The sequence below is a fragment of the Humibacter soli genome (genome assembly GCF_054779035.1).
This window is the reverse complement of the sequence record NZ_BAAGYX010000001.1, coordinates 1,139,568-1,192,747: the sequence shown is the minus strand read 5'-3', so window position 1 is coordinate 1,192,747 and position 53,180 is coordinate 1,139,568. Positions and strand designations below refer to the sequence as shown.

Here is a 53,180-nt window from a genome sequence, read left to right as displayed (position 1 = left end):
AGGCCATCGATCCCGTACTTACCCCGTACTTTGAATCGAGTGCGGCGGCAGCTTTAGCGGATTGGGTGCTGCGCGACATGTACACGTCCTGTGTCATGGATGGGCGCTTGTGGCCGAGGTATTCGGCGATGTCTCGGGCGGACAGTCCTGCGGCGTCGAGGGCGGTTGCGACGGTCTTGCGCAGCCCGTGCGGGACGAGGTTGGGGTAGCCGAGTCGGGCACGGTTGTGGCGCCAGTCTGATTCGGTGTTTGCGGGGTCGCGTAGCTTCCCTAGAAGCGACGGGAAGACGAGATCCGTGGGTTGAATGTCGCCGGTGAGTCGTCGCGTTAGGAGGGCGCACAGCGTCTCTGGCACCACGATGGTGCGGTTGGAGGTTTCGGTTTTGCCGGGCTCGTGGATGATGAGGCCTTGGCCAGGCACGCGTGTGACGCTTGGGCCGAGTGTGACGGTGCTGTTGTTGAGATCTACGTGGCTGGCACGGAGGGCGAGTGCTTCGCCAATGCGGCATCCGGTCAGTGCCATGAACTCGAGTAGGTCGGACATGTCGAGTCGTTGAAGTTCGTCATCATTGCGGATGGCTGACAGGAACGTGGGTACGGCGTCGAGGGGGAGTGCGGTACTGGTTTGGGTGCGGCGTTTCTCGATGCCCGCGACACCCGTGACGGGGTTGATCTTGATGGCGTCGTTTCGCACGGCGAGGGCGAACATCCCTGACAGGACGGAGCGGCAGCCTTTCGCAGAGCCGGAACCGTGGTCGCTGTCGATTTCGTTGATGAACGACTGCACCCGCATAGTGCTGGTCTCAGCGATGGTGAGCTGCCCGATGCCCGGCTTGATGTGGGTGTCGATGTTGTATGCGTAGGTGCTGAGTGTGCGTGGTGCCCGACCGGATGCACGCTTGGTGTCGAGGTAGGCGTCAGCGAGTGCCGCGAGGGTCGTGCTTCGAGTGATTCGGTTGCTGCTGGGAGTCTCGATCGTGGTGAGTGCACTCTTCAGTGCGTTCTCTGCTTTCGCGCGTGTTGTTGCGAACCGTTCGACCTGCCGGCGTTGACCGTCTTCGAACCGGTAGTAGGTGCGGGCGCGCCACTTCTGCGGCGCGATCTCTTGGGTGTGGATCGTGCCGTGAGCGCCGACCGGGGTTCTAGGCCTTGCCACCGGCCCGCTCTCTCGTTGTCCAGTAGCCCTCGGCGTCGCGTTCGTAAACGGTCAACCAAGCTTCGCCTGCAGACTGTGGGCTGATCTCGTCAGATCGCACTTCAAGGAGCCATGCAAGATCGGCTGATACCGGGGCCAGCTCCGCCCCGAGCCTCACCGCCTCATCCCGCGTATTTCGATAGTCACGCACCGCCTCCTTGAGTCGCTCCAAACCCGACTGCTGAACGGTCTCCGGTGTGTACTTCTCGGGTTCTAGCGCTCGAGTGGCGACAACCGAGAACTCGTTTCGGAGAAGTGTCTCCGCCCGGGACACCTTGGCGTATTGATCCAGCATCTGAACGGCAAACCACCCAGCCCCGACCTCGAGAGGTCCACCGGCATCAGCTTCGACTTCCGTCCTGACGTAGGTGCCTCGAAGCAGATCAAGTGCTTCTTCAGCGGCGAAGTGCTCTCCAGGGAACATCTCGACCTGTTCCTCGCCGCGTAGCGGGACGACGAGCGCGGCAGGCGGTACACCCAGGGCCTTCGCAAATGCAAAGACCTCAGGCAGCGTAATCGCCTTGCGTTTCCCGGCAAGCATGTTGTTCAGGGTCGTTGGCTTGATCTCGTCCGGTTGTAGCACTGCGGACACTCGCGCGGCCAGTTCGGGCGTGCTCAGCCTCATCTCTTCCTTGTACCGGGCAATCGTGCGGAAGACCGTCTTGGAGAGACGGGTCTCCCATGGGTCATCGGGCAACGAGTCGAGCGTGGTCTTGGGAGTCACAGAAAAAGCTTAGGGCACGATGTGTTCGAAGCGGTAAAGACTTGCACGATTCTGACAGGCATCGTAGACTCAGAATATCGCTTAGCGATGCACATCATACAGTGAAAGAGTGAGCACATGAGATCTGACAACCCCGGGGTGGGCGAGCGCCAGCGTCGCCTTCTCAACATCAACGAGCTGGCAGAGCGGTGGGGTGTGTCGGCCGGGACCCTTTACCGGAAGCGGTCCCAGGGGGAAGACCTACCCACTGCAGTCAAGATTGGCTCGCAGGTCAGGTGGCGCCTCGAAGTTGTTGAGGCGTGGGAGCTCGCACACGAGGCACAGACGGCCTCATGATTCCTGACGGCAAGGCCGGGCTGGACGCGAGTCGCTCGGAACGTGGCTACGGCGGACCAGTGGTCGACCCGACATTCACAGCGCTGCTGAAAGCGATCGATGCCGGTCACGTCCCCAGCGACTGGCAGGTCTCCGGACCCCGGTACGTGGAACGTGACCCCTACGTCGGCCACAACGGCCTCACTCTGGATGGAAAGCAGATCCGTATGCCTCAATCAATGGGGCACGTTCGTCTGAACCTGATGCCTGAGGTGGCGGCGGCGGTCCTCCGCTACATCGGTGAGATCGCTGAGCCGGCGCCGTCGAGATCGGGCAAGAGCTGCACCTACCGTCTGCGCAAGCAGTTGCGAAAGAAGAATGCCCGGACCGTTGAGGCGGCAACCTCTGGTCCGGGCAACGATCCCAACGAAACGTCCAAGTAACGAAAGGAACAACAATGTTTAGCACGACTAAGGAAATTGTACAACAGCAGTACGAGGGTCTGGCTGAGTTTTCGCGCGAGATGCAGGCTGCGTATCACGCGGTTTGCGGTGACGACGACTCGTTGGAAGCGCGGTACGCGTTCTGTGACTGGCTGGCCGAACACCAACCGCTCTCGCCGATCCCGGTTCCGCCATGGGCTACCAAAGTCGAGGTCGAGGCGAGTGACTTCCCGAACGTGTGGCTTCGGTTCTCCCACCGGATCATGGCGGGAGAGATCTCTGTCGAGGTCGTCGGCGGACCAATGTTCCGAACGGATGCAGCGGGCGTCGTATACGAGGACTTGGTCCGGGTCTACGTCGATGACACCAATTACGACCAGACAGTGCGGGAGTTCCGCGCTACGGCCGTTGCCATGAACGCGATGGATGAGCACCTGCGGCTGTACGGGGTTGAAGCATGAGCACGTATGCGATGCCGATGCATCCGACGCTGCTGGTGTCCGAACCACGCGGCAATGCCTTCACTGCTCGAGTAGCGGGAAACGTACGCGCCGCTTCCACTGCCGTCACTGGCAAATATGGTGCGGCGATGCTGGCGCGCGTGACGGGTCTGTCATACGCGAGGTGCCTGCGAATCTGGCGTGGTTCGCCAGGTACGACCCTTGGCGATCTCGAGACCATCGCGCGTGGTCTCGATGTCCCTGTCGATGAGCTGTTGGGGCGCACGCTCTGATGGGCGGCGCGGCCGGTGAGGGCCGCACCGCAACCCAGCCATCAAGGGTGCGTTTCTCCGACAACGCCGAACGGTACCTAAACCAGCTCGGCATCGACCTTCTCCTTGGGAAGATCGAACTTCACCAATTGCCGCCCAGCCTCATGCAGTTCTACGAATTCGCATTTGAGGCTGGGCGGCAATCTCTTTTACCTGACCTCGAAAAGGCTCAGGACCAACGCGACCAGTTCTATGAAAGGTGGCTAAACCCTGGTCGCAAATATCCGGAATTGCAGCAACGCCGCATGCGCGCCGGATCGGAAGAATATTGGGTTCAGCTCTTAAAGGATTGGAAAGAGCAGGCTGAGTCTCGCAGCGGCACAACAAAATTCAAGAGTGAGGGAGGGGCCAAATGACGGCCGCCTTTTGGGAAACACGTTCAGAATTGACGCTGATCCGCGACTTCGCGCATTCGCGGATGCTCTCCGCTGACGCCGTGCTAGCCGCAGTACTTGCACGGATCACAGTACTGATTCCGCCAACGGTGATGCTGCCCGCGATCGTGGCAACCCGCTCACCACTGTCAACCTACTTCGGAATCGTCTCACCGTCCGGTGGCGGGAAAACTTCGGCATGGCTCGCTTCGGGTGAACTCATTGGCAACCCGCCACTAGCAGCCGCCTACGCGCAGGTTGGCCTTGGGTCGGGTGAAGGCATCATCGAGCAGCTCAAGGCGGACGAAGACGGCCACCGTGACGTTGAGAACCTGCTTGTCGAGGCCGACGAGATCGGCGCCATGACGACCCTGATTGGCCGTACGGGCTCGAACCTGGCCGGCAACTTGAAGACAGCATGGTCAGGCGGTCTGCTGCACAACGCGAACCGTCACGAGTCCGGAAAGGTTGAGGCGCACACATACAACATCGGCATGTTTGTCGGTGTCCAGCCGCGCGCGGCTCACGAACTTCTGCAAGCCACAGGAGACGGCTTCTTTCAGCGGTTCGTGTTCTTCCGTGGGAATGACGCATCCGTGCCGGACGACTGCAGGGAGCCAGACGAGCGCATCAACATCACGATTCCCCCGAGCGGGGATCTGGTTGTGTGCGGGCCGATCCGCGAGCGCATTCGCCAGGATCGCCTTGCGGCAGTGCGGAATACAGAGTTGGGCGACGTGCGTACGAACTCGCACCGGAATCTGATCCGTCTGAGGCTGTCAGCGCTGCTGTCGATCCTGCGTGACGGGAACGCTGTCGATTGGTCGGATTGGGAGCTTGCCGGGTCCATCCTTGACCGCTCCGACGAACTCGCGGATGGGATGCGTTCGGTTGTTGCTCAGTCGGCGCAGGAGATGGCAACAGCTCGAGCCGTCGCGCGACTGAACGTCGTTGACAGCATCGAATTGACGACGTTCGACAGGGCGAAGGCTCGCATAATTGAACGGCTCTCGGTCGATGAGTGGACGCCCGCGGCGAAGGTGCGGAAGGGTCTCACTGCGTCACTGCGAGGTTCCTTCGACGGCGCGGTTGATGCGCTCGAATCGTCCGGTGAGATCGAGGTTTTGAACATCGCCGGCCAGGGCACTCCGGGACGCATCCTGCGCATTAGGGGTGGCATTGCGTCACCCCCGCCACCCCCTGAGAACACTGGCGGTGACACGGGTGACGGGTTGTCACCCGTCCTCGGTCGCGATCTCGCATCTGATGCTCTGCACGAGTGGGAGCGGGTGACGGCATGAGCGAGATCCGCAGGACTCCGGCCGGTGCTGAGCTGCGCGTCACACGTAGTCGGGGCTTCGGCGTGCTCGTGACCGTGGACCGTGCCGACATGTTGGACGCCACCGCTTCGCAGTGCGAGAAGGTGCGTGAGCTTGCGTTGCGTGAGATGAGCATCGCAGGCACCACAAACCGTGCTGCCGCGTTTCTCGCCTCCCCGAGCATGTGGGTCATCCCCACTGCCTCAGATCGCGAACTCCTGGTCCTGGCTGAACTCTTCGACATTGAGCGGGGGGAGTGGTCGTGAAGGTCTACAGGCGCCACCGCTGCGGGAGTACCCATCGAACAGCGGCCACGTTCATCAGGTGCGCTATCCGTCGCCTCGAGTGGGTGCATGGATCTGGTGAGTATGCCCTGATCGCTTGGTGCAAGGCGCCGACGGTCACCCTGTTCGCGTCGGTTTCCGATGCGGAACGGCAGAAGGAAGTGATCGATCAGTTGGCTTGCGGCGGATCGTGCAAGCGGCACCACGAGATCGTGGCCATCGATATGACACGTCAATGTGACGGGAGGAATTGAACATGAGTAGCAACGAACCCGAAGAGAAGTACTTTCGCCTGCTTGACGCCATCGATCAGGTACGCGCGGGCGATGCAATGGCTGCAATGGAGACGCTTTGGGCTGCCGCTAAAGCAACGGAGTATCCCGGGAACACGGCGTTTGATTACGCGTATCTGCTCCTGCGTTTCGTGGAAGGTATCCTCGCGGGCCTATCCAAAGAAGAGGCAGACAGGATTGTTGAAAAGGCGCGCGGAGGTTTCCTCCTTGCCTCGGGCTTAAACATGCTCAACGGTTCCGGGGGTGACGATGCCTCTTCCAATTCCTGAAGGTTGGACGCCGACATTCCCCGGCCAACGACCACCATTCTCCAAAGGAAATGAGTATCGCGTGGGTACAGACAACGACCTCGCAGTGAAGCATGGCGCCTTCTCGCCGAAGTTGCTTGAACCGATTGCCGCTGCGATCCGTGAACAGGCGCTGCTGGACGACTCGGTTGCGTACTTGCGTGAGCCACGCTTTGCAGGTCCGCTTCACCGTTACAGCCTCACAGCAGCCCGTGTGGTCCGCCTTGAGGCGTGGATTGAGGACATGACCGATGAGGAAGCTGCACGATCAGACCGGGGTCAAACGTCGCCGCTTGAGTTGCTGCGTAGGTGGACGGTCACGGCTGATCGGCAGGCAGCACGCCTTGGCCTTGATCCTGTGTCGTGGGTGAAGATCCGGAAGGACTACAAGATTGGGACCAGGGTGGATCTCGCAACCCTGTTGAGCAACATTGACGATGCCCCGGACAAGATCCGAAGTGGAGATGTTGACGCTGCGACGGTTCTTTCGTACCGGAGAATGCAGGTCGAGGGTGCCGACGGAGAGTGACATCGCGGGGAATGTTCGTATTCCTCGAGGCCGCGCCCGATGGATTGCGGAGGCGTTGCGGGTAGACATTCGAAACCGTCGAAGGGAGCGTTACGGGAATACGCCTTTGGCTGCAGATATTCTCGACATTCTGTACGACTTGGACACCCTAGCGGAAGGGTCCGATATCGGACCTACGGACTTGTATTCCCGTAGAATTGATATTGGTGATGCACAGGGGTTCGCGGCCACTGTTTCCACCCGGGCGGCGTCCGAAACACTCGGTTGTAGTGAACGGCATGTGCGCCGTTTGCTGTCCAGTGGACGTTTGCCTGGGTTGAAACACGGCCACGATTGGGCAATAAGCCAGCCCGCATTGGATGCGTACAGATTTGGAGAACTTAATAGTGGCAAACAAGAAACCTGATGTCGTAACGGACGACGACATTGCCGCGGCGAATGAAGCACTGCGTGTCGGAAAAGAGCGGCTCGAGCAGGTGCGGGAACTCTTCTACGAAGGTGATGGTTCCTGGGATGACGTGAAGTCGCAGGAAGCTGTTGTTGAGTACGCAGAGGCTGCGATTGAGCGACTGCAACGCGCAAAGAGCCGGTACGACAAGGAGGTCCGCGCTGCCGCCCTCACCGCGCTCCGCGCGGATGTCGAGGCATGGGCCGAAGCCCACAACCCGAAGGCAGTCGAGGCACTGAAAGGTGTCGAGACGTGGGTGCGAGCGTACGGTGCTGCGATCGTGGAATCCAACAGCAAGATCGGTGAGTTCATTGAACGGGCTCAGGCTCTTGATGTGCCGGCCCCTGACCGATCTGTTCTTGCGCCGCGCGCGGTTCACGGTGGCATCGCGCAAAACGGGTCGTCAATCCAGGTCGGTGATCTGATGCTTGAGAAGATCCATGGCGCGCCGTTCATCCAGCAGCTATTCGCCTTCCTCATCACATCGGGTGGGATCTCAAAGGACCATTTCTACACGAATGAGATTGGCGGGGCTTCTATGGCCCCGGATTCGGTAGAGCAGATTTATGAACGATTGGGTTCGGCGGAATCCACCCGATCTTCGGTGAGCCGTGAGGGTGTCTTCTATCGTGGCTACGGTGGGGGCGTTCACCAGTTCTCAGAACCGTTCTCTCCCGCTGAGGCGAAGAGGCGGGAACTTAAACAGATCAGTGTTGCTGAAGCGTTCGGAGAGGAAGAGTAATGGCTGCACAGTGGAATGACTCACAGATTTCGGCGGCAACGCCAGAACAGCTAAGCGCCGCATACAAAAACGGCAGCCTGGACGCGATTCTGGGTCGTACCGTCAGCCATGCCGAGGCTGTACAGATGGGTCAAAACGGGGAGCGTGTAGCCCCTACAGAGGCTCCCGAACCGGTGGCTGTGACGGAGGGCGAGATTACCCGCGTTCTCGCGTATCTGCGGCAGCAGGGTTCTGTTTTGATGCCAACAGCCACTCCCGGTACCGACGTGGGTGTGCCCGCGATCGTGGAGGACTAGTGGCTTTTCAGGACATTACAGAGTTTCTGGAACCGCTCGAGCTACCCATGCGCGGCAAGACTTACACGATCCCACCGATGACGCTCGAGGCCGGCCTTCGGTTGCGTCCGTTGCTGTCAGGTGAGACGCCCGAGGATCTGACGGATGAAGAGGTTGTGAAACTGACGCTCGGTGCCACGCATCGGGAGATGGTCGCCGATGGTGTGCCGGAGGCGTGGATTCAGCGCGCAATCCTGGTCGCCATGGCTGAATTCCAGTCTGGTCGCGTAGCCGCGGAGCTTATCTGGAAGACCGGTGGCGACCCAAAAGCCGTGCAGGCGGAGGTCCGGAAGACGACCAATCGAGCGCAGCGTCGCTCGAAGCGTACGGCCGCGGCAAGTACGACGAGCTGACCGGCCTCTACGAGTGGTATGAGGATGTGCCGGCGAGCCTGACAGGACAGGGGTCGGTGTTCGATTGGCGTCGAGTGTTCGAGTTGTGGGCGCTTGTGGAAGCGGACTTCCATACGAGCTATCACGTCGATCTCTCAAAGTCGCTAAATGAGTCGTGGCGTTGGTTTCGTGTGCGCTTGGAAGGCCTCTTCGCCGTTGAGTCACGATTGGCGACTGCATGGGCGCCGCGTGAAACCAGCGAGACGGCAATAGAGGATGAAATAGAAACCAAGTTTCTGTAGCAAAACGCTTTTGTAGGGGTGTGTTCCGCTTTTGGGGCGCACCCCTTTTTTGACAACTGAACAGAGGTAACCGATGGGTGATAGTGGACCCACCACCGCGGGGAGTATCCGCGGCGTACTGGTGCTCGATACGAGCGACTGGGACGAGAAAATAAAAAGTGCCGAGCTGGCTGCTAAGAATCTTGCCCGTCAGAACCCCACTATCAGCATTGACGTTGACGACAACGGGGCAGTCTCGAAGATGGCTGCGGTCGATGCGGCTGCGAAGGCGTTGGGGTCTGACAACGAGCGACTTGCCCAGTCCACGAGATCAGTCAACGACGCGAATAGTGGTTCGGCGCCGCGGTGGGCTCTGATCGCAGGCGCCATCGCAGCGCTGGCCCCGTTGATTGCGCCGCTCTCAGGCGCGGTTGTCGGGCTCGCGGGTGCATTCGCCGGCTTGGGTGCGGCTGGCGTGCTGGGCGTGCTTGGCGTGGTGCAAGCAATGAAGCAGGGCACTCAAGAGGGTGCCGCTTACTCAGCCGGTGTCAAGGAACTCAAGTCAGACCTGGATTCCCTGTCATCCACCGCGGCGGTGAGCCTACTGGGTTCGTTCCAAAGCACGGTCGCCCTGATCGCTGCGGACATGCCTTCCCTGAACTCGCAGGTCTCATGGTTCTCTGGGCAGCTCGGCGTGATCGGCACGACAACGCTGCGCGGGGTACTCAACGCTCTGCAGACGCTCAACCCGCTGTTTCAGCAGGCGACCGGGTATGTGAAGTCGCTCGCGGATGGGTTCGCGGCATGGACATCCAACGGCGGTCTTCAGAAGTTCGCCCAGTACGCACAGTCCACGTTTCCGCAAGTAACGCAGGCGCTCGGGTCTCTTGCCGAAGGGGCGCTGAGCCTAGTTGAAGCTCTCGCACCGATCGGGACCGTGCTGCTTGACGTGCTCACCATTGCGGGTCAGGTGATCACGTTCCTGACATCGATGGGCCCTGCATTCTCGGTCGTTGCGGGTGCGGCCGCTGCAGGGTTCGGTGCGTTCAAACTCTGGTCGACGGTCGGTCCGATCATCGCCGCGGTAACCACTGAGCTTGAGGCCGCTGCCGGTGGTGCGACCGCGTTCGGAATCGCCATCGACGCAGCATCCGGTCCCATCGGTTGGGTGATCGCCGGCATTGGCGCACTCACTGCCGCTTTTGCTATCGGGACCGCAGCTACGAGCAACGCGACCGACGCTACGGCTGATTACACGGCAGCCCTGCAGCAGTCGAATGGTGCGCTGGATGAGAACGTGCGCAAGCAGGCGGTCAAGAATCTGTCAGATGTCGGCGCGCTCGAGCTGGCTAAACAGTTCCACGTGCAGCTCTCCACCGTCACCGACGCAGCCTTGGGCAACAAGCCGGCGATGGACTCGCTGATCGCCTCAACGAAGAAGTACGGTTCCACCCTTGTGGAGGTTCATGGGTACGGCGGCCAGGTCACGAACACGTACAAGACGCTCACCGACACCGGGCAGTCCTTTATCGACAAGGTGAACCATCAGGCCACCGCTCTGAAGAACCAGGCTGCTGCGACCCGTGACCAGATCGCAGCGATGAACGGATCAATCTCATCCGTGTACGACTATCAGGCTGCGGCTGATGCGGCATCCAACGCGACGGACAAGTTCGCACAAGCCCTGCAGGGTCTCGGTCAGGTGAACCTCTCGGCAGACCAAGCCAACATCAAGTACCAGCAGTCCCTTGCCGACACGAACGCGCAGATCGCGAAGAACGGCGCGACCCTGGACGAGTCCACGCAAGCCGGCCGAGACAACGCCTCAGCCCTAGACACCATTGCGTCATCAGCTATCGCACTGATCTCCGCAGAAGCCAAGCAGGGCACGTCTGAGACACAGTTACAGGCCGACATGGGGGCAACACGTGCCGCGTTCATCAAGTCCGCTGAAGCTGCAGGACAGACAGCCCAGCAAGCCAACAACCTCGCAGACAAGTACGGGCTCATCCCCAAAAACGTCAACACTCTGTACGAGACCAGCGGCGCCCAAGACGCAATCAACAAGGCGCAGCAAGTTGCAGCCGCTCTGGCGTACATTCCCCGCTATGTCGGCGTGACCGTTTCGACCCACGGGACGATGGTCGCTGACACGGGCCACCTGGTTGCCTTCACCAAGGGCGGTCAGGTTGGCAAGGGCCATGCCGATGGCGGTTTCGCGGGTCCTGTTTCTGGTGCCGGTAATGCCTTCAATGATCAGGCTGGTTTGTATCCGTTGTCGGATCGCGAGTTCGTGGTATCCGATCAGTTCAAGCAGGCAACCACTTGGGCACCGACTCTCAACCTGATGAATGCGGGTGCATCGCCAGAACAGGTTGCGCTCTCGACCTTGAAACAAGCCGGCATCAACGGCTTCGGTGGTCGACCTCAGGTGGTCCACAACCACTACCACACCTGGAATGTGTCCTCGAACGCACAGGACCCGAATGCTGTAGCGCAGGCGGTCGTGGGGCGCACGAACATGTGGGGCTTGGTTTGAGCGAGCCTAGTGTCAGCGGGCAGCCTGATCTAGCCGCCAATCGTCAGTTGAATGTCTTTCAACTGATCTTTGGTGTATTGAACAGTGCCTCGGTTCTGATTTCCTACATGAACGCCGTAGTACTTGCTACCCGCAGGGATCTTCAAAATGTCGAACGCGAATGAGCAGCGGGCGTCGAACGCTGTTCCTTGGGGGCCTGGCTCGAGTGTGCCGGGTTGGAGCACGCCGACTCCGACAGTCTTTCCCGAGGCATCCGTCACCACTACTTGGGCGTCTGAGCTGATGTCATCGTACCCATCACCGGCGCCACATGCCGCTCCCTGTGCGTTGGTGTAGGTGCCATTGAGGAGGTCCGTCGCGTTCATCGGAACGCTTACAGTCCCGACCGCTTCAAGGGGTTTCGGAGTTGGCTTTGGCTTTGGGGCAAGTGGGATACAACCCGACAAGGTCAATGCGACCAGCATCGCGGTCATACCAGCCGCAACCAGGCGCCCTTTCGACATGTGAATTTCGATTAGTGGGCTTGGTTCGGTCATGCGCTGATCGTATTAAGGTCCGCAGAGCACCGGTACCCCTCGACCAGGGGACCTGGCTACGCTGGCAGTCATGTGCGGGCGATTCGCGATGGACACTGATGTTAACGAGCTGATCGAAGAGTACGTGGCTGCCGGTGGTGACTTTAGGGACTGGCGACCCAGCTACTCGTACGCACCGACCGACCCAGTCGCGATCGTGAGAGAACGCGTCGACCAGGCGAGCGGTGAAGTACAGCGCACAATCGACAGCGCCCTATGGAACTTCCACCCAGCATTCATCAAAGACTCCAAGCGGCCGAATTTCAACGCACGCATCGAGACTGTGTCCACGAACGGTATGTGGAAGGGCGCCTTCGCCAGCAGCCGCGCACTCGTACCGATGAGGGGCTACTACGAGTGGACCGGAGAGGCCGGACACAAGCAACCCCACTTCCTCCACGCTGCAGACGGGGGACTTCTCACGGCTGCCGGGATCTACACCGCTCGGAAGGTTGATGACGAGTGGCAGGTATCTACTGCGATCATCACACGCGAAGCCCGCGACGCCAGCGGCGAAGTGCACGACAGGATGCCTGTCTTCCTCGAGCGAGACGTGTGGGACGAATACCTACAGCCCGTCAAACTCGATGACGCCGGTAAGGAAGACCTAGTGCAGCTACTCACCGCCGAGTCAGAGAAGGTCGCGAAAAGCATCACGAGCTACAAGGTCGACCCCAAGGTCAACAACTCACGCACCGCCGACCCTCAGGATGCATCCCTCATCGAGCCGCTGCCTGCTGATTGATCACGCGCCTGGGTAGTTCCCTCGGTGCGGCAACCCCTCATCGGGCGGGGGGTCGAACCGCACGAGGTCGTTCGCCTTCTCCAGCGAGTCCGTGACACTCATCAGCTCACGCTTCGCCGGATCCAGTTCAAATCTGAACACCAAGAACCGGTCACCATCACGGTGATGTACACGCTGGATCGAAGCCTTCGGGACCACCTGGTCGGGTGTCAGCGATTCACTCAAATCGTGATCAAATCTGAAGGAAAGTTGGGTATCGTGTCGAGCATGAACGGACGGGGATTCTTCTCCTTGAGGACGGCCACCGTGGCCACGGGTCACGGTGTCGTGCCCGACGATGGCCTCACCACGGAAGAGCGGCAACAGGCCGTCGAGCGTTACCGTGAGATCTACCGTCCTACCGCGAAGGACCACCACGCGTTCGCTGAGTGGCTCAAGCGGAAGCGTGCCGCTTAGGTGGCGCTTTGGGGATCGTGACTCGATCGCGGATCTCCAACAATTCTGTTGTCTCTACCCCGAACGAGTCGGGCGTGATCCTGTGACTCGGCAACCGGTACACGATCGCCCTTACCAAATCGAGGTTCAGGCCGGGATCCGCGACCTGCGTCCGCCATTTCGAGACGGGAGCGCTGTACTGCTCGGCTACGACGAGCAGGGGCTCGCATGCGTTTCTCAATGGCAGACGGCACGAGAGACCGATGACCCACCCGCGCACTTCATCAACGCTATGGCGCGCGCAAACCGCTGCCACTGCAACGGGTATGGCGATGAGATGATGACGGAAACGCTGCTCACCCTGGAACGGCTCAACGACGCCAACGGAACCGACTTCGGTGTCTACGGGAAGGTTCACCGTCAAAATCACGCGTCACTCGCCATGCTCGAGCGGCATGGCTTCGAACGTTTCGACAGCGACGGCGAGTATGAAGTCTGGGCTCGGGATCTGCCTCCCTATCCCGCAATCACCATCTGAGATGCACTCCCACGCTCATTCGACCGGGAACTACTAGCGCTCGTCAAGCCCCAGAAGCACCACCAGCGTTCACCCGCACGTTCTCGGCAGCCCGTTCAGCGTTGTACTTCGACGCAAATGCCTCTCCAGACGAAGCAACGCGGTCGCTGCTACGCCAAGCACGCCAACGCCACTCCTGAGCAGCATCCTGATAGATGTCATAGCGTGCAGTAGAGGCGCCGTTCTTGAACGCGGTCGCGGCGCGCTGAGCGTTGTAGTGGCTTGCGAACGACTCACCAGCCCACGCCACCAAATCACTCCCGCTGTAGAGCCACCAGGTGTACGTGCCCGCGCGATTCTCGCCAACAGCAAAACGCATCAAGAACCCACCATCTCTGAGCACACCGACGTGCCCGGGCCGAATCTACGTCGACCAGACCAACAGCAACCACCTCCCACAACAGGGGGTGAAACCAGTCGCCATCCTCTCGTCTGCGTGATCTGCAGCAGCTCTGAGAACGCCCCGCGCGCATGACAGGTCGCAAATACCATGGGTTTCAGCGACTCTGCGGGATGGGCGATAAGTCGCGGAATTACGCGGATGAACAGTCTTGTAATCCCGTGTATTGATACTTAGACTGGGATTGACGGCATTATGCGACAGGAGCTAGCCATGGCGATCATCGGGTACGCACGTGTTTCCACCACGGATCAGAACCTTGACCTGCAGGTCGACGCACTCAACGAGGCCGGCGCGCAACGGCTATTCGCTGACCAAGGCGTCTCGGGCTCAACGCTCGATCGTCCGCAGCTTAGGGCGGCACTCGATCATCTGCGGCCTGGTGACGTGTTCACTGTGTGGAAGCTCGACAGGCTCGGCAGAAACACGCGGCTCGTGCTCGAGTTCGTTGACGGTCTGCGTGACCGTGGTGTCGGCTTCAGGAGCCTAACTGAGGGCTTGGACACGACCGGACCGATGGGGACAGCGATGCTCACCATCATGGCCGCGTTTGCCCAGCTAGAGCGCGACACGATGCTTGAACGCACACGCGCAGGGTTGGCCGCCGCAGCACGCAACAACCGGCACGGTGGGCGCCCGCGCAAGGTGACCGACGCCACTGTCCGCAAGGTCAAGTCACTCCACAACATGGGCTTGACGGCAGACGACATCGCCGGCGCCGTTGGTGTTTCACGCGCGACCGTCTTCCGGTACCTCAAGCTCGACTGACCCCCACCCGGGGGCCCCTTTCGGCGAGCGCCACCACCCCGCCGTGCTCGCACCCTTACGCGAACAGCTTGAGGATCTCGGTTCTGAAAAATCTGCGAGATATTTTCTGAAACTCGGTTTTCTAGTTGGCTTGTTCGGCGTTGATCTCGGCTAGGACTGCGGCGAGTTTCTGCTTGGCGATTTCGGCGAGACCGTTCAGATCTGTGCCTGTTTGATCGAGCGTCAGCGACGCTGCTCGCAGTTCCTCGTGATGCTTGTAGGTGTCTACGGCGGCGAGGTATTCGCGCATGGCGTTCATCGTTCTACTCTGGCGTGCCACCCAGGGCTCACGCAAAGTGCCTGCGTGCATCATCATGATCGAGCCGTGTTGATCGTGATGCTTCGGTGGTGCGTGCTTCCTCTGTAACAAATGGGATCGCTTCCGTATCGCCATCTGACCGCTTGGTCATGTTGCGGTCCGTTTGGTCAGTTTGGTGGCAGCGGGGTCGTAATGAAGGTCGTTGGGCCCTCGGCGCTTCGCTTGGATGGCCTCTATGGCAAACGATGAAGAGCGGTGGGTTACTTCTGAGGAAGTTGGAGCGCATCTGGGGATCTCGGTGAAGACCGTTCTGAACCAGGCTCGCGCGGGTGAGCTGCCCGGCACGAAGGTGGGTAGGGCGTGGCGTTTCCGATTGTCCACGGTGGATGAGTTCTTGACGCGGCCGAAGGACCCGTGGAAGCAGTCGAACCAGTCACGCGGCCGCAAGCGTGCCATCTAACTCATACCCCGTATTTACCCCGTACATTCAGTGACATTCGGGGTGATCGCCATGCAACCGACGAGAACCAAAACGCCTGATCAGGCGAATCATCGTTAGTCAGGGCCATAGGATGTGATCGTATGAGTTCTAATCTCTTGGTCGCAGGTTCGATTCCTGCCGGGGGCACATGACGCCTCAGCGAAACCGCGTCACACCGCTCGGAGACATCGTCGCCGTTCCGCTTCGCGGCGCCTGGACGGGCAATCGCGGCCGCGTGCACGAGGACCGCGAGATCGTGCGGTTCCACTCTGGCAACCTCTGGATCGTCTGCGCGCTCGAGTTCCGCGGCCGCTGGCAGGAGCAGTGGAAGCCGCACCACTACACCTTCCTGTTCTTCCACGACGAGGCCGTGGCGTTCGCGGCCGGACATCGTCCGTGCTCCGAGTGCCGTCACGACGCCTACGTCTCGTATGCGGATGCCTGGGCGTCGGAGCTCGGCGGCCCCCGACCCACCGCCGGACAGATCAACGCGCAGCTTCATGCCGAGCGGCTTTACAAGGGCACGCACCGTCGAAGACTGCACGAGTCGCCGTGGCGCGATCTTCCCGACGGAGCCTTCGTGCTCGTGGATGACACACCGAGGCTCATCCTCGGGGACCGGCTCGTCGAGTGGACGACCGCGGGATACGGTGCTGCCGCACCACGCCCGAAGAGCGGAACCGCGACGCTCATCACGCCGCCTGCGACCGTCGCCGTGCTGCGTGCCGGCTACCCGGTGCAGGTGGATGACCGAGCACGCCGATAGCGTCTGGCTGGTCATCCGTCGATCGCTGCCCGTCCGCGTTGCATGGCTGAAACATGAGCGGAATAGGGTCGGTGTATGCGCGAACTTCAGGCGGAGATCATCCGCGAGCTGGGCGTGAAGCCCACCATCGACCCGGCAGCCGAGATCGAGGCAAGGGTGTCGTTCCTCGTGGACTACGCACGGGCATCCGGCGCCCGAGGCTTCGTGCTCGGCATCAGCGGCGGACAGGACTCGTCCCTCACCGGCAAGCTCTGTCAGCTCGCGGTCGAGCGCATGCAGGCGTCCGGCCTCGACGCCGAGTTCATCGCCGTCCGGCTGCCGTACGCGGTGCAGGCAGACGAGGATGACGCACGGCTCGCGCTGGAGTTCATCCGTCCTCAGCGCACCGTCGAGTTCAACGTGCAGCGCGGAGTCGACGGCATCGCCGCGGAGTTCTCCGACGCGATGGGCGAGCCACTCCGCGATTTCGTGAAGGGCAACGTCAAGGCGAGGATGCGCATGGTCGCCCAGTACGCGATCGCGGGGCAGCGCGGGTTGCTCGTCGTCGGCACCGACCATGCCGCAGAGGCCGTGACGGGATTCTTCACGAAATACGGCGACGGGGGAGTCGACCTGACCCCGATCACGGGTCTCACGAAGAGCCAGGGCAGGCAGCTGCTCGAGCACTTCGGCGCGCCGGCCCGCCTCTACGAGAAGTCTCCGACAGCAGACCTGCTCGACGACACGCCTGGCCAGACCGACGAGGACAATCTGGGCATCAGCTACCGCGACATCGACGCATACCTGGAAGGTCTCGATGTGGATGACGACGTCGCGCACGCCGTCGAGGTGAAGTACCTCACGACGCAGCACAAGCGGCGTACTCCCGCGACTCCGTTCGAGTCGTGGTGGAGCTCAGGCGACACGTCGGCGTCAACCGAACGCTGACCGGCGTCAGTCCGCGCTGAGACCCGTCGGCTTGCGAGCCGCGTAGGCACCGACCGGATCGGCGACGCCCGCGTACTGGGGCAGCGCAACGGTGTCGTCAGTGGTTGCGTCCTGGGCATCCGGTGTGGTGACCGGCCTCGTCGCAGCCGGCTTTGCGGCGGTGGACGTCGACACCGTCGGCTTCGTGTCGGCGAACTGCTCGTGGTGCTGCTTCGCGACCCACTGGTCTTGGTCGGCGAGAGCTGTCTGCTCGCTCGACGTGCTCTCGAAGCGCCACCGCTCGAGATCTTCGAGGAACAATCGACGAGTGCGGCGCGGCTTGTTCTGCCACTCGACCAGCCGGTCTCGGAACTCGACGATGGCCGGGTCCAGGTTGTAGCCGTAGGTTGCCGAGTTGCGTTTGAGCTCGGCGAGCTGGTGGGCAGCCCAGTCCGCGGCGACCGCAGCACCCTTCAGGGGCAGCAGGCGCACCAGGATGTCGGCCTGGCCGACGGAGCGGTCGGAGAGAACCTGCTCACCCGGAGTGAGCGAGTTCCAGACGGACGCCTCGACGGCGGCATCCACGAGGGCTGCGACGGCGGCGGCCTTCTGCTCACGCTCAGCGCGTGACAGCAGTCCATGGATCGCACCACGGGCGATCCATGCCGACAGCAGTCCGGCAATAACGATGGACACGAGAAGCACGACCGCGGTGAAGATCACCGGCTGAGCGTCCTGTGACGTGAGCCACCCCGAAAAGTCATTCCACCACTGCATGCAGCGAACGCTACCTGGGCGACTGCCATGAGCCGGTGAGGCATGCCGGGACCGAGCGGATTCGTCATCCGCTCGGTCATCCGGCCGGGTCGACCTCCGGGATCAGGATGCCGGACGGCCTGTTCCGTCGATGGCGAAGGTCTCGATCGCGGCGAGCTCGTCGTCGGTGAGCGGTGCGGCGTGCACGGCGCCCATGTTCTGCTCCAGCTGCGCGACGCTCGACGCTCCGATCAGCGCACTCGTCACCTGCCGGTGCCGCAGCACCCAGCTCAGCGCGAGCTGGGCCAGAGTCTGCCCGCGTCCTTCGGCGATCTCGTTCAGGGCCCGTGCGCGTTCCAGGTACTCGCCGGTGATGTTCTCGGCGTGCAGGAAGACGCTCGTCGCCGCGCGCGAGTCACCTGGGACCGATCCGGACAGATAACGGTCGGTGAGGAGCCCCTGCTGCAAGGGCGAGAAGACGATGGCGCCGACGCCGAGGTCGTCGAGCGTCTCGAGAAGGCCCTGCTCGACGTGACGGTTGAACATCGAGTAACTGGGCTGATGGATGAGCAGCGGCACGCCCTCGGCCGCGAGCGCGGCGGCAGCGGCTCTGGTCTGCTCCGGGCTGTAGTTGGAGATCCCGGCGTAGAGCGCCTTGCCCTGACGCACGGCCGTTGCGAGGGCTCCCATGGTCTCTTCGACGGGGGTCTCGGGGTCGGGACGGTGCGAGTAGTAGATGTCGACATAGTCGAGTCCGAGCCGCTGAAGGGAACGGTCGAGCGAGGACAGCATGTACTTGCGCGACCCCCACTCGCCGTAGGGTCCCTCGTGCATGTAGTAGCCCGCCTTGGTCGAGATGATGACCTCGTCGCGGTAGGGCGCGAGGTCCTCGGCGAAGATGCGGCCGAAGTTCGTCTCCGCGGAGCCGGCAGGCGGGCCGTAGTTGTTCGCGAGGTCGAAGTGCGTGACGCCGAGGTCGAACGCACGGCGCACCACGGCACGCTGGGTGTCGATCGGCCGGGAGTCGCCGAAGTTGTGCCAAAGACCCAACGACACGGTCGGAAGGCTGAGTCCGCTGCGCCCAACGCGGCGGTAGGTCATCGAGTCGTATCGGTGGGCATCGGCAACATAGGTCATGCCTGCATCGTATTGATCGATCCGCGCGGTCGCTGACCTCGGCAGGCATCCCTTCGTCCCCAGGGATGCCCGTGGAGAGGTTCTCCCCGGTCGCCTGCCTTCCCCGCCTTCGCGTGCCGTCTTCCAGGGAAAGTGGACCGCACGGGCCCGGTCGCTCCGCAGCGACTGGGTGGTGAAGTCACTGACAACCAACGCGCACGCGCGCACACTCAGGAAGGCAAGCTCATGCAGGACATCGTCTCTGCCGTCGGCGTGGTCGGAAGCGATCCGACCCTCATGATGGTCGGCAACGGTCTGGCCAGGCTCACGTTCAGGCTCGGATCGAATCAGCGCAGGTTCAATCGCGACGGCAACGCCTGGGAGAACGGGGAGACCAACTGGTACACGGTCGTCGCCTTCCGTCGACTCGCGGAGAACGGCGCGAAGTCCCTGTCGAGAGGCGATCGCGTTGTCGTCATGGGACGCCTCAAGGTCAACGAGTGGGAACGGGACGGCAAGCACGGCATCAGCGTCGAATTGCTCGCTGACGGCATCGGACACGACCTCATGTTCGGCACCACCGTCTACACGAAGAACTCGGCCGTTGCGCCCGGTACGTCGCCGGCCCCGGTGCCGATCGCGGTCGCGGCGACGCAGGGGCAGGCGCCCGACGTGTCGGCGGTGGATGCCGACGGTTGGGCTCTCCCCGGTGGTCCCGCCGGCTCGTCCGCCACCGCCCAGGCGACTGCCTCCGTCACGGCCTCGGCCAGTGCGGCCCTCGACGTTATGCCAGAGGCCGTCGAGGAGCGGGATGCGGAGGATCAGGACGAACCGGAGGCGCGGGAGCTGGTGTTCTCCGACGCGGAGCCGCCCTTCTGAGCGCGCGCCGTTCCTGCTCTACGAGGACCCCGCACCCGCTGGCAGGCAAATCGAAGCACGGTGCCCATAGACTTCTGACCCGTTGGCCGTCTGAGGCGGTATCGGTGCGAGGGGAGTCGGTTCCGTGGGTTTCAGCAGGCACACGCGCCGGTCGCACCTCGCCGTGCTGTCGGCCGTCGTCGCTCCCGTGCTGGCGCTCGGGCTTGCCGCCTGCTCCTCGGCCGCACCGACCCCGACCTCGACCGCGAAGCCCAGCGTGACGTCCAGTGCGCCCGCCCCTGTCCCGAGCGTGGTTCCGACAGTCAACCCGAAGGGCTCGGCGAAGGAGAACCTCGGCTACTTCGACTACGTGAACCGCCGCACGATCGCGGCGAACCCGTCGCCGACCGGACAGCAATTCGTCGACGGGCTTGCGGCAGCGGGGTTCTCTAAGGCAGACATGCAGGTCACTGCCGATAGGACGACGGTGAATCTCCAACCGGGGTCGCTGCAGTTCTCCGTGCTGATCAACGGCGGCTGCATGATCGGACAGTTCGGCACCGACATCGGTGGCTACCACAGCGAAGTCGCCCCCGTGCTGGGCACCGGCAAGTGTCTGATCGGCGACACCGTTCCTATCCAGTAGGTCCGCGGTGGTGATCGGTAGCTCGGCGGTCGTGACGCCACGGCGTGCGGAGCCCTGACCCCGTGGTTCGCGCCGATCCGGCGCACAGAGGCGGCCCGTCCCCGCCCATAGACTGGGCGCATGGCCGAATATATCTACTCGATGGTCCGCGCCCGAAAGGCGGTGGGCGACAAGCTCATCCTCGACGACGTCACCATGGCGTTTCTGCCGGGGGCGAAGATCGGTGTGGTCGGCCCGAACGGCGCCGGAAAGTCCACGATCCTGAAGATCATGGCGGGTCTCGACACTCCGTCGAACGGTGAGGCCAAGCTCACGCCGGGCTTCAGCGTCGGCATCCTCATGCAGGAGCCCGAGCTCGACGAGTCGAAGACCGTGCTCGAGAACGTGCAGGAGGGCGTCGGCGAGATCAAGGCCAAGATCGATCGGTTCAACGAGATCTCGGCCGCAATGGCCGAGCCGGACGCCGACTTCGACACCCTGCTCGCCGAGATGGGCACGCTGCAGGAGGAGATCGACGCCGCTGACGCGTGGGACCTCGACTCCCAGCTCGAGCAGGCGATGGACGCGCTGCGCTGTCCGCCGTCCGACACACCCGTCTCCGTACTCTCCGGAGGTGAGAAGCGCCGCGTCGCGCTGTGCAAGCTTCTGCTGCAGAAGCCCGACCTGCTGCTGCTCGACGAGCCGACGAACCACCTCGACGCCGAGAGCGTGCTCTGGCTCGAGCAGCACCTGAAGCAGTACCACGGCGCCGTGCTCGCGGTCACGCACGACAGGTACTTCCTCGACCACGTCGCCGAGTGGATCGCCGAGGTCGACCGCGGCCACCTCTACCCCTACGAGGGCAACTACTCGACCTACCTCGAGAAGAAGCGCGAACGCCTGCAGGTTCAGGGCAAGAAGGACGCCAAGCTCTCCAAGCGCCTTGCCGACGAGCTCGACTGGGTGCGCAGCAACGCGAAGGGCCGCCAGGCCAAGTCCAAGGCGCGTCTGGCTCGCTACGAAGAGATGGCTGCCGAGGCGGAGCGCACGAGAAAGCTCGACTTCGAAGAGATCCAGATTCCGCCGGGGCCGCGCCTCGGCCAGGTGGTCATCGACGCGAAGAACCTGCAGAAGGGCTTCGGCGAGCGGACTCTCATCGACGGGCTCACCTTCACGCTTCCGCGCAACGGCATCGTCGGGGTCATCGGCCCGAACGGTGTCGGCAAGACGACGCTCTTCAAGACCATCGTCGGCCTGGAGCCGCTCGACGGCGGTGAGCTCAAGGTCGGCGAGACCGTGGAGATCTCCTACGTCGACCAGACCCGTGGCGGCATCGACCCCAACAAGTCGCTGTGGGAGGTCGTCTCCGACGGGCTGGACTACATCCAGGTCGGCAAGGTCGAGGTGCCCAGCCGCGCCTACGTCTCCACCTTCGGTTTCAAGGGTCCCGACCAGCAGAAGAAGGCCGGTGTGCTCTCCGGTGGTGAGCGCAACCGCCTCAACCTGGCACTCACGCTCAAGCAGGGCGGCAACCTGCTGCTTCTCGACGAGCCCACGAACGACCTGGATGTCGAGACACTGTCCAGCCTTGAGAACGCTCTGCTGGAATTCCCCGGGTGCGCGGTGGTGATCACCCACGACCGGTGGTTCCTCGACCGCATCGCGACGCACATCCTGGCGTACGAGGGCACGGATGAGGACCCGGCCGACTGGTACTGGTTCGAGGGCAACTTCGAGGCGTACGAGCAGAACAAGATCGAGCGTCTCGGCCCCGACGCGGCGAAGCCGCACCGCTCCGCGTACCGCAAGCTGACCCGGGACTAGCGTGCGCCTCAACGTCCCCATCAGGCTGCGCTGGAGCGATCTCGACGCCTACGGACACGTCAACAACGCCGAGATGCTGCGCCTCCTCGAAGAGGCGCGCATCCTGGCGTTGTGGACCACTGACGAGACGGACGTCGACAGCGGTGAAGCGCTCGGAGCCTCGACGGCGGTGCTCGACGGACGCCCCGGCGCCGACACCCTGAGCCTGATCGCACGGCAGGAGATCGAGTACCTGGCGCCGATCCCGTATCTGCGCCAGCCCCTCGACATCCAGCTCTGGGTTGGCGCCATCGGCGGCGCGAGCCTGGAGCTCTGCTACGAGGTGTGGTCACCGGCCGGGGCCGATCCCGCGACCTTGTATGCGCGAGCGGCGACCACGATCGTGCTCGTCGATGCGGCATCCGGTCGTCCGCGACGCATCAACGACCGCGAACGCGCGGCCTGGTCGCCCTACCAGGAGCCGAAGATCGAGTTCCACCGGCACTGACGCGGTCGGGTCGCCGCAGCTTGTCGAGCAGCGATCGCGAGCCGGCGTCAGGACGTGATGGTGATCGTGTCACCATCGACGGACGCCTTCAGCTTCGTCAAGGGTGACGGTGCGGGCCCCCGGATGACCGCACCGGTCGTGTCGTTGTAGCGCGACCCGTGGCACGGGCAGTCGAACTCACCCTTCCCTGGCAGCACGACGCATCCTGCGTGCGTGCAGATGGCCGAGAACGCGACGACGGTGCCGGCCTTCGGCTGCGCGACGAGGATCGGCGCGTCGCCGACCTTCGCCGAGACGGAGCCGCCAACAGGCACATCCGAGAGCTTCAGCGTGGTCGACGCCCCTGCGGGCACCTCGTTCGAGGTTCCCCCGCCCTGAGCTGAGCAGGCCGCGAGCGACACGGCCCCGATCGCAGCGGTCGCGCCCGCCATGGCGGCGCGACGCGTGAGGATGATCCCGGTGCTGGTCTCGCTTCGGCTCACGTGATGGGTCCTCTCGGTCAGGCGTTCGGATCGGGCGCCGCCGGCGCACGTCTACAAGACACGATGGCCGGGCCGTCTTGGTTCAGGCTGAATGGTTCTGATGAGCGCGTGCGTCAGCCGTCCGAAACGCTCGGAAGGCGGATCATGCCCTCCTGGGCGACGTTGGCGATGAGCAGTCCTTCACGGTTGTAGATTCGCGCCAGTGAGAGCCCGCGACCCCCTGTGGCGCTCGGCGACTCCTGCACGTAGAGCAGCCACTCGTCCACCCTGCTGAACCGGTGCCACCACATCGCGTGGTCGAGGCTGGCGATCTTGAGGCCTGGCGTCGCCCAGCTCACCCCGTGCCTGCGCATCACCGGCTCCAGGATCGAGTAGTCGCTGGCGTACGCGAGAGCTGCGCGGTGCAGATTGGGGTCATCCGGCAGACGATCGAACGTCTTGAACCACACGGCCTGATGTGCCACGTGCTCGCCATCCACCCGCACGTACACGGGGGACGGGATGTGCCGCAGATCGAAGGGCCGCTCGTCGCGCCAATACCGTCCGACCGGATGCTCGAAGCCGGCAAGCAGCTCGGCGTCGCTCGGCACGTCTTCAGGATCGGGGATGTCGGCCGGCATGTCTTGCTGATGATCGAGCCCGGTGTCCGGGTCTTGGAACGAGGCGATCATCGACAGGATCGGAAGGCCGTCCTGGTATGCCTGCGTGCGGCGGGTCGCGAACGAGCGGCCGTCGTGAATGCGGTCGACGCTGAACGTGATCGGCTTGTTCACATCTCCGGGGCGCAGGAAGTAGCCGTGCATCGAATGCACCGACCTGCCCTCCGGGAGGGTGCGCATCGCGGCCACGAGGGACTGTGCGAGCACCTGGCCGCCGAAGACGCGCCCGTGTGGCATCCACTGACTCGGACCCGTGAAGATGTCCTCGTCGGTGCGTGCGCCGGTGTCGGTCAGATCGAGGGCGGAGAGCATGCCGTCGAGGGGTTGGGTCATGGTGCCTCTCGAGTCTTCAGGTCGTGCCGCTGACGTCGTGTGAGGGCCGTGTCGGCCGTCGCATTCCGTTAGTTTAGACAGCACATGAGTCAGTTCTTCTCCCTGGTCGACACCCTCGCCGTCTCCGACCTCCAGGTGTACCTCTCGCGTGCCGGCCGCGTCGAGGACGGCTCCGTTCGCCTCATCGCAGGGTCGGGTGTGCTGGCCGTCTACACGGCCATCCTCTATCCGCGCAGCCTGCTCGATCACATCCCGACGGTGCTCGGTCTGCGCACGTTCGTGACGGATCCCGAGGCCGCATTCGACGCCGTCGTGCCCACCCGCTCGTTGCTCGATCGCCTTGCAAGGGCGGCGGATGCCACACAGCAGCTCGCCGACCCTGAGGCACCCATCGGCATCCGCCTGCCGCTGGAGGTCAGCACCGTGACGTGGGCGGGAATCACCCCTCCCCGTGCGGGATGGCATCGCGTCGGAGAGACTACGGCCGGGGTGCTCGAGCGCGCAGCCGCCGAGGGCATCGCGGATGTCGCCGAGGCGATCCCTTCGGGCACGGGGGAGCAGTTGGTGCAGCGCGTTCGGGGCGAGGTGTGGAGCAGGCCCATTCCGCAGCTGGAGTACGTCGCAGCCGGAGCCGCGTTCGCTGCGCAGTCGCTCGGATTCGCGGTCGAGCCCGACGAGGTCGTCGGCGTGCACGAGTCAGGCCCGTGGACCAGGCTCACCCTGCGTCGCGGTCACGTGCTGGTGAAGCGTCCCGCCTGGTCCTTGCGCGGCTGACAACCCACGGGGATGCGGCCTCGGCGGCTCTGGGGCTGCAGGAGACGGAGACGCAGTGCCTCAGCCCGCATCCGCGAGAACCCCTCTGGCGGCCTGTCGGCCGGAGAACAGGCATCCACCGAGGAACGTGCCCTCCAGCGAGCGATACCCGTGCACCCCTCCACCGCCGAAGCCGCTGACCTCGCCTGCGGCGTAGAGCCCCTGCACCGTCTCTGCTGCCGCGTTCTGCGCCCTGCCGTGAAGGTCGGTCTCCAGGCCGCCGAGGGTCTTGCGGGTGAGGATGTGCAGCTTCACGGCGATCAGCGGTCCGGACTTCGGGTCGAGGAACTTGTGCGGTGACGCCACCCTGATGAGCTTGTCGCCGCGGTACCTCCTTGCGGCGGTGACGGCCGCGAGCTGGGCATCCTTCGAGAAACGGTTGTCGAGCTCCCGATCGTGCTCGACGACGCTGCGCTCGATCGCCGTCTCGTCGAACGGCATGTCGGCGATGCCCCTCATGCCCGCCAGAAGCTCGGGCAGGGTCGATGCGACGACGAAGTCGGCGCCGTTCCGCTTGAATGCGTCGACCGGGCCGGGTGCGCCCGGCCGCACGCGTTGCAGCAGGAGGCGGATGTCCTTACCCGTGAGGTCGGGGTTCTGCTCGCTGCCCGAGAGCGTGAACTCCTTCTCGAGGATCTTCTGCGTGAGCACGAACCACGTGTAGTCGTGTCCTGTGCTCTGGATGTGCTCGAGGGTTCCGAGCGTGTCGAACCCTGGGAACAGAGGGGCGGGCAGCCGGTTGCCTTCCGCGTCGAACCAGAGGGATGACGGGCCGGGCAGAATGCGGATGCCGTGGTTCTGCCACACCGGGTCCCAGTTCTGGATGCCCTCCGTGTAGTGCCACATGCGGTCGCCGTTGATCACCCTGGCCCCCGCCTGCTCCGAGATGGCGATCATGCGGCCGTCGACGTGCGCAGGAACGCCGGCGAGCATGCGCTCCGGGGGAGTGCCGAGCCGCTCCGGCCAGTTGCGGCGAACCAGCTCGTGGTTGCCGCCGATGCCGCCCGACGTTACGACCACAGCGGGAGCACGGAACTCGAACTCGCCGACCACGTCGCGGTTGCTCGCCACGCCGCGCTCCATGTTGTCGGGGGCGAGCACGCTGCCGCGCACTCCGACGACACGGTCGTCCTCGACGACGAGCCCGTCGACCCTGTGCCGATGTGCAAGCCTGGCGGTGCCATCCGACTCGCCCTGCTCGACCCGCTGGATGAACGGCGCGAGCAGACCGGGCCCGGTTCCCCAGGTGATGTGGAAGCGGGGTACCGAGTTGCCGTGACCACCCGCCGTGCCGCTGCCGCGCTCCGCCCAGCCGACGACGGGGAAGAACTTCACGCCCTTCGAGCGAAGCCAGGCTCGCTTTTCACCGGCAGCGAACTCCAGATACGCCTCCGCCCAACGACGCGGCCAGGCATCCTCCTCCCGGTCGAAGCCGGCGGTGCCGAACCAGTCCTGCCTCGCCAGTTCGAGGGAGTCGTGCACGCCCATACGTCTCTGTTCGGGGGAGTCGACGAGGAACAGCCCGCCGAACGACCAGAAGGCCTGCCCTCCGAGGGACTGCGGTGGCTCCTGCTCGACGATGAGTACGCGCCTGCCGCCATCCAGAAGCTCGCTCGCGGTCACGAGGCCGGCAAGGCCTGCGCCGACAACGATGGCGTCATACTCGTTCGCGGCATCGGGGGTCGCTGGCATCCGGGGTCTCCTTCGATCGGAATGCGGCGGCCGACGCTGAGCTCGTCGCGGCATCGGCTACCGAGCAGTATGACTGAGTCAGCTGACCAACTTCGAATCGGCCGGCGTTCGCGTCACTCCTCGAAGGTGTTGACCATCGCGTGCGCCGCGCGCTCGAGGTACGACCAGAGGGTCGCCTCGTAGAGGGGCGGCAGCGCGAGGTCGTCCACCGCGGCGCGCATGTGGCCGAGCCATCGGTCCCTGGCATCCGGATTCACCTTGAACGGCATGTGCCGCATGCGCAGCCGTGGATGCCCTCGCAGCTCGCCGTACGTGGTCGGGCCGCCCCAGTACTGCTCGAGGAACATGCGCAGGCGGTCGGCCGCAGGCCCGAGGTCTTCCTCCGGATACATCTCGCGCAGTACCGGGTCGTCAGCGACGCCGCGGTAGAACGTGTCCACCAGCCGCTGGAACGTCTCGTGGCCGCCGACCTGCTCGTAGAAGTTGCCCGCCGCGGCTTCACCGCCCTGCGAGATGCGCAGGGTGAGGGGCGCCGCGCTCGGCGCGGGGGAGCCGTGCTCCGTCTCGGGCAGCGGTCGCTCGTCGTTGACGGTGCCGTCGCCCGCGTCGATCGGAGTCGCTTCGGTCATTCCTGGCCCTCGTCCTCATGATGGTCGCTCTGCAGCCCGTGCTCGCCGGGTGAGGGATGCTTCGGCGCCTTCTCACCATCCGTCTCGGGCGTCGGCTTCGTGATCGCCAGTGGGTGCCGCTGAGTCGTGGCGGACGTGCGTGGCGCAGCCGATGTCTTCGATGTAGAGGATGCCCGCGGCGTGGACGCCCTTACGGATGCGGATGCCTGCGCGGGGCCTGCCGCATCGGCGGGCGTCTTCCTGCCTCGCCTGCGCTTCGGCCCGGGGTCCTCCGTCGTGACGACGGGGCTCGGCCTGGTGCGAGGCGGATGCGCGCCCGAGATGCTGGCGGCCCCGTCGAAGCCGGTGAGCACCACGCTGGAGAGCGAGGGAAGTGTCACGTTCATCTCGTCGAGAGCCGTCTTGAGGCGCAGGCGCAGCTCCCTGGCCACGTCATCCTTCGCGGTGGTGCGCGTCTTCACCACGATCCGCAGCACGATCGCTTCCGCAGAGACCGACTCGATGCCCCACAGCTCGGGCCGCTCGACGATGCGCGCGCGCCACTTGGGCGTCGTGGCGAGCTCGTTCGCGACCTGGAGCATGCGGTCCTGGATCGCCTCGACGTCGCTGTCGTAGGGAACGGCGAGGTCGGTGATGACGCGCGCCCAGCCCTGTGACATGTTGCCGACGCGCAGGATCTCGCCGTTGCGCACGAACCACAGGGTGCCGTTCACGTCGCGGATCTGCGTGATGCGGATGCCGACGACCTCGACGATGCCCGTCGCGGGTCCGAGGTCGACGACGTCGCCGACGCCGAGCTGGTCCTCCATGACCATGAAGAGACCGTTCAGCACGTCCTTGACGATGTTCTGCGCACCGAAACCGAGGCCGGCGCCGATCGCCGCAGTGAGAAGCGCGAGAGAACCGAAGATGTTCTGGTCCGCAACATTCACGCAGGCGACGATCGCGATGATCACGATCGTGACGTTCACGATGTTGCTCAGCACCGTGCCGAGCGTGCGGGTGCGTTGCACGACGCGCACCGCCGCGATCGGCGAGGCGGTGAGCGCCTGCGTGTCGTCGACGTTCTGCTTGTTCTTGACGCCGCTGACGATGCGCCTGACGATGCGTCGGATGACGAAGTGCATCACCCAGGCGATGAGGAACGCGATCAAGATGATGATCACGATCTGGGCCAGTTTCCAGCCCCACGACACGAGGCCCGCGAGAACTGACTGCCAGAACGAGGCTTTGGTGATGTCGGTTGCGGTGGGCAGAAGGCTGGCGAAGATCATCGCGCCTGATTTTAGCGAAGAGACCATGTGCATCCAGGGTGCGGACCCTGAGCAGGGTCTGGGCGGCGATCGGGAGCGGGCCGTGGCGGCGGCACAGATGACGGTGGAGACGACGGATGCCCGGGGGCGGCGTCTTCGAGACGCGTCCCCGGGCATCCGTTGCCGGGCGTCGAGCCCGGATTCCCCCTGGCCGCTACACGTCGCGCCGCTTCACAAGCACCGCACCGATCACGAGGGCGAGGATGACCCACGCCACAAGAACCAGCACACCCTGGGTCCCATCGAGGGAGACCGCACCGCTCGGCACAGGAGCGGGGTGCGGGTCGGCGTACGCGTAGACCCTTCCACCTGCCTCCGACGGCAGGAAGTCCGCGATGTTCGACACCCACTGTGCCCGCGTGAGCTCACCGACGAGTCGCGCAGCGACGGGCAACACCAGAACGGTGCCGAGGATCGCCGCGATGCCGCCGGCCGAGCTGCGGATGATCGCACCGAACGCGAACGCGAGCATCGAGATCAGCGCGAGGTAGGCGGCACCGCCGAGGATCGGCAGCGGCACCCCAGACGCGAAGAGGTCGGCGTTCACGCCACGGGCGTTGTAGATGCCGGTCGCGACCACGGACGAGATGCCCAGCGAGACGATCGAGACGACGAACACCACGACGGCGAGCACGATGAGCTTGCCGAAGTAGGCGCCGAGCCGGCCGGGCACGGCGGTGAACGTCGAGCGGATCATCCCGGTGCTGTACTCGCCGCTGATCACCAGCACGCCGAGCACGGCGGCGACCAGCTGCGTGAAGTTGACGCCGATCGTCGATGCGGAGACGAGGGTGGCGGCGAGCGCGTTGGACGGCGCAGACGACAGGTTGTCGACGGGAGTGACCCCTGCGACGAGTGCCGAGAAGCCGACGGAGAACAGGATGACGAGCCCGAGGCACCACATCGTGGAGCGCAGGCTGCGCAGCTTGATCCACTCCGAGTTCAGCACTCCGCCGAAGCTGAGGCGGATGCCGTCGAGCGGGCTTGCAGGGACCGTGCCGGCGTTCGTTCCGGTTGCGGTGGTCATCGGGTCACCTCCGAGTGGTACTCGACCTCGTCCTGGGTGAGTTCGAGGTAGGCGTCCTCGAGGGACGCGTTGAGCGGGGTCAGTTCGTGCAGTGCTACGCCGGATGCCGCAGCGATGTCGCCGATGCGCGACGCGTCGAGGCCCGCGACCTCGAGCGCGCCGTCGTCGTACGACGTCACGGTGACGTCGGGGCCGGCGAGGGCGGCCGTGAGCTCCTGGGCGCGTGGGGTGCGCACCCGCACCAGCCGTCGGGTGGCGCCTGCGATCACGTCGGAGATCGGGGCGTCGGCGAGCACCCGCCCGCGGCCGAGCACGATCAGGTGATCGGCAGTCTGCGACATCTCGCTCATCAGGTGCGACGAGATGAAGACGGTGCGGCCCTCCGATGCGAGGTAGCGGCAGAACTCGCGCACCCAGCGCACGCCTTCGGGGTCGAGGCCGTTGACCGGCTCGTCGAGGATGAGCGTGTGCGGGTCGCCGAGCAGCGCAGCGGCGATGCCGAGACGCTGGCCCATGCCCAGCGAGAACCCGCCGACCCGCTTGTTCGCCACCGACTCGAGGCCGGTCATCGCGATCACGTCGTGCACCCTGCTCTTCGGGATGCCGTGCGTGGCCGCCAGCGCGCGAAGGTGGTTGAACGCGGTGCGACCCGTGTGCACCGCCTTGGCCTCCAGCAGCGCTCCGACCTCGTGGAGGGGAGCAGGATGCTTCGCGTACGGCTTGCCAGCGACCAGGGCGTGGCCGGCAGTCGGCTTGTCGAGCCCGACGATCATGCGCATGGTCGTGGACTTGCCGGCGCCGTTCGGGCCGAGGAACCCTGTGACGATGCCGGGACGCACCGTGAAGGAGACGTCGTCCACCGCCAGCTTGGGGCCGTACCTCTTGGTGAGGCCTTCGATTTCGATCATGTGCCCAACGTTATGGGAGGCACGGGCCCCAGACATCCACCCAGGGGATGACGCTGGCGGGTCGGCGGGATGAGGTCAGTCCTGAGCGTCCCTTCGCTGCGCCGCGAGAGCGCGCTCGACCGACGCGAGGTTCTCCGAGACCAGGCGGCGCAGCGCGGCGGGCTCCTGGTTCGCGTCGAGCCATGACCGGGTGGCGTCCGCGAGCCGCTGGTCGACCAGCGGGAACGGGTACATGCCTTCGACGAGGTACTCCGCGATCTTGTAGGAACGAGATGCCCACACCGACTGAAGTGCGTTGAAGTACCGTGCGACGTAGGGCTCCAGGAGCGAGGTGTCGTGCACGCGCTGGAACCCGATGCCGGTCATCCGCACGATCGTGTTCGGCAGGTCGTCCGAATCGAAGACGCTCGACCACGCGGCGCCCTTGCCGTCGGCGGTGGGGATGGCGGCGCGAGCCTGTGCGGCGGCCTGGGCTCCGGTCGCGGTGTTGTCCGCGGCGAGGGCTGCGTCGATCTCTGCGGCACCCGCCTGGCCGCCGGCCACGAGCGAGGTGAGCAGCTCCCACGCGAGGTCGGTGTCGATCGTCAGGTCGTCGAGCACGATCGAGCCGTCGCGCAGGCCGGCCACCTTGGCCAGCTGGTCGGCCGTCGACGCGAGCGCGGCGAAGAACTTGACGAACTGGAACTGCGCGTCGCTGCCCGGCTCCGCGTCGGAGGCGAGCTGCCACAGCGCGTCCGCCGACTCGGTCCTTGCCGCTTCACGCCGCTCTGGAGCGACGTACGACGACACGCTCAGCACGAGCTGGTTCAGCGTGGTGCGCAGCGTCGTCGACTCGGTCTCCGAGCCGATGTTGCCGAGCACGAGGCGAACGTAGTCGCTCGCCGGCGTCTCCGCGTCGCGCGTGGCATCCCACACCGACCCCCACACCAGCGAACGCGCCAGCGGCGACTCGATGTCGGAGAGGTGCTCGATGGCGACCTTCAGCGACGCTTCGTCGAGGCGGATCTTCGCGTACGCGAGGTCGTCGTCGTTGATCAGCACGAGGTCGGGACGCTTCACGCCGACGAGCTCCGCGACCTCCGTTCGCTCGCCGTCGACGTCGAGCTCGAGACGCTGGTCGCGCACCAGTCGCCGACCGCCTTCGGTGTCGCGCAGGTTGTAGAGGCCGATGGCGAGGCGGTGCGGCCGCAGCGTCGGGTAGTCGGGCTTCGCGCTCTGCAGCACGGCGAACCCGGTGAACGTGCCGTCGGCGTCCACGGCGATCTCGGGGCGCAGCGTGTTCACGCCGGCGGTCTCGAGCCAGAGCTTCGACCACGACGTGAGGTCGCGTCCGCTCGTCGCCTCGAGTTCCACAAGCAGGTCGCGCAGCTCGGTGTTGGAGTGCGCGTGCTTCTTGAAGTACTGCGAGACGCCCGCGAGGAAGTCGTCCTGCCCGACCCACGCGACGAGTTGCTTGAGCACGGAAGCGCCCTTGGCGTACGTGATGCCGTCGAAGTTCACCTGCACGTCTTCGAGATCGTTGATGGTGGCGACGATCGGGTGCGTCGAGGGCAGCTGGTCCTGGCGGTACGCCCAGCTCTTCTCCATGGCGGCGAACGTGGTCCACGCCTCATGCCACTCGGTGGCCTCTGCCGTGGCGAGCGTCGACGCGTACTCTGCGAACGACTCGTTCAGCCACAGGTCGTTCCACCACTTCATCGTGACCAGGTCGCCGAACCACATGTGCGCGAGCTCGTGCAGGATCGTGACGACCCGGCGCTCCCTGATCGCGTCGGTCACCTTGGAGCGGAACACGTACGTCTCGGTGAACGTGATCGCGCCCGCGTTCTCCATCGCGCCGGCGTTGAACTCCGGAACGAACAGCTGGTCGTACTTGGCGAACGGGTAGGGCACGTCGAAACGCTCTTCGTAGAACGCGAAGCCCTCCCTGGTCTTGTCGAAGATGTAGTCGGCGTCCATGTACTCGGCAAGCGAGGCACGCGCGTACACGCCGAGCGGGATGACTCGGCCATCGCGGCTCGTCAGCTCTGACTGCCAGCTCGTGTACGGTCCGGCGATGAGCGCCGTGATGTACGACGAGATCACCGGCGTCGGCTCGAACACCGTTGTCTTGATCGGTCCGGCGAGCTCCACGGATGCCACGGGGGAGTTGCTCACGACGGCCCACTCGGCCGGGGTCGTGACGGTGAAGGTGAACTCGGCCTTGAGATCCGGCTGCTCGAACACCGGGTACATGCGACGGGAGTCCGGAACCTCGAACTGCGAATAGAGGTACACCTCGCCGTCGACGGGGTCGACGAAGCGGTGGAGGCCCTCGCCGGTGTTCGTGTAGCGCATGTTCGCCACGATGCTGAGCTCGTTCTCGTCGTCGAGATCGTCGAGCTGGATGCGCACGCCGTCGCTCACGTTCGACGGGTCGAGCGCCGTGCCGTTGAGCACCACGGAGAGCACCTCGTCGGTGATCGCGTCGATGAAGGTCGACGCGCCCTTCTTCGCGGAGAACCGCACGGTGGTCGCGCTGAGGAACGTCTCATCGCCCGTCGTCAGGTTCAGTACGACGTCGTAGCTGTGGGTGTCGACGATGGCGCGGCGTTCGGCCGCTTCGATGCGAGTGAGGTTCTCTCCTGGCACGTGGCTCTCCTAGGTATGGGTTGCGGCTTGTGTTGACGCGGACCCGTGTCGTGTACGGCGTCCAACGCCCAAGCCTACGGCGTGCCCCGATCCCGGGGTCGGCGGTCTCCAGTCCTCGCGCTCGGGGCACCGACGCTTAGATGGATGACATGACCGACGTTGACTTCTGGTTCGACCCCTCATGCCCATGGGCCTGGATGACCTCCCGCTGGGTGGACGAGGTCGCACCCCACCGCGAACTGAACGTGACCTGGCACATCATGAGCCTGTATGTGCTCAACGAGGACAAGGACATCTCCGAGTCCTATCGCGCGATGCTGCCGCGAACGCTGCGGTACGCCCGACTCGTGACGGCGGTGGGGGAGCTTGCAGGCCAGGCGGCAGTCAAGCCGCTCTATGACGCGCTCGGCACGCGCATCCACCCCGGTCACCGCAAGGATGTCGACGAGGTGATCTCCGAGGCGCTCGCCGAGGTCGGGCTGCCTGCCGACTACGCGCGCTACGCCGACTCCGACGAGTTCGACACCCGGCTGCGGGCCAGTCACAGCGATGGCATCGACCGCGTCGGCCAGGAGGTCGGGACCCCGGTCGTCGCGGTGAACGGAACCGCGTTCTTCGGCCCGGTGATCTCACCGACACCGCGCGGTGAGCAGGCGCTCACGTTGTGGGACGGCGTCGTCGCGGCGACCTCGTACGACGGCTTCTTCGAGCTGAAGCGCACCCGCACACGCGAGCCGATCTTCGACTGAGCGGCGTCCCTAAACTGGGAACTATGCGCATCCACATCGGCACCGACCACGCCGGGCTCGAGTTCTCGGAGACCCTTCAGCAGCACCTCCGCGACGCCGGCCACGAGGTGATCGACCACGGTCCGAGCTCGTACGACCCGCTCGACGACTACCCGGCGTTCTGCATCAACGCGGCCAAGGGCGTCGTCCTCGATCAGCAGGCCGGCGTCACGGCGCTCGGCGTCGTGTTCGGTGGCTCGGGGAACGGTGAGCAGATCGCGGCGAACAAGGTGCTGGGCATCCGTGCCGCACTGGTGTGGAACGAGAGCACGGCCCTGCTCGCGCGCCAGCACAACGACGCCAACGTGATCGCGATCGGTGCGAGGCAGCACACCGTCGAGGAGGCGATCTCGTTCATCGACACCTTCATCGCCGAGCCGTTCTCGCTCGAGGAGCGTCACGTGCGCCGCATCGGCCAGCTTGCGGAGTTCGAGGCGACGGGCGACATCGCAGGCAAGAACGTCGACCGGTAACCGCATGCCAGAGGGTCACTCCGTTCATCGCATCGCCCTGCAGTTCCGCCGCAACTTCGTCGGCAAGCGCGTCGCCGTGAGCTCGCCGCAGGGGCGGTTCAGCGAGGACGCGAAGCTGATCGACGGGCAACGGATGACGGATGCCCGTGCAGTCGGCAAGCAGATGTTCCTGGAGTTCGAGAATGGACTCTGGCTGCGGGTGCACCTCGGCATCTACGGCGCGTGGGACTTCGCAGGCGAGATCACCGTCGACGACACGATCAGTTCAGCAGGCGGTCGCATGGGCCAGACCAACCAGCACGGAACGCTGGTGGACTCGCGGGGTGAGGACTCGCTCGCGAGCATGGGAGCACCACGACGTGCCCGACTTCGCATGTCGGAGTCGGAGAAAGAGGATGACTCAGCCTTCGTCTTCCCGCCGGAACCGGTCGGTGCCGTGCGCGTTCGGCTGCTCACCGACACGGCGGTCGCCGACCTGCGTGGTCCTACCGCCTGCGAGGTGATCGACGAGGCACGCGCCGCCGAGATCATCGGCCGTCTCGGACCGGATCCGCTCATCGATGACGGGCCGGAAGTCGAGGAGGCCGTCGCCCGCGCGATCACGTCGAAGCAAAGCCCCATCGGGCTGCTTCTGATGGACCAGTCGGTGGTGAGCGGCATCGGCAACGTCTACCGCGCCGAACTGCTCTATCGCGCCCGCCTCAACCCGCACACTCCGGGAAAGAAGGTTCCCTTGGAGACCGCTCGTGCGTTGTGGCGGGACTGGGCGCACCTGCTCGACGTCGGCGTGCGCACGGGCCAGATGATGACCATGGATGACCTCAGCCCTGAGCAATGGGCGCAGGCCATGGCCAAGCGCGAGGACAGGCACTGGGTGTACAAGCGGGAAGGGCTCCCGTGTCGAGTCTGCGGGACGCACATCGTGATGGAATCGATGGCGTCCCGCAAGCTCTACTGGTGCCCCTACTGTCAGGCGTGACGGGTCGGCTGCCGCCGACTCGAGCGGCTACTTGGCGATGTGCGAGAACAGCAGCCAGCGGTCCTTGTCGAGGCCGCGCGCGATCTCGATCGCGACATCCTGGCTGGTCTGGTCGATCTCGTCGAGCTCGCGCACGGCCGTGTTGACGGCCTCGAGAGCGACGTCGATCTGACCGATGAACTCCGCGATCGACTGGTCGGACTGCACGAAACCGTCGCTGAGTGCAGGAGCCTTCGTGTTGGCGGCGACCGTGGCGATACGGGCGTCGATCGGCAGCCCGAGGGCGACGATCCGCTCGGCGGCCGTGTCCGCCCAGTCCTGCACGTGGTCGATGACCGTGTCGAGAAGCTCGTGAACGCCGATGAAGTTCGCGCCGCGAAGGTTCCAGTGCGCCTGCTTGCCGTTCACGACGAGCGCCTCGAGCTCGAGGACGACCGGGGTGAGGAACTGCGCGGTGCCCGCTGCGACGTCCGGGTTGGTGGTGGCCTTGGGAGTGGTCACGGTGGTGCTCATGGAAAGTGTCCCTTCGCTCGTCTATCTGCCCTTCAACGCTACGCGGACGGTGGCATTCCGCAAGCAAGCGAAGGCTGGGCTTACACGCCGAGCGATCAGGGATTACTTGCCGGCACCCAGCCCGTTGACGATGAGCAGGATGTTCCCGATGAGGGCGAGCACGCCTGTGACGAGTGAGATCCACGCAACGGCCCTGGTGCCCGTGTACAACCCGCTGCCGTAACCGCGAACCCTCACGAGTGCCCAGATGCTGAGGCCCATTCCGAAGACGGAGAGCGGCTCGAGCATCCACCACACCCACGCGGTGAGCGAGAGCACAAGGCCGATGATGGCGATGAGGAACGAGCGCTGCTTGCGTGTCGCCTCCTGCTCCGGCGTGAAGGACTTGCCTTTCGGCGGCTCGTCTCCCCAGGCGGAGACCGGGGGAGCGGCGGAGGTGGCGGAGCGCTGTCCGTACTGCGGCTCTGGGGTCTTCGTGCTGGTCTGCCGCTCGGTCGCGGCGCGTCGGCGTCGGTCATCCATCAGCGTCGTGCGTGCCTCGACGAGTGCCTGCACCTCGGGGTCGTCGCTGCCGAGCTGCGTCGCGTCGGCGCCTGCCGCCTGAACTCTCTTCGAGTAGGTCGCGAGAATCTCGCTGACCTCGGCGTCTTTGTCGACCCCGAGGATCGCGGCGGCTTCGTCTGGTGTCATCGTCGAGGACCTTTGCTCGTGTGGCGTCCGCCGTGGCGGTGGTGTGCAGTTCGCCGCACAGGGATGAACCGAGCGACGTTCAGAAGAGATTCTCCCAAAAACCGGGAGTGCTCCGTGCACGCTCGCGCTCGGCGGCCGTCCGAGGTCGCCGCACGGCGCGCTGTGGATGCCCGTTCAGTGCACGGTCAGGGTGTCATCCTGCCCGGAGACACGGTAGTCGCTGGGCTTCGCCTGCGTCGTGACGACGTTGTGGTCGCCCTGCACCATCACGGCGCCGAGCGCCGGTGACGTGATCGAGTTGTTCTGCCCTGTGACCTTCACCGACCCGATGGAGTCGGCGTCGAGCGCGATGCCGTTGCCCCTCAGCACGACCGAGCCGACGCGATCGGAGATCGTGATGCTGTCGGACTCGCCATCGACCTCGAGAGCTGCCGCATGGTCGACCTGCACGGTGTTGCCGTCACCGACGACGATGACCTCGCCGCAGCGTCCCGTGACCATCTGGTTGTGCGATGCGCCGTCGAGCTCGATCGACTCGCCGGAGCTGCAGTGGTGCGCGCCGCCGGTCGTGTAGTGAGTCGCGTCTTCGGACGGCCCCGTGGTGCCCGAGCACCCGGCGAGAACGACCAGCGCGGCACCCGCGATCACCATCGTCGCGGCGCGAAGGGCGGCGTGCAGTCGCGTCGGCATCCGCCCATACTGACAGACCGAAGTAGCGACTCCGCAAGGCTTGACTTTGCGTTACGTGTGGCGCAGCGTCGCGGTTTCGCGCGGGCCTTCCCGCAGAATCGAATGGCCCTGACGACACCCTTGCGGGCGCCCTCAGAGCCATTGGAGGGGATGACGGGAATCGTCCCCACCGCCCCTCCACCCACCGCTGCGCGGTGCGCGGAGCCACTGGCGGCGTGGGCCCACCCAAGGGTTCGATTCGCTGTGCACACGAATGGCTCTGATGACACCCTTGCGGGCGCCCTCAGAGCCATTGGAGGGGATGACGGGAATCGAACCCGCACCATCAGTTTGGAAGACTGAGGCTCTACCATTGAGCTACATCCCCGGGCGGCGGTGGGCCGCTGTGCAAGTGTAGTGCATGCGGGGCGGGCGGCTGGAATCGACCGGCACGGACATCCTCTTTCGTTCGCTAGACTGTCCGAGGTCATTCGGCTTGCCATGCGCCCTGGCGTGTGCCCGGCTGGGTCGGACCTCACGGGTCCACCACGATCCGGGGCGTAGCTCAGCTTGGCTAGAGCGCCCGCTTTGGGAGCGGGAGGCCGCAGGTTCAAATCCTGTCGCCCCGACAAGGACTGTGACCGAAACACTTTGAATAACAGGAGATCTCCCACGTGAAGACCACGGTCGAAAAGCTGAGCCCGACGCGGACGAAGCTCACCATCGCAGTGACCCCGGACGAGCTGAAGCCCAGCATCAAGCACGCTTACGAGCACATCGCAGAGCAGGTCGACGTACCCGGCTTCCGCAAGGGCAAGGTGCCGCCGCCCATCATCGATCAGCGTGTCGGCAAGGGTGCCGTTCTGGAGCACGCCGTGAACGAGGGGCTCGACGGCTTCTTCCGCACCGCGGTCGAGGAGAACGACGTGCGCCCGGTCGGTCGACCGGAGGCCGACATCACCGAGTGGCCCAGCGACAAGGACTTCTCCGGCGACCTCATCGTCGCCATCGAGGTGGACGTGCGCCCGGAGATCACCCTTCCGGAGTACGACGGCCTCGAGCTGACGGTGGAAGCCGCCGAGATCACGCCCGACGACGTCGAGGAGGAGCTCGACCGCTTGCGCAGCCGCTTCGGCACGCTGGTCACGGTCGACCGCCCCGCCAAGAAGGGCGATTTCGCACAGCTCGACCTGGTCGCCACGATCGGCGAAGAGCAGATCGACACCGCGAGCAACGTCTCGTACGAGCTGGGCTCCGGCGAGCTCGTCGACGGCATCGACGAGGCCCTCGACGCCCTGTCGGCCGGCGAGACCACGACCTTCACCTCGAAGCTGCTCGGCGGCGACCACGAGGGTGAAGACGCCGAGATCACCGTGACGCTGAACGCCGTCAAGGAGCGCGAGCTTCCCGAGGCCGACGACGACTTCGCGCAGATCTCCAGCGAGTTCGACACCATCGGCGAGCTCCGCGAGAGCCTGCGTGGCGAGGCTGCCCGCAGCAAGACCTTCGCTCAGGGCAACGAGGCGCGCACGCTGCTGGTGGACCGCCTGCTCGAGCTGACCGACATCCCCGTTCCCCAGGGTGTCGTCGAAGACGAGGTGCACCGTCACCTCGAGTCCGAGAACCGCCTGGAAGACGACGTGCACCGCGCGGAGGTCACCGAGGCCAGTGAGAAGTCGTTCCGCACCCAGATTCTGCTCGACGACATCGCGCAGAAGGAGAACGTCACCGTCAGCCAGGACGAGCTGACCAACTACCTCGTGCAGGCCGCCGCGCAGTACGGCATGGACCCGAACGAGTTCGTCACGGCTCTCGGCGAGAACGGCCAGATTCCGCAGATGGTCGGCGAGGTCACCCGCAACAAGACCATCGCCGTGCTGCTCGGCCGCGCCGTGGTCAAGGACAGCAAGGGCAAGCCGGTCGACCTGTCCGAGTTCGCCGTCGTTCAGGACTCGGCAGAGGATGCCGCAGCCGACGACGCGCAGGCCGCAGACGAGACCGAGGCAGAGGCCGCAGCGCCAGAGGCAGAGGCGACCGAAGAGAAGCCGAAGAAGAAGTCCAGCAAGGCGAAGAAGGCGTAGCCGTCTGAGCAGTGCTCGGAAGGAAGGGGGTGGATGCGTTGCATCCGCCCCCTTCTTGCAGTGAGCCGATCTTGCGTCGAGCAGGCGGAATGTGCTGGGGTACTCGCTGGGCGTAAGACGACGAGGAGGACCGTTCGATGGCCGATTGGGACAGCCAGTTCGAAGCCGTCTGGGCCGACGAGAGTCTGACCGACGCGGATCGCATCGATCGCATCGACCGTCTGGCCGGGGTGTGGGGCGACAACGCGATCGCGCTGTTCCACAGGGCCGGAGCCCGAGACTCCGCCGGCCTCGAAGAAGAGGCCGAGCCGTTGTACCGCCGTGCCCTGCTGCTCGGACTCGACGACGATCATCGCGTGCGGGCGGTCATCCAGCTCGCGAGCACGTTGCGCAACCTAGGACGAGTGCACGAAGCGGTATGGATGCTCGGGGACGAGTACGCCAACCATCCTGCGTCTCCCTACCGTGACGCGGTCGCCGCGTTCTACGCCCTCGCCCTGGCGACCAGCGGTGAGACGCGACGCGCGACCTCGATCGCCCTCGGCGCACTCGCCCCGCACCTGCCGCTCTACCGAATCTCCGTCGCGAACTACGCGAGGGACCTCACGTACTGACTCGTTCCGCGCCGCCTGCCCCCACTCGCCCCACCCACCCGCGCCTTTCGTCGTCGAGCCACCACCTCCGCGTCGAGCCACCACCGAATCGGTGCGGCTTGGGTGGTGGCTCGACGGTCGGGTGGTGGCTCGGCGAGGAGGCGGCGTGGGCTCTGCCCACGGCGAACAGGCCCGTGCCGTTGCGTTGCCTTCGATAGATTCGAGAGCACGTAAGAAAAGGAGCACGTTCATGGCCGAACCGACACTGCAACCCAGTGTTTTTGACCGACTGCTGAAGGATCGCATCATCTGGCTCGGCTCGGAGGTGCGCGACGACAACGCGAACGAGATCGCCGCCAAGCTGTTGCTGCTGGCCGCCGAGGACCCGAAGCGCGACATCTACCTCTACATCAACTCGCCCGGTGGCTCGATCACCGCAGGCATGGCCATCTACGACACGATGCAGTTCGTGCCGAACGACATCGTCACCGTGGGAATCGGTATGGCGGCCTCCATGGGCCAGCTGCTGCTGACCGCGGGAACCAAGGGCAAGCGCTACATCACCCCGAACGCCCGAGTGCTGCTGCACCAACCGCACGGTGGCTTCGGCGGAACGGCCAGCGACATCCAGACGCAGGCCCAGCTCATCCTCGACATGAAGAAGAGGCTGGCTGAGATCACCGCATCCCAGACCGGCAAGACCGTCGAGCAGATCAACGCCGACGGCGACCGCGACCGCTGGTTCACCGCCCAGGAGGCGCTCGACTACGGCTTCGTCGACCACATCAGGGAATCGGCCACCGACGTCATCGGCGGCGGCGGAACCCAGGAGTAGGCGAGAGAGAACGAAGGAAACGACACAGATGGAAACCCCGAACTTCTCCGGACTGGCCGGTGGCGCCTCGCGCGTACAGATGCCGGGCTCGCGTTACATCCTGCCCAGCTTCGAAGAGCGCACCGCATACGGCTACAAGCGCCAGGACCCCTACGCCAAGCTCTTCGAGGATCGCATCATCTTCCTCGGCGTGCAGGTGGATGACGCCTCGGCCGACGACATCATGGCCCAGCTGCTCGTGCTGGAGAGCCAGGACCCCGACCGTGACATCGTGATGTACATCAACTCGCCCGGTGGATCGTTCACGGCCATGACAGCGATCTACGACACGATGCAGTACATCCGTCCGCAGATACAGACCGTCGTGCTCGGCCAGGCCGCCTCCGCGGCTGCGGTGCTGACCGCGGCAGGCACGCCCGGCAAGCGTCTCGCCCTGCCGAACGCCCGCATCCTCATCCACCAGCCCGCTGTCGGCGAGGCCGGGCAGGGGCAGGCGTCGGACATCGAGATCCAGGCCAACGAGATCATGCGCATGCGCACTTGGCTCGAGGAGACGTTGTCGCAGCACACCGGCAAGGATGTCGCGCAGGTGAACAAAGACATCGACCGCGACAAGATCCTGTCGGCCGAGGAGGCCCGCGAGTACGGTCTCATCGACCAGGTGCTCACCAGTAGGAAGAGCCTTCCGGCGCTCACCGCGAAGTAGCACGCAGACACACCGGAAGCGGCGGCGGATCAGGATGTCCGCCGCCGCTTCTCGCGTCGTGCCGATGGGTCGGCACGCGGGAGGCAGAGCTCCCGTCCAATGTCGGCGCCACAGGTTAGGCTCGTAAAAAGCAGCCCACTCGGGAGGTTCCATGGCTCGCATCGGAGAAAGCGCCGACCTGCTCAAGTGCTCATTCTGTGGAAAGAGCCAGAAGCAGGTGCAGCAGCTCATCGCGGGCCCCGGCGTGTACATCTGCGACGAGTGCGTCGAGCTGTGCAACGAGATCATCGAAGAGCGCATGGCCGAGTCCGGTGAAGAGAACTCCGGCCAGTTCGAGCTGCCGAAGCCGAAAGAGATCTTCGCTTTCCTCGAGGAATACGTCATCGGCCAGGAGCCGGCGAAGAAGGCGCTCTCCGTCGCTGTCTACAACCACTACAAGCGGGTTCGGGCGCGCACCACTCTCGGGCCGGCCGAATCCGTCGGCGAAGACGTCGAGATCGCCAAGTCCAACATTCTCCTGATCGGGCCGACCGGCTGTGGCAAGACCTATCTGGCGCAGACCCTCGCCAAGCGGCTGAACGTGCCGTTCGCGTTCGCCGATGCCACAGCTCTCACCGAGGCCGGCTATGTCGGAGAGGATGTCGAGAACATCCTCCTCAAGCTGATTCAGGCCGCCGACTACGACGTCAAGCGCGCCGAGACCGGCATCATCTACATCGACGAGGTCGACAAGATCGCCCGCAAGGCCGAGAACCCGTCGATCACGAGGGATGTCTCGGGCGAGGGCGTGCAGCAGGCGCTGCTGAAGATTCTGGAGGGCACCGTCGCGTCGGTGCCTCCGCAGGGCGGGCGCAAGCATCCGCACCAGGAGTTCATCCAGATCGACACGACGAACGTGCTGTTCATCGTTGCGGGCGCGTTCGCGGGACTCGAAGACATCATCTCGTCGAGGGCGGGCAAGAAGGGCATCGGCTTCGGCGCCCCGCTGCACAGTAAGGGCGACGACATCAACCTCTTCAGCGAGGTGCTGCCCGAAGACCTGCACAAATTCGGTCTGATCCCGGAGTTCATCGGGCGTCTGCCCGTGGTGACGACCGTGTCGCAGCTGGACCGCGAGGCGCTCATCCAGATCCTCACGGTGCCGAAGAACGCGCTCGTCAGGCAGTATCAGCGCATGTTCGAACTCGACGGCGTCGAGCTCGACTTCGAGTCAGCAGCTCTCGATGCCATCGCCGATCTCGCTGTTCTGCGGCAGACGGGTGCGCGAGGTCTCCGAGCCATCATGGAAGAGGTCCTCGGGCCGATCATGTTCGAGGTGCCGTCGAGCGACGAGGTCGCGCGTGTTGTCGTGACCCGTGAAGCGGTTCTCGACAACGCGGCGCCCACGATCGTTCCCCACCGCCGCACTCGCCGCGAAGAGAAGTCCGCTTAGGACGTGGCGAGCGAACCTGCCGTCGTGAAGCCACGGCGGCTTCGTTCGGGTGACCGCGTCGCCATCGTCGCGTCGTCATGGCCCGGTTCGACCGTCTTCCCGCACGTGTACCGTGCGGGACTCGAGACGCTCGAGTCCGAACTCGACCTGATCCCCGTCGAATATCCGTCGACGAGGTTGTCTCCGCACGAGGCGTGGCTCGACCCCGAGGCGCGAGCCGCGGATGTGAACGCGGCCTTCGCCGACCCCGAAATCGCGGCCGTGATCGCTGCGATCGGCGGTGACGATTCGATCAGAATCCTGCCCCATCTCGATCTGGAGACGATCGGCCGGAATCCGAAGGTGCTGCTCGGGTACTCCGACACCACGACGCAGCTCACGTGGCTCGCGCAGCACGGGCTCGTCACTTTCAACGGGCCGGCGGTGATGGCGGGGTTCGCCCAGGCGGCGAACTTTCCGGGGCTGATGCGCCATGTGCGCGACATCCTCTTCGAACCGCAGCCCGAATACGAGTACCGGCCGTACCCGCGGTGGGCCACCGGCTACCCGGACTGGGGTCAGCAGGACGGCACGAGGGTGAATCGGCTGCGCAAGAACGACGGCTGGCGATGGCTGAGCGGTTCGGCCCCGAGGAACGGACGACTTTTCGGTGGCTCGATCGAGGTGTTCGACATGATGGTCGGCACACGTTTCTGGCCTTCGCCGGAGTTCTTCGAGGGACGGATGCTGTTCCTTGAGACCTCCGAAGACGTTCCGCCGCCTGCTCAGGTGGGGTACTGGCTGCGCAACTTCGGCGCCCAGGGAATCTTGAACCGCATCGCCGGACTACTGATCGGCAGACCCCGCGGCTACACGGCCGACCAGGTGCGCGAGCTCGACCGCATCGTGGTCGAACGACTCGAGGAGTGGGACGTAGGCGACATCCCCGTCGTGATCGGCGTCGACTTCGGCCACACCGACCCGCAGTTCGTGATGCCGAACAACGTGCTCGCCGAACTCGACCCGGATGCCCGGCGATTCCGGTTGCTCGAACCCGCCGTCGTCTGACTGTGACCGTCCATGGATGACCGCCCCTGAGGGCGTCTGAAGCACACTGTCCCCGCAGCCATGAGGTCACAAAGACGGTCGCCATCACAACCGTGGAAGAGGCAGTGCGGTGCGCGTAGCATCGCGGATGACGGTGCCGTCCACGCATACGGCGACGGTGCCGGAACGAGAACGGGGATGCGATGGACGCGAACATGACGGCCGAGATGATGCACACGATGTCGATGGACACCTTCGGCATGCCGGCCATGGACATGATGACGATGCAGCGCTGCATCGAGGCGTGTTCGGCCTGCGAACAGGCGTGCACCATGTGCGCCGACAATGCGATGGCCGACGGCATGATCAAGTGCGCGTCGATGTGCATGGACTGCGCGGACGTCTGCAACACGATGATGCGCATGATGATGCGTCCCAACGGGTTCGACATGCCTTCGATGCAGGCGATGCTGCAGGCTTGCGTGACCATGTGCTCCGCCTGCGCCGACGAGTGCGGGAATCACGCAACCATGAGCGAGACTTGCCGCATGTGCCAGATGGCGTGCGAGACGTGCGTCGCAGCGTGCCGCGCGATGATGGACATGTTCGCCGCGGCGGAGTCCGCCTGATCCTCTGAACCGAACGATCGGACCGGTTCGTCGACTATTCGACCTCGGCAGACTGCTCCGGCCGGTGCAGCACGTTGAACCTGCGAGAACCCGCCGAGAGAACGTTGTAGGAAGGGTGCAGCGCCACCGGCTCGCCGGGGGAGACGACTTCGGCGAGATCGCGGTGGTTCCAGAGCGCCATCGGGGTTCCGTCCATGGTGAAGGCGTCCACCCAGCCGTCCTCATGCACCGCGGCGACGATCAGGTCCTGCCATTGCGACGGCGTTGCCGCCGCAAGCCGCAACTGCAGGGCGTGCAGGCCGTGGCCGGGCCGGATGTCCGCGCACATCTTGCCGAGCTCGCACACGCATTCCGCGGTGTGGTGCTGATCGGCACGGATGGTCATGATGCGGCTCCCTGATCGTGAGGTTCGACTGGTTCAGGGTACGGGGGCGTTCCCGCCTGCACATCTCGAGTCGTCACACACCGAAACACGGCGGGCGGCGTCAGCGATAGGCGACGCGATCCGAAGGCCGTATGGTCGGGTCATGAGCAATGGACTCGGGCCCGGCTCGATGGGTCCCGTGACGATGAAGAGCGGCGAAGGAGCCGTGCCAGGGCTGCCTTCGGTCCCCGAGCGGGTCGGCGGCAGGGCACGATGGTTCTGCCTCGGCCTCACGACGGGAATCGTCGGCACCTTGATCGCTGTCGTGACGGTGATGTCACTGACTCGCTGAACTGCTGATCGAGCCGGGGTCAGCTGAGTCCGCGACGGTGCAGCAGCGGTTCGATGACGGCGTCGCGCCCACGGAAGTCGCGGTAGGCCGCCAGGGGGTCCTTCGATCCGCCGACTCCGAGCAGGCGCCGACGGAATCGCTCGCCGCCCTCGCGCGAGAGCCCCCCGTTCTCCTTGAACCACTCCACCGTGTCGGCGTCGAGCACCTCGCTCCAGATGTAGGAGTAGTACCCAGCGTCGTAGCCGCCGGCGAAGGTGTGGGCGAAGTACGTGCTCGAGTAGCGCGGATGCACGGCGGGATCATTCAGCCCGGCATCCGCGAGGGCGCCCGCCTCGAACTCCTCGACCGATGCGATCTCGTCGTCGGCGCCGATGCGGTGCCATGACTGGTCGAGCATGGCTGCGGCGAGGTACTCGCTGGTGAGGAAGCCCTGGTTGAACGCCTCGGAGGCCCGGATGCGCTCGACCAGTTCTGCCGGCATCCGCTCGTCCGTCTCGTAGTGACGCGCGTAGTTGTCGAGCACCTCCGGCCACAGCAGCCACATCTCGTTGACCTGACTGGGGAACTCGACGAAATCGCGGAAGACGGCGGTGCCGGCGAACTTGGGGTACGTGGTTCGGGCGAACAACCCGTGAAGCGCGTGTCCGAACTCGTGGAACAGGGTGCCGACCTCGTCGTAGGTGAGCAGCGTCGGCTCTCCCTCAGCGGGCTTGGGCACGTTGAGGTTGTTGACCACGATGGTCGAGCCGCCCACCAGATCGGTGCGCGTGCCGAGCTCGTTCATCCATGCCCCACCGCGCTTGGAGTCGCGCGTGTAGAGGTCGTTCAGGTAATGGCCGAGCGCAGAGCCGTCTTCGTCGAACACCTCGAAGACGCGGGCATCGGGATGGTAGGCGACCAGGTCGGGGCGTTCCTCGAAGCGGATGCCGTACAGCCGGTTCGCTGCGAAGAAGACTCCGTCGCGCAGAACTCGCTCCGCCTCGAAGTACGGGCGCATCGCCGCCGTGTCGACGTCGTACTTCGCCGCGCGAACCTTCTCCGAATAGAAGGACCAGTCCCATGCCTCGATGTCGTGGCCCGCCTCCTGACGCAGGTCGGCCTTCTCGGCGGTGGCGTTGGCAGCGGCCGCCGGTGCGAGTCGGGAAAGCATGCCGGCGACGGCATCCGGGGTCTTCGCGGTCTGCCCTGCCGTGACGTACGCGGCGTGGTCGGCGAACCCCAGCAGGCGTGCGCGCTCAGCCCGCAGCGCCGTGATGCGCAGCACCAGATCGCGGGTGTCGAACTCGCCGCCGCGGGCACCCCTAGCGCGTGAGGCGGCCATGACCCTGGCCCGCACGTCACGGCTGACCAGCCGAGCGAGGTACGGGTGCCCTGTCGGCAGCACGAGGGTGATCAAGTACCCGTCGAGACCTCGCTCGCGTGCGGCCTCCGCGGCGGCCGAGACCTCAGCGGGCTCCAGCCCGGAGAGTTCCGCAGCATCCTCGACGTGCACGGCCAGATCGTTGGTGTCGGCGAGCAGGTTCTTCTCGAACCTGGTGGTCAGCGTCGAGAGCTCCGCGTTGAGCTCCTTGAGGCGAGCCTTGTCCTCCTCGCCGAGACCCGCGCCCGCAAGGGTGAACTCCTCGAAGTAGCGCTCGACGAGATACCGGGACTCGTCATCGAGGTCGAGACCGTCGAGCTGTTCGTGAACGGAGTGGATGCGCGTGTAGAGGAGCGGGTCGAGCGTGATCGCATCCTGGTGAGCGGCGAGAAGCGGAGCGACCTCCTCTTCGATGGCGCTGATGTCGTCGTTCGAGTCGGAAGAGCTCTTGTTGAAGAACACCTCGGCCACTCGACGCAGGGTCTGGCCCGAGCGCTCGAGGGGGAGGAGCGTGTTCTCGAAGGTCGGGTCGGACTCGTCCGCGATGATCGCCGCGACTTCCTCGCGCTGCTCGGCGAAGGCCTGCTCGAAGGCCGGCACGTAATGTTCGTCTCGGATTTCAGCGAACGGCGGGAGCCCGTGCGGCAGAGTACTGCGGATGAGCAGCGGATTGGTCGTCATAATGTTCAGCCTAGATGCGTCGAGTTCCTAGGCTTGCGGCATGGCATCCCACGACAACGAGCGCTACCTGCACGGACACCACGAGAGCGTGCTGCGCTCACACTCCTGGCGCACGGCGGAGAACTCGGCCGCCTACCTCGTTCCCCACCTGCGCCCGGGGCTGCGGGTGCTCGACGTGGGCAGTGGGCCCGGCACGATCACCATCGACTTCGCGCGACTCGTGGAGCCGGGAACCGTCGTCGGCATCGACGCCTCGGAGCAGGTCGTGACGAACGCCAACGGCCTCGCCGCCGACAACGATCTGCACAACGTCACGTTCCAGGTGGGCGACGCCTATGCCCTCGACTTCGAGGACGACACGTTCGACGTCGTGCACGCGCACCAGGTTCTGCAGCACCTGGCCGACCCGGTGGCCGCTCTGCGCGAGTTCCGACGAGTGCTGAAGCCCGGAGGCATCGTTGCCGCACGCGACGTCGATTACGGCGCGACGGTGTGGCATCCGGGTCTCCCGGGGTTGGCGAGCTGGCTGCGGATCTACGAGGACGCCGCGCGCACCAGCGGGGGAGAGCCCTTCGGAGGGCGTCACCTCAAGTCGTGGGCTCTGGCGGCTGGGTTCGAGCACGTCGAGACCTCGGCCTCGGCGTGGTGTTTCTCATCGGAGGCGGAGCGCGAGTGGTGGGGCGGCTCGTGGGCGGAGCGCGCCACGGAATCCGACTTCGCCGCCAGGGCCATCGAGGGCGGGCACGCGACCATCTCGGACCTCAATCAGGTCTCACAGGCATGGAGGGACTGGGCGGCGGCGCCCGATGGCTGGATCGCGCTGACGCACGGGGAGATCATCGCGAAGGCGTGAAGCGGCGGCCCCGGCGAGCGGATGCAAAGCAACCGTTGCAAAGAGGCTGTTGCAAAGAAGTAATTGCAAAATAAGGGTTGCAAAGAAAGCGTTGCATGTATAGCATCGGAGTATGACAACCGATGAGCACGAGCGACCGCCTGCCGATGTGGCATCGCAGCTGCGACCCACTGACCGACGAGTCGACCTCGCCTCGCTGAAGGTGCTGGCGCACCCGCTGAGGGTGCGCATCATGGACGAGCTCTCGAAGTTCGGCCCTCTCACCGCGAGCGGCTTGGCGGAGCGGCTGGGCGAGTCCAGCGGGGCCACGAGCTATCACCTCAGGCAGCTCGCCAAGCACGACTTCGTGCAAGAGGTCGAGGGCAAGGGCAGTGCTCGCGAGCGATGGTGGCGCAGAACGCCGATCGGCATCTCGATGGACCCGACAGAGCTCAGCGAGACCCCGGCGGGACGCGAGGCCTACGACATGGTCAACCGCGAGTTCCGCCGTGGCCAGGAGGAGGCGCTCATCAGCTTCATGTCGCGTGGCGCCGACATCCTGTCGGAGGACTGGATGTCGGCGAGCTCCATCTCGACGTCGAACCTGCGGATGACCGCAGGAGAACTCACCGAGTTCGCCGCCAAGGTCTACGCCGCCCTCGACGAGGTTGTCATCGCCTACCGCGACCGCGAGCAGCCGGCGGGGGCTCGTCCCGTTCAGATCCAGTTCAACGCGTTCCCGATCATCGGGGGAGAAGAGCAGAAGTCATGAGCACGATCGGTCTTCAGAACACGCGCCGGTTCGCCGTCGAGCGCACCGTCATCCGCTTCGGCCGTGCTCTCGTCGCGTGGGGAGAGCGGCGAGAGCGTCTCGACGCCGAACGACGAGACCTCTATCGCAGGCAGGCCGACGTGCGCGACCAGCAGTCGGCGCGCTCGGCTTTCGCCCGTAGCCAACTGCTTCCCTGACCGATCAGCCGGCGATATCCTCGTCGTCGCCGTAGGCGTCGCCACCCGGCTGCGACACGGTCGCCGTGTCCTCACCAGGGTGATAGCGGATGACCGTGCCATCGTCGAGCTCGACGACGGGGCGCCCCTCGAGCCAAGTGAGAGTCCAACGCCACGTCGAGGCGTCGACGTCGAGGGCATCCAACTCGTCCTCGACGGCCACCACAGCGGACTTCACGACGGAGGGAAGGCTCTCCGGCGTGGTTCCTCCGACCGGCCAGCGTGTCCCGAGCTGCATCGTCAGTGCTCTTCGCGGCGAAGACGGTAGACGATCAACTCGGACGCGTCGGCGATCTCGTCGTAGAAGGCGCGGGCATCCGTGTCGTCGGGCTTCGCGAGCCACTGCACGATGCCGACACCGCTCTCCGCGGCTTTGGCGGCGACGGCCTCGATCAGCGATCGTCCGTATCCCTGCTCCCTGTGCTCCTCGAGCACGAACAGGTCGTCGATGTGCAGAGCGTGGTCGCCGTCCAGCGGCCTCGGAACCTGGTGGAAGTGCACCAGTCCGACCAGCGAGCCTTCGTCGTCGACGGCGACGAGTCCGCGTTCGCTCGACGCAGGGTCGATCAGCCAGCTCCAGACGAGCAGCGCACCCTGATCGGTGAGTGCTCGGCCGTAGAAGGCCGCGTAATCCTCGTAGAGGGCGAGCCAGCTGAAGAAGTCGCCGTCAGCCGGCTCTCGAATCGTGATTCCCATCAGTCCCCCTTGCCACATTCCGGTGACGGAATGCGCACCGTGATCTAAAACCTATCCGCCCAGAGGCCCCCGGGCGACCTCTATGCGGACGCGTCGTCGCCGAGTTCGACATCCACCGACACCTCGTCGCCCGCCGTGAACTCGAGATTCGCGATGCGACCGACCGCGCGGATGTCTGCAGCGGCCTGTTCGACGGCCCAGAGTTCCTCTTCTGGAGCAGTCACAACGGCACGCGCGATCGGCGCCTTCTGCGACGCCTTGGCCGAGGTCTTGGCGCGCCGGATGCCCGTGAGCACCTTCGACGTCGCGGTGAGGACCAACGGGGTCGCCTCGCCTGCCGCCTCGGCGAGCGCATCCCCCGTCGGCCAGGTCGCGAGGTGGACCGACCCGCTCTCGAACCACGACCAGGTCTCTTCGGTGGCGAACGGGATGAACGGCGCGAAGAGTCGCAGCAGGGTCGACAGCGCGAGCCGAAGGGCGGCCGCGGCAGAAGCCGAACCCGCGCCGTCGCCGTACGCGCGCTCCTTGACCAGCTCGAGGTAGTCGTCGCAGAACGTCCAGAAGAACGACTCCGTCAGTTCGAGCGCTCGCGCGTGGTCGTAGCCGTCGAGCGCCTTCGTGGCCTCGTCGACCACGATCGCGAGCTCAGCGAGCATGCTGCGGTCCAGCGGCTCACGGATCGCCTCGGCGCTGTTCGGGGCGGTGCCGTCCTCGCCGGAACCGCCCGGGAAGCTCAGGATGAACTTCGCGGCATTGAGCACCTTGATGGCGAGCCTGCGCCCGATCTTGATCTGGGTCGGGTTCTGCGGGTCGAACGCCGCGTCGGTGCCGAGACGACTCGACGCCGCCCAGTAGCGCACGGCATCCGAGCCATGCTGGTGAAGGATGTCCGCGGGCGTCACCACGTTGCCCTTCGACTTCGACATCTTCTTGCGGTCGGGGTCGACGATGAAGCCGGAGATGGCGGCGTGCGCCCAGGGTGCGACACCCTCTTCGAGCTGCGACCGCAGCGCGCTGGAGAAGAGCCAGGTACGGATGATGTCCTGACCCTGCGGGCGTAGGTCGTACGGGAACACCGCGCCGAAGAGCTCGGGGTCGCGTTCCCAGCCGCCGGCGATCTGCGGCGTCAGCGAGGACGTCGCCCAGGTGTCGAGGATGTCGACCTCGCCGACGAACCCGCCTGGGACGCCGCGCTGCGACTCGTCGTACCCTGGCGCCGTGTCGATCGTCGGGTCGACGGGCAGCTGCTCGCGCGTCGGCAGGATGGGGGAGTCGTGGCGGGTCTCGCCCTGCTCGTCCACCGGATACCAGACGGGGATCGGAACGCCGAAGAACCGCTGGCGTGACACCAGCCAGTCGCCGGAGAGCCCGCCGACCCAGTTCTCGTAGCGCACCCGCATGAATTCGGGGTGCCAGTCGATCTGCTTGCCGAGCTCGACGAGCCGGTCGGCCAGAGCCTCATCACGTGCACCGTTGCTGATGTACCACTGCCTGGTGGAGACGATCTCGAGCGGACGGTCGCCCTTCTCATAGAACTTCACAGGGTGGGTGATGGGCTTCGGGTCCTCCAGCAGGTCGCCCGACTCCTTCAGCAGTTCGACCATCGCCTGCTTCGCGGAGAACACGGTCTTGCCCGCCAGCGCGGCGTACGCCTCCTTGGCGGCGTCGGTCGCCAGCGCCTCAGGGGGCTCCGGAAGGATGCGCCCGTCGAAGCCGATCACCGCGCGGGTGGGTAGATCGAGCTCCCGCCACCACGTGACATCCGTGATGTCTCCGAAGGTGCAGACCATGGCGATTCCGGTGCCCTTGTCGGGCTCGGCGAGGTGGTGGGCCAGCACGGGCACCTCGACGTCGAAGACGGGGGTGCGCACGGTCTTGCCGAACAGCGGCTTGTAGCGCTCGTCGCTGGGATGCGCAACGAGGGCGACACAGGCGGGGATCAGTTCGGGACGGGTCGTGGCGATGACGACGGGTCCGCTGTCGCCGTGGAACGAGATGGTGTGGAACGCGCCCGGCTGGTCGCGGTCTTCGAGCTCGGCCTGGGCGACGGCGCTGCGGAACGTGACGTCCCAGAGCGTCGGTGCCATGGCCTGGTACGCCTCGCCGCGCTCGACACTGCGCAGGAACGCGAGTTGCGACACGAACAGCGACTCGTCGCCGATCGTGCGGTAGGTCTGGGCCCAGTCGACGGACAGTCCGAGGTCTCGCCAGAGCGCTTCGAACTGCTTCTCGTCTTCGACGGTCAGCTGCGCGCACAGCTCGATGAAGTTGCGTCGCGAAATCGGCTTCTGGTCGGCCGCGCGGGAGCTCTTGTTGTCGCCGCCCTCGTACGGCGGCACGAAGTCCGCCTCGTACGGCAGCGACGGGTCGCAGCGCACGCCGTAGTAGTTCTGAACCCGGCGCTCGGTCGGCAGGCCGTTGTCGTCCCAGCCCATGGGGTAGAAGACGTGCTTGCCGCGCATCCGCTGGTAGCGGGCTATGACGTCGGTGTGGGTGTAGCTGAAGACGTGCCCGATGTGGAGCGAGCCGGAGGCCGTGGGCGGAGGGGTGTCGACGGAGTAGATGGCACCGCGACCGTCGCGAAGAGCGGCCTCCCTCGGGAAGTGATACGTGCCGTCGGCGCGCCACCGTTCATCCCACACCTGCTCGAGCCCCTCGAGCGCCGGCTTGTCAGGAATTCGTCCGAAAGCGTCTGAACTGGGCTGGGCGTCGTTCTTCTGGACGTCGGTCATGGCGGAACTCCATTGCGGTATGTGCGGCACCGTGTCAACTGGTGCCTGAGTGTGGGATGACCGCCAGTCTACCGGAGCCCCGTTCAGCCTGCGACGGCCCCCACCTGCTCCGACTCGAGCACATCGTCGGAGTCGACGATGTCTTCACGCCGCCGCTTCGCGATGGATGCCGCCGCCAGCGCCGCGACGAGCGTGATCGCAGAGAGAATCGCCAGCACCACGCCAGGGTGCCACCACGCTTCGTGCGTGGCGAGGCCGAGGGCATCCGTCACGAGCGGGATCAGCCCCGAGATGGCGGCAGCCACGGCGTACGCGATCGACAGGGCGCTGTACCTGATCGACTGACCGAAGATGTCAGCCATCAGGCCGCCGAGACCCGCCCAGCTGAGTGTCGGGAAGATGCCGCCGATGATCATGGTGCCGAC

Annotated in this window: 63 protein-coding genes and 2 tRNA genes (2 of these 65 cut by a window edge); 41 read left to right on the top strand and 24 right to left on the bottom strand. The window is 65.0% G+C overall.

Translation table 11 applies throughout. The features are described from left to right. Positions 1–1,156: the 5' portion of a site-specific integrase gene (locus ACYVDN_RS05615; protein ID WP_460569261.1), read on the bottom strand. Its footprint begins 2 nt before the window's first position; 1,156 of the gene's 1,158 nt are visible here — the first part of the coding sequence; the start codon lies at positions 1,154–1,156; the stop codon is cut by the window's left edge — 1 of its three bases falls inside, at position 1. Then, positions 1,143–1,919, bottom strand: a complete 777-nt coding sequence (locus ACYVDN_RS05610; RefSeq protein WP_460569259.1) for a helix-turn-helix domain-containing protein — start codon at positions 1,917–1,919, stop codon at positions 1,143–1,145. The genes ACYVDN_RS05615 and ACYVDN_RS05610 overlap by 14 nt, the downstream gene beginning before the upstream one ends. A gap of 117 nt (positions 1,920–2,036) precedes the next feature. Between ACYVDN_RS05610 and ACYVDN_RS05605 the strand changes: the two genes are divergently transcribed. The 14 genes from ACYVDN_RS05605 (at position 2,037) to ACYVDN_RS05540 (ending at position 11,212) form a co-directional block, all read left to right on the top strand. Beyond that, positions 2,037–2,255, top strand: a complete 219-nt coding sequence (locus ACYVDN_RS05605) for a helix-turn-helix transcriptional regulator (protein WP_460569257.1) — start codon at positions 2,037–2,039, stop codon at positions 2,253–2,255. Continuing rightward, on the top strand, positions 2,252–2,677 hold the full coding sequence (locus ACYVDN_RS05600; protein WP_460569255.1) for a hypothetical protein: 426 nt from the start codon (positions 2,252–2,254) through the stop codon (positions 2,675–2,677). Before ACYVDN_RS05605 ends, ACYVDN_RS05600 begins: the two co-directional genes overlap by 4 nt. Before the next feature lie 14 nt (positions 2,678–2,691). Next, positions 2,692–3,138: a hypothetical protein gene (locus ACYVDN_RS05595; RefSeq protein WP_460569253.1), complete on the top strand. Its 447-nt coding sequence runs from the start codon at positions 2,692–2,694 to the stop codon at positions 3,136–3,138. After that, entirely contained in the window at positions 3,135–3,410 is a 276-nt protein-coding gene (locus ACYVDN_RS05590) for a helix-turn-helix domain-containing protein (protein WP_460569251.1), read from the top strand. Before ACYVDN_RS05595 ends, ACYVDN_RS05590 begins: the two co-directional genes overlap by 4 nt. Before the next feature lie 47 nt (positions 3,411–3,457). Beyond that, positions 3,458–3,805 carry a hypothetical protein gene (locus ACYVDN_RS05585; protein WP_460569249.1) on the top strand — a complete coding sequence of 116 codons (348 nt, stop codon included), beginning with the start codon at positions 3,458–3,460 and terminating at the stop codon, positions 3,803–3,805. Continuing rightward, positions 3,802–5,124, top strand: a complete 1,323-nt coding sequence (locus ACYVDN_RS05580) for a YfjI family protein (RefSeq protein ID WP_460569247.1) — start codon at positions 3,802–3,804, stop codon at positions 5,122–5,124. The genes ACYVDN_RS05585 and ACYVDN_RS05580 overlap by 4 nt, the downstream gene beginning before the upstream one ends. Continuing rightward, complete coding sequence (locus ACYVDN_RS05575; protein ID WP_460569245.1) at positions 5,121–5,408, top strand: hypothetical protein; 288 nt, start codon at positions 5,121–5,123, stop codon at positions 5,406–5,408. The genes ACYVDN_RS05580 and ACYVDN_RS05575 overlap by 4 nt, the downstream gene beginning before the upstream one ends. Positions 5,409–5,682: 274 nt before the next feature. After that, the gene (locus ACYVDN_RS05570; RefSeq protein WP_460569243.1) at positions 5,683–5,988 is read left to right on the top strand and encodes a hypothetical protein; all 306 of its coding nucleotides are present in this window, start codon (positions 5,683–5,685) and stop codon (positions 5,986–5,988) included. Positions 5,989–6,049: 61 nt separating this feature from the next. After that, the gene (locus tag ACYVDN_RS05565) at positions 6,050–6,535 is read left to right on the top strand and encodes a hypothetical protein (RefSeq protein ID WP_460569241.1); all 486 of its coding nucleotides are present in this window, start codon (positions 6,050–6,052) and stop codon (positions 6,533–6,535) included. Beyond that, entirely contained in the window at positions 6,444–6,941 is a 498-nt protein-coding gene (locus tag ACYVDN_RS05560) for a helix-turn-helix domain-containing protein (protein WP_460569239.1), read from the top strand. The genes ACYVDN_RS05565 and ACYVDN_RS05560 overlap by 92 nt, the downstream gene beginning before the upstream one ends. Further along, positions 6,922–7,725: a hypothetical protein gene (locus ACYVDN_RS05555; protein ID WP_460569237.1), complete on the top strand. Its 804-nt coding sequence runs from the start codon at positions 6,922–6,924 to the stop codon at positions 7,723–7,725. Before ACYVDN_RS05560 ends, ACYVDN_RS05555 begins: the two co-directional genes overlap by 20 nt. Further along, the gene (locus ACYVDN_RS05550) at positions 7,725–8,021 is read left to right on the top strand and encodes a hypothetical protein (RefSeq protein ID WP_460569235.1); all 297 of its coding nucleotides are present in this window, start codon (positions 7,725–7,727) and stop codon (positions 8,019–8,021) included. The genes ACYVDN_RS05555 and ACYVDN_RS05550 overlap by 1 nt, the downstream gene beginning before the upstream one ends. Beyond that, on the top strand, positions 8,021–8,413 hold the full coding sequence (locus tag ACYVDN_RS05545; protein ID WP_460569233.1) for a DUF7426 family protein: 393 nt from the start codon (positions 8,021–8,023) through the stop codon (positions 8,411–8,413). Before ACYVDN_RS05550 ends, ACYVDN_RS05545 begins: the two co-directional genes overlap by 1 nt. A gap of 354 nt (positions 8,414–8,767) precedes the next feature. After that, positions 8,768–11,212, top strand: coding sequence for a hypothetical protein (locus ACYVDN_RS05540; protein WP_460569231.1), 2,445 nt, complete (start codon positions 8,768–8,770; stop codon positions 11,210–11,212). Between the two features lie 29 nt (positions 11,213–11,241). Here the strand turns inward: ACYVDN_RS05540 and ACYVDN_RS05535 are convergent, their stop codons facing one another. Further along, positions 11,242–11,748, bottom strand: coding sequence for a hypothetical protein (locus ACYVDN_RS05535; protein WP_460569229.1), 507 nt, complete (start codon positions 11,746–11,748; stop codon positions 11,242–11,244). Between the two features lie 70 nt (positions 11,749–11,818). Between ACYVDN_RS05535 and ACYVDN_RS05530 the strand changes: the two genes are divergently transcribed. The 4 genes from ACYVDN_RS05530 to ACYVDN_RS05515 all read left to right on the top strand — a co-directional run bounded on the left by ACYVDN_RS05530 (position 11,819) and on the right by ACYVDN_RS05515 (position 14,712). Then, on the top strand, positions 11,819–12,532 hold the full coding sequence (locus ACYVDN_RS05530) for an SOS response-associated peptidase (protein ID WP_460569227.1): 714 nt from the start codon (positions 11,819–11,821) through the stop codon (positions 12,530–12,532). A 267-nt stretch (positions 12,533–12,799) separates the two neighbouring features. Continuing rightward, positions 12,800–12,988, top strand: coding sequence for a hypothetical protein (locus ACYVDN_RS05525; protein ID WP_460569225.1), 189 nt, complete (start codon positions 12,800–12,802; stop codon positions 12,986–12,988). Positions 12,989–13,070: 82 nt separating this feature from the next. Continuing rightward, positions 13,071–13,505, top strand: coding sequence for a hypothetical protein (locus ACYVDN_RS05520; protein ID WP_460569223.1), 435 nt, complete (start codon positions 13,071–13,073; stop codon positions 13,503–13,505). 652 nt (positions 13,506–14,157) lie between these two features. Further along, on the top strand, positions 14,158–14,712 hold the full coding sequence (locus ACYVDN_RS05515) for a recombinase family protein (protein WP_460569221.1): 555 nt from the start codon (positions 14,158–14,160) through the stop codon (positions 14,710–14,712). Positions 14,713–14,833: 121 nt separating this feature from the next. Here ACYVDN_RS05515 and ACYVDN_RS05510 read toward each other — a convergent pair whose 3' ends face one another. Then, on the bottom strand, positions 14,834–15,010 hold the full coding sequence (locus tag ACYVDN_RS05510; RefSeq protein ID WP_460569219.1) for a hypothetical protein: 177 nt from the start codon (positions 15,008–15,010) through the stop codon (positions 14,834–14,836). A 226-nt stretch (positions 15,011–15,236) separates the two neighbouring features. Here ACYVDN_RS05510 and ACYVDN_RS05505 point away from each other — a divergent pair, with 226 nt between their 5' ends. The 3 genes from ACYVDN_RS05505 (at position 15,237) to nadE (ending at position 17,184) form a co-directional block, all read left to right on the top strand. Continuing rightward, positions 15,237–15,470 (top strand): helix-turn-helix domain-containing protein, encoded by a 234-nt coding sequence (locus ACYVDN_RS05505; RefSeq protein ID WP_460569218.1) that lies wholly within the window; start codon positions 15,237–15,239, stop codon positions 15,468–15,470. A gap of 169 nt (positions 15,471–15,639) precedes the next feature. Next, positions 15,640–16,257 (top strand): hypothetical protein, encoded by a 618-nt coding sequence (locus tag ACYVDN_RS05500; protein ID WP_460569216.1) that lies wholly within the window; start codon positions 15,640–15,642, stop codon positions 16,255–16,257. 75 nt (positions 16,258–16,332) lie between these two features. Continuing rightward, positions 16,333–17,184, top strand: coding sequence for an ammonia-dependent NAD(+) synthetase (gene nadE, locus ACYVDN_RS05495; RefSeq protein WP_460569214.1), 852 nt, complete (start codon positions 16,333–16,335; stop codon positions 17,182–17,184). A gap of 6 nt (positions 17,185–17,190) precedes the next feature. Here nadE and ACYVDN_RS05490 read toward each other — a convergent pair whose 3' ends face one another. Then, positions 17,191–17,940, bottom strand: a complete 750-nt coding sequence (locus tag ACYVDN_RS05490; protein WP_460569212.1) for a hypothetical protein — start codon at positions 17,938–17,940, stop codon at positions 17,191–17,193. Between the two features lie 102 nt (positions 17,941–18,042). Then, the gene (locus ACYVDN_RS05485; protein ID WP_460569210.1) at positions 18,043–19,056 is read right to left on the bottom strand and encodes an aldo-keto reductase family protein; all 1,014 of its coding nucleotides are present in this window, start codon (positions 19,054–19,056) and stop codon (positions 18,043–18,045) included. Between the two features lie 225 nt (positions 19,057–19,281). On the opposite strand from ACYVDN_RS05485, the gene ACYVDN_RS05480 reads away from it, so the two are divergent. The 4 genes from ACYVDN_RS05480 to ACYVDN_RS05465 all read left to right on the top strand — a co-directional run bounded on the left by ACYVDN_RS05480 (position 19,282) and on the right by ACYVDN_RS05465 (position 22,829). After that, entirely contained in the window at positions 19,282–19,914 is a 633-nt protein-coding gene (locus ACYVDN_RS05480; RefSeq protein ID WP_460569208.1) for a single-stranded DNA-binding protein, read from the top strand. Between the two features lie 124 nt (positions 19,915–20,038). Further along, a complete protein-coding gene (locus ACYVDN_RS05475; RefSeq protein ID WP_460569206.1) occupies positions 20,039–20,539 on the top strand; it encodes a DUF6993 domain-containing protein in 501 nt (166 codons plus the stop codon). 120 nt (positions 20,540–20,659) lie between these two features. After that, a complete protein-coding gene (ettA, locus tag ACYVDN_RS05470; protein ID WP_460569204.1) occupies positions 20,660–22,342 on the top strand; it encodes an ABC transporter ATP-binding protein in 1,683 nt (560 codons plus the stop codon). 1 nt (position 22,343) lies between these two features. Further along, positions 22,344–22,829, top strand: coding sequence for an acyl-CoA thioesterase (locus ACYVDN_RS05465; RefSeq protein ID WP_460569202.1), 486 nt, complete (start codon positions 22,344–22,346; stop codon positions 22,827–22,829). A gap of 47 nt (positions 22,830–22,876) precedes the next feature. Here the strand turns inward: ACYVDN_RS05465 and ACYVDN_RS05460 are convergent, their stop codons facing one another. Together ACYVDN_RS05460 and ACYVDN_RS05455 are read right to left on the bottom strand one after the other, a co-directional pair. Next, on the bottom strand, positions 22,877–23,311 hold the full coding sequence (locus ACYVDN_RS05460; RefSeq protein ID WP_460569200.1) for a QcrA and Rieske domain-containing protein: 435 nt from the start codon (positions 23,309–23,311) through the stop codon (positions 22,877–22,879). 113 nt (positions 23,312–23,424) lie between these two features. After that, positions 23,425–24,303, bottom strand: coding sequence for an acyl-CoA thioesterase (locus ACYVDN_RS05455; RefSeq protein WP_460569198.1), 879 nt, complete (start codon positions 24,301–24,303; stop codon positions 23,425–23,427). 84 nt (positions 24,304–24,387) lie between these two features. On the opposite strand from ACYVDN_RS05455, the gene ACYVDN_RS05450 reads away from it, so the two are divergent. Next, positions 24,388–25,077, top strand: coding sequence for a hypothetical protein (locus ACYVDN_RS05450; RefSeq protein WP_460569196.1), 690 nt, complete (start codon positions 24,388–24,390; stop codon positions 25,075–25,077). Positions 25,078–25,137: 60 nt separating this feature from the next. Here ACYVDN_RS05450 and ACYVDN_RS05445 read toward each other — a convergent pair whose 3' ends face one another. The 6 genes from ACYVDN_RS05445 to pepN all read right to left on the bottom strand — a co-directional run bounded on the left by ACYVDN_RS05445 (position 25,138) and on the right by pepN (position 33,316). Then, the gene (locus ACYVDN_RS05445; RefSeq protein ID WP_460569194.1) at positions 25,138–26,808 is read right to left on the bottom strand and encodes an FAD-binding dehydrogenase; all 1,671 of its coding nucleotides are present in this window, start codon (positions 26,806–26,808) and stop codon (positions 25,138–25,140) included. 113 nt (positions 26,809–26,921) lie between these two features. Then, on the bottom strand, positions 26,922–27,323 hold the full coding sequence (locus ACYVDN_RS05440) for a globin (protein WP_460572256.1): 402 nt from the start codon (positions 27,321–27,323) through the stop codon (positions 26,922–26,924). Between the two features lie 110 nt (positions 27,324–27,433). After that, positions 27,434–28,711, bottom strand: a complete 1,278-nt coding sequence (locus ACYVDN_RS05435) for a mechanosensitive ion channel domain-containing protein (protein ID WP_460569192.1) — start codon at positions 28,709–28,711, stop codon at positions 27,434–27,436. A gap of 193 nt (positions 28,712–28,904) precedes the next feature. Continuing rightward, entirely contained in the window at positions 28,905–29,777 is an 873-nt protein-coding gene (locus ACYVDN_RS05430) for an ABC-2 transporter permease (RefSeq protein ID WP_460569190.1), read from the bottom strand. Continuing rightward, positions 29,774–30,685 carry an ABC transporter ATP-binding protein gene (locus ACYVDN_RS05425; RefSeq protein ID WP_460569188.1) on the bottom strand — a complete coding sequence of 304 codons (912 nt, stop codon included), beginning with the start codon at positions 30,683–30,685 and terminating at the stop codon, positions 29,774–29,776. The genes ACYVDN_RS05430 and ACYVDN_RS05425 overlap by 4 nt, the downstream gene beginning before the upstream one ends. 75 nt (positions 30,686–30,760) lie before the next feature. Beyond that, positions 30,761–33,316, bottom strand: coding sequence for a M1 family aminopeptidase (gene pepN, locus ACYVDN_RS05420; RefSeq protein ID WP_460569186.1), 2,556 nt, complete (start codon positions 33,314–33,316; stop codon positions 30,761–30,763). A 149-nt stretch (positions 33,317–33,465) separates the two neighbouring features. On the opposite strand from pepN, the gene ACYVDN_RS05415 reads away from it, so the two are divergent. From ACYVDN_RS05415 to ACYVDN_RS05405, 3 genes are read left to right on the top strand one after another with little or no spacing between them, the layout of a single operon-like run. Further along, entirely contained in the window at positions 33,466–34,065 is a 600-nt protein-coding gene (locus tag ACYVDN_RS05415) for a mycothiol-dependent nitroreductase Rv2466c family protein (RefSeq protein ID WP_460569184.1), read from the top strand. Between the two features lie 23 nt (positions 34,066–34,088). Then, positions 34,089–34,577 (top strand): RpiB/LacA/LacB family sugar-phosphate isomerase, encoded by a 489-nt coding sequence (locus tag ACYVDN_RS05410; RefSeq protein ID WP_460569182.1) that lies wholly within the window; start codon positions 34,089–34,091, stop codon positions 34,575–34,577. Between the two features lie 4 nt (positions 34,578–34,581). Continuing rightward, positions 34,582–35,556, top strand: a complete 975-nt coding sequence (locus tag ACYVDN_RS05405; protein WP_460569180.1) for an Fpg/Nei family DNA glycosylase — start codon at positions 34,582–34,584, stop codon at positions 35,554–35,556. A 27-nt stretch (positions 35,557–35,583) separates the two neighbouring features. Here ACYVDN_RS05405 and ACYVDN_RS05400 read toward each other — a convergent pair whose 3' ends face one another. The 4 genes from ACYVDN_RS05400 to ACYVDN_RS05385 all read right to left on the bottom strand — a co-directional run bounded on the left by ACYVDN_RS05400 (position 35,584) and on the right by ACYVDN_RS05385 (position 37,816). Next, on the bottom strand, positions 35,584–36,069 hold the full coding sequence (locus ACYVDN_RS05400) for a Dps family protein (protein ID WP_460569178.1): 486 nt from the start codon (positions 36,067–36,069) through the stop codon (positions 35,584–35,586). Positions 36,070–36,171: 102 nt separating this feature from the next. Further along, positions 36,172–36,759, bottom strand: coding sequence for a hypothetical protein (locus tag ACYVDN_RS05395; protein WP_460569176.1), 588 nt, complete (start codon positions 36,757–36,759; stop codon positions 36,172–36,174). A gap of 174 nt (positions 36,760–36,933) precedes the next feature. Then, positions 36,934–37,449 (bottom strand): DUF3060 domain-containing protein, encoded by a 516-nt coding sequence (locus tag ACYVDN_RS05390; RefSeq protein ID WP_460569174.1) that lies wholly within the window; start codon positions 37,447–37,449, stop codon positions 36,934–36,936. Between the two features lie 293 nt (positions 37,450–37,742). After that, positions 37,743–37,816: transfer RNA gene (locus ACYVDN_RS05385), tRNA-Gly, on the bottom strand. A gap of 166 nt (positions 37,817–37,982) precedes the next feature. On the opposite strand from ACYVDN_RS05385, the gene ACYVDN_RS05380 reads away from it, so the two are divergent. The 8 genes from ACYVDN_RS05380 to ACYVDN_RS05345 all read left to right on the top strand — a co-directional run bounded on the left by ACYVDN_RS05380 (position 37,983) and on the right by ACYVDN_RS05345 (position 44,730). Continuing rightward, positions 37,983–38,057, top strand: a tRNA-Pro gene (locus ACYVDN_RS05380). 45 nt (positions 38,058–38,102) lie between these two features. Further along, entirely contained in the window at positions 38,103–39,509 is a 1,407-nt protein-coding gene (gene tig, locus ACYVDN_RS05375) for a trigger factor (RefSeq protein WP_460569172.1), read from the top strand. 137 nt (positions 39,510–39,646) lie between these two features. Further along, complete coding sequence (locus ACYVDN_RS05370; RefSeq protein WP_460569170.1) at positions 39,647–40,123, top strand: tetratricopeptide repeat protein; 477 nt, start codon at positions 39,647–39,649, stop codon at positions 40,121–40,123. A gap of 229 nt (positions 40,124–40,352) precedes the next feature. Next, positions 40,353–40,937 carry an ATP-dependent Clp protease proteolytic subunit gene (locus tag ACYVDN_RS05365; RefSeq protein WP_460569168.1) on the top strand — a complete coding sequence of 195 codons (585 nt, stop codon included), beginning with the start codon at positions 40,353–40,355 and terminating at the stop codon, positions 40,935–40,937. Between the two features lie 28 nt (positions 40,938–40,965). After that, positions 40,966–41,643: an ATP-dependent Clp protease proteolytic subunit gene (locus ACYVDN_RS05360; RefSeq protein WP_460569166.1), complete on the top strand. Its 678-nt coding sequence runs from the start codon at positions 40,966–40,968 to the stop codon at positions 41,641–41,643. Positions 41,644–41,794: 151 nt separating this feature from the next. Then, positions 41,795–43,075 carry an ATP-dependent Clp protease ATP-binding subunit ClpX gene (gene clpX / locus ACYVDN_RS05355; protein WP_460569164.1) on the top strand — a complete coding sequence of 427 codons (1,281 nt, stop codon included), beginning with the start codon at positions 41,795–41,797 and terminating at the stop codon, positions 43,073–43,075. Between the two features lie 3 nt (positions 43,076–43,078). Further along, positions 43,079–44,122 (top strand): S66 family peptidase, encoded by a 1,044-nt coding sequence (locus ACYVDN_RS05350; protein WP_460569162.1) that lies wholly within the window; start codon positions 43,079–43,081, stop codon positions 44,120–44,122. Positions 44,123–44,304: 182 nt separating this feature from the next. Continuing rightward, positions 44,305–44,730, top strand: a complete 426-nt coding sequence (locus ACYVDN_RS05345; protein ID WP_460569161.1) for a four-helix bundle copper-binding protein — start codon at positions 44,305–44,307, stop codon at positions 44,728–44,730. A gap of 34 nt (positions 44,731–44,764) precedes the next feature. On the opposite strand, the gene ACYVDN_RS05340 is transcribed toward ACYVDN_RS05345, so the two are convergent. Then, complete coding sequence (locus ACYVDN_RS05340) at positions 44,765–45,115, bottom strand: hypothetical protein (protein ID WP_460569160.1); 351 nt, start codon at positions 45,113–45,115, stop codon at positions 44,765–44,767. A 142-nt stretch (positions 45,116–45,257) separates the two neighbouring features. On the opposite strand from ACYVDN_RS05340, the gene ACYVDN_RS05335 reads away from it, so the two are divergent. Next, the gene (locus ACYVDN_RS05335; protein WP_460569159.1) at positions 45,258–45,446 is read left to right on the top strand and encodes a hypothetical protein; all 189 of its coding nucleotides are present in this window, start codon (positions 45,258–45,260) and stop codon (positions 45,444–45,446) included. A 19-nt stretch (positions 45,447–45,465) separates the two neighbouring features. On the opposite strand, the gene ACYVDN_RS05330 is transcribed toward ACYVDN_RS05335, so the two are convergent. Then, positions 45,466–47,487 (bottom strand): M3 family metallopeptidase, encoded by a 2,022-nt coding sequence (locus ACYVDN_RS05330; protein WP_460569158.1) that lies wholly within the window; start codon positions 47,485–47,487, stop codon positions 45,466–45,468. Between the two features lie 40 nt (positions 47,488–47,527). Between ACYVDN_RS05330 and ACYVDN_RS05325 the strand changes: the two genes are divergently transcribed. The 3 genes from ACYVDN_RS05325 to ACYVDN_RS05315 all read left to right on the top strand — a co-directional run bounded on the left by ACYVDN_RS05325 (position 47,528) and on the right by ACYVDN_RS05315 (position 49,288). Continuing rightward, positions 47,528–48,340: a methyltransferase domain-containing protein gene (locus ACYVDN_RS05325; RefSeq protein WP_460569157.1), complete on the top strand. Its 813-nt coding sequence runs from the start codon at positions 47,528–47,530 to the stop codon at positions 48,338–48,340. A gap of 112 nt (positions 48,341–48,452) precedes the next feature. Further along, positions 48,453–49,091: an ArsR/SmtB family transcription factor gene (locus tag ACYVDN_RS05320; protein WP_460569156.1), complete on the top strand. Its 639-nt coding sequence runs from the start codon at positions 48,453–48,455 to the stop codon at positions 49,089–49,091. After that, entirely contained in the window at positions 49,088–49,288 is a 201-nt protein-coding gene (locus ACYVDN_RS05315; protein WP_460569155.1) for a hypothetical protein, read from the top strand. Before ACYVDN_RS05320 ends, ACYVDN_RS05315 begins: the two co-directional genes overlap by 4 nt. Before the next feature lie 4 nt (positions 49,289–49,292). Here ACYVDN_RS05315 and ACYVDN_RS05310 read toward each other — a convergent pair whose 3' ends face one another. From ACYVDN_RS05310 to ACYVDN_RS05295, 4 genes are all read right to left on the bottom strand, one after another. Then, the gene (locus ACYVDN_RS05310) at positions 49,293–49,565 is read right to left on the bottom strand and encodes a hypothetical protein (protein ID WP_460569154.1); all 273 of its coding nucleotides are present in this window, start codon (positions 49,563–49,565) and stop codon (positions 49,293–49,295) included. Positions 49,566–49,567: 2 nt separating this feature from the next. Then, positions 49,568–50,023 (bottom strand): GNAT family N-acetyltransferase, encoded by a 456-nt coding sequence (locus ACYVDN_RS05305; RefSeq protein WP_460569153.1) that lies wholly within the window; start codon positions 50,021–50,023, stop codon positions 49,568–49,570. A gap of 80 nt (positions 50,024–50,103) precedes the next feature. Next, positions 50,104–52,755: a valine--tRNA ligase gene (gene valS / locus ACYVDN_RS05300; protein ID WP_460569151.1), complete on the bottom strand. Its 2,652-nt coding sequence runs from the start codon at positions 52,753–52,755 to the stop codon at positions 50,104–50,106. Between the two features lie 83 nt (positions 52,756–52,838). Then, on the bottom strand, positions 52,839–53,180 hold the final stretch of the coding sequence (locus ACYVDN_RS05295) for an MFS transporter (protein ID WP_460569149.1). It continues 1,017 nt past the right edge of the window; 342 of the gene's 1,359 nt are visible here — the last part of the coding sequence; the start codon falls outside the window, past its right edge; its stop codon occupies positions 52,839–52,841.

Excerpts from the sequence above, each read along its gene's own strand:
- ACYVDN_RS05605 (WP_460569257.1), top strand. The coding sequence starts at position 2,037 with ATGAGATCTGACAACCCCGGGGTGGGCGAGCGCCAGCGTCGCCTTCTC.
- ACYVDN_RS05600 (WP_460569255.1), top strand. The coding sequence starts at position 2,252 with ATGATTCCTGACGGCAAGGCCGGGCTGGACGCGAGTCGCTCGGAACGT.
- ACYVDN_RS05595 (WP_460569253.1), top strand. The coding sequence starts at position 2,692 with ATGTTTAGCACGACTAAGGAAATTGTACAACAGCAGTACGAGGGTCTG.
- ACYVDN_RS05590 (WP_460569251.1), top strand. The coding sequence starts at position 3,135 with ATGAGCACGTATGCGATGCCGATGCATCCGACGCTGCTGGTGTCCGAA.
- ACYVDN_RS05580 (WP_460569247.1), top strand. The coding sequence starts at position 3,802 with ATGACGGCCGCCTTTTGGGAAACACGTTCAGAATTGACGCTGATCCGC.
- ACYVDN_RS05575 (WP_460569245.1), top strand. The coding sequence starts at position 5,121 with ATGAGCGAGATCCGCAGGACTCCGGCCGGTGCTGAGCTGCGCGTCACA.
- ACYVDN_RS05570 (WP_460569243.1), top strand. The coding sequence starts at position 5,683 with ATGAGTAGCAACGAACCCGAAGAGAAGTACTTTCGCCTGCTTGACGCC.
- ACYVDN_RS05560 (WP_460569239.1), top strand. The coding sequence starts at position 6,444 with ATGCCCCGGACAAGATCCGAAGTGGAGATGTTGACGCTGCGACGGTTC.
- ACYVDN_RS05550 (WP_460569235.1), top strand. The coding sequence starts at position 7,725 with ATGGCTGCACAGTGGAATGACTCACAGATTTCGGCGGCAACGCCAGAA.
- ACYVDN_RS05540 (WP_460569231.1), top strand. The coding sequence starts at position 8,768 with ATGGGTGATAGTGGACCCACCACCGCGGGGAGTATCCGCGGCGTACTG.
- ACYVDN_RS05535 (WP_460569229.1), bottom strand. The coding sequence starts at position 11,748 with ATGACCGAACCAAGCCCACTAATCGAAATTCACATGTCGAAAGGGCGC.
- ACYVDN_RS05530 (WP_460569227.1), top strand. The coding sequence starts at position 11,819 with ATGTGCGGGCGATTCGCGATGGACACTGATGTTAACGAGCTGATCGAA.
- ACYVDN_RS05525 (WP_460569225.1), top strand. The coding sequence starts at position 12,800 with ATGAACGGACGGGGATTCTTCTCCTTGAGGACGGCCACCGTGGCCACG.
- ACYVDN_RS05515 (WP_460569221.1), top strand. The coding sequence starts at position 14,158 with ATGGCGATCATCGGGTACGCACGTGTTTCCACCACGGATCAGAACCTT.
- ACYVDN_RS05510 (WP_460569219.1), bottom strand. The coding sequence starts at position 15,010 with ATGAACGCCATGCGCGAATACCTCGCCGCCGTAGACACCTACAAGCAT.
- ACYVDN_RS05505 (WP_460569218.1), top strand. The coding sequence starts at position 15,237 with ATGGCCTCTATGGCAAACGATGAAGAGCGGTGGGTTACTTCTGAGGAA.
- ACYVDN_RS05500 (WP_460569216.1), top strand. The coding sequence starts at position 15,640 with ATGACGCCTCAGCGAAACCGCGTCACACCGCTCGGAGACATCGTCGCC.
- nadE (WP_460569214.1), top strand. The coding sequence starts at position 16,333 with ATGCGCGAACTTCAGGCGGAGATCATCCGCGAGCTGGGCGTGAAGCCC.
- ACYVDN_RS05490 (WP_460569212.1), bottom strand. The coding sequence starts at position 17,940 with ATGCAGTGGTGGAATGACTTTTCGGGGTGGCTCACGTCACAGGACGCT.
- ACYVDN_RS05485 (WP_460569210.1), bottom strand. The coding sequence starts at position 19,056 with ATGACCTATGTTGCCGATGCCCACCGATACGACTCGATGACCTACCGC.
- ACYVDN_RS05480 (WP_460569208.1), top strand. The coding sequence starts at position 19,282 with ATGCAGGACATCGTCTCTGCCGTCGGCGTGGTCGGAAGCGATCCGACC.
- ettA (WP_460569204.1), top strand. The coding sequence starts at position 20,660 with ATGGCCGAATATATCTACTCGATGGTCCGCGCCCGAAAGGCGGTGGGC.
- ACYVDN_RS05455 (WP_460569198.1), bottom strand. The coding sequence starts at position 24,303 with ATGACCCAACCCCTCGACGGCATGCTCTCCGCCCTCGATCTGACCGAC.
- ACYVDN_RS05450 (WP_460569196.1), top strand. The coding sequence starts at position 24,388 with ATGAGTCAGTTCTTCTCCCTGGTCGACACCCTCGCCGTCTCCGACCTC.
- ACYVDN_RS05445 (WP_460569194.1), bottom strand. The coding sequence starts at position 26,808 with ATGCCAGCGACCCCCGATGCCGCGAACGAGTATGACGCCATCGTTGTC.
- ACYVDN_RS05435 (WP_460569192.1), bottom strand. The coding sequence starts at position 28,711 with ATGATCTTCGCCAGCCTTCTGCCCACCGCAACCGACATCACCAAAGCC.
- ACYVDN_RS05430 (WP_460569190.1), bottom strand. The coding sequence starts at position 29,777 with ATGACCACCGCAACCGGAACGAACGCCGGCACGGTCCCTGCAAGCCCG.
- ACYVDN_RS05425 (WP_460569188.1), bottom strand. The coding sequence starts at position 30,685 with ATGATCGAAATCGAAGGCCTCACCAAGAGGTACGGCCCCAAGCTGGCG.
- ACYVDN_RS05415 (WP_460569184.1), top strand. The coding sequence starts at position 33,466 with ATGACCGACGTTGACTTCTGGTTCGACCCCTCATGCCCATGGGCCTGG.
- ACYVDN_RS05410 (WP_460569182.1), top strand. The coding sequence starts at position 34,089 with ATGCGCATCCACATCGGCACCGACCACGCCGGGCTCGAGTTCTCGGAG.
- ACYVDN_RS05405 (WP_460569180.1), top strand. The coding sequence starts at position 34,582 with ATGCCAGAGGGTCACTCCGTTCATCGCATCGCCCTGCAGTTCCGCCGC.
- ACYVDN_RS05400 (WP_460569178.1), bottom strand. The coding sequence starts at position 36,069 with ATGAGCACCACCGTGACCACTCCCAAGGCCACCACCAACCCGGACGTC.
- ACYVDN_RS05395 (WP_460569176.1), bottom strand. The coding sequence starts at position 36,759 with ATGACACCAGACGAAGCCGCCGCGATCCTCGGGGTCGACAAAGACGCC.
- ACYVDN_RS05390 (WP_460569174.1), bottom strand. The coding sequence starts at position 37,449 with ATGCCGACGCGACTGCACGCCGCCCTTCGCGCCGCGACGATGGTGATC.
- ACYVDN_RS05370 (WP_460569170.1), top strand. The coding sequence starts at position 39,647 with ATGGCCGATTGGGACAGCCAGTTCGAAGCCGTCTGGGCCGACGAGAGT.
- ACYVDN_RS05365 (WP_460569168.1), top strand. The coding sequence starts at position 40,353 with ATGGCCGAACCGACACTGCAACCCAGTGTTTTTGACCGACTGCTGAAG.
- ACYVDN_RS05360 (WP_460569166.1), top strand. The coding sequence starts at position 40,966 with ATGGAAACCCCGAACTTCTCCGGACTGGCCGGTGGCGCCTCGCGCGTA.
- clpX (WP_460569164.1), top strand. The coding sequence starts at position 41,795 with ATGGCTCGCATCGGAGAAAGCGCCGACCTGCTCAAGTGCTCATTCTGT.
- ACYVDN_RS05345 (WP_460569161.1), top strand. The coding sequence starts at position 44,305 with ATGGACGCGAACATGACGGCCGAGATGATGCACACGATGTCGATGGAC.
- ACYVDN_RS05340 (WP_460569160.1), bottom strand. The coding sequence starts at position 45,115 with ATGACCATCCGTGCCGATCAGCACCACACCGCGGAATGCGTGTGCGAG.
- ACYVDN_RS05335 (WP_460569159.1), top strand. The coding sequence starts at position 45,258 with ATGAGCAATGGACTCGGGCCCGGCTCGATGGGTCCCGTGACGATGAAG.
- ACYVDN_RS05330 (WP_460569158.1), bottom strand. The coding sequence starts at position 47,487 with ATGACGACCAATCCGCTGCTCATCCGCAGTACTCTGCCGCACGGGCTC.
- ACYVDN_RS05325 (WP_460569157.1), top strand. The coding sequence starts at position 47,528 with ATGGCATCCCACGACAACGAGCGCTACCTGCACGGACACCACGAGAGC.
- ACYVDN_RS05320 (WP_460569156.1), top strand. The coding sequence starts at position 48,453 with ATGACAACCGATGAGCACGAGCGACCGCCTGCCGATGTGGCATCGCAG.
- ACYVDN_RS05315 (WP_460569155.1), top strand. The coding sequence starts at position 49,088 with ATGAGCACGATCGGTCTTCAGAACACGCGCCGGTTCGCCGTCGAGCGC.
- ACYVDN_RS05310 (WP_460569154.1), bottom strand. The coding sequence starts at position 49,565 with ATGCAGCTCGGGACACGCTGGCCGGTCGGAGGAACCACGCCGGAGAGC.
- ACYVDN_RS05305 (WP_460569153.1), bottom strand. The coding sequence starts at position 50,023 with ATGGGAATCACGATTCGAGAGCCGGCTGACGGCGACTTCTTCAGCTGG.
- valS (WP_460569151.1), bottom strand. The coding sequence starts at position 52,755 with ATGACCGACGTCCAGAAGAACGACGCCCAGCCCAGTTCAGACGCTTTC.